This window comes from Methylobacterium sp. (assembly GCF_019745455.1).
Taxonomy (GTDB): domain Bacteria; phylum Pseudomonadota; class Alphaproteobacteria; order Rhizobiales; family Beijerinckiaceae; genus Methylobacterium.
The window spans coordinates 1-55,432 of sequence record NZ_JAIETD010000070.1 but is presented as its reverse complement, the minus strand read 5'-3'; the positions used below and the strand labels follow the sequence as shown (position 1 = coordinate 55,432).

Genomic DNA, 55,432 nt, shown 5'->3' with positions numbered 1-55,432 from the left:
GTCCGAGCCGAACAGCGCGAGGTGACGCTGTCACGCTTCCGCGACGTCGTCGACAGCGTTCATGTCAAATAGGGGCGGACGATCAGGCCGCGTCGGCCGGGGTCGCAGCCGGCTTCGGTCCCCCCTTGGCGACGCCGACGAGGGCAGGGCGCAGGACGCGATCGCCGAGCACGTAACCGGCCTGCATCACCTGAACCACGGTCCCGCTCGGAACCTCCGCATCGGGAACCTCGAACATCGCCTGATGGCGGTTCGGGTCGAAGCGCTGGCCCTTCGGCTCTAGGAGTTTCACGCCGTGGCGGTCGAAGGTCTTGGCAAGGTCGCGTTCCGTCAGCTCGATGCCGTCGAGAAGCGCCTTGAAGGCACCGTCCGCGCTCTCTCTCGCCTCGGCCGGCACGCTCTCGATGGCGCGGCGGATGTTGTCTGCGGCGGTGAGCAGGTCGCGGGCGAAGTTGGTCACCGCATAGGTGCGCGCATCGGCGACCTCACGCTCGGTCCGCCGGCGCAGATTCTCCATCTCGGCCAGCGTACGCAGGACGCGGTCCTTCAGCTCGTCGCGCTCCGCGGCCAGGGCTGCGGCGGGATCGGGCTGCGACGCATCGGCCTTCGACGGCTCGGCTTTGGCAGCCCCATCCTCGGCGACCGCCTCGACGGTCTCGCGCTGATCCTCGTGCTCCATGTGGTTCGCCATCATCGTGTGTCGTCGATCGGTGAGGTTTTCGGGGTCGGCGCTGATATCAGGCGCGCAGGCCGCGAAATCAAGCGCTTGCCCATGATCACGCCTCTCGCGGCGGCGGTGAATCGACCAGAGCCTCCAAGCCCTCGGCGCGCATGGCGGCGACGTCGCCCGCGAACACCTCCATCACGGCGCTTCGGATCGCCGCCTGCCGATCCGGCTGGGTCACGCGGGTACCGGTGAGGTCGGTGACGTAGAAGACGTCGACGGCGCGCTCGCCGAAGGTGGCGACATGGGCCGAGGTGATGTTGAGGCTGAGCCGGCTCAGCGCGGTCGTCAGTTCGTAGAGCAGACCGGGCCGGTCGAGGCCGGTGATCTCGATGACAGTCTCGCGGCTCGACAATGCGTTGTCGATCGACATGTCCGGCGGCACCAGGAAGGTCATCGCCCGCGCGGTCGGCGGATGCTTGTCGGCAACGAGATCGGCGATGCGGATCTCGCCCTTCAGCGCCTTCTCAATCGCCGTCGTAATGCGGCCGGCCCGTCGCATTTCGTCCTCGTCGCGGTCGAAGGCGCGCGAGATGAAGATGGAGTCGAGGGCAAAGCCGTCGTTGGTCGTGAAGATCTGGGCGTCGACGATGTTGCCGCCCGAGGCCGCGCAGGCACCCGTCACGATGGCGAGCAGCCGCGGATGGTCGGGGGAGTAGATCGTCAATTCGGTGATGCCACGGGCCGGGTCGGTCTCGCAGGCGGTGGCGACGGTGCGCCCCTGCGCAGCCAGCCGTGCGACGAAGCCCGCATGCTTGAACTGGCGCGCGACATCCACCTTGAGCCAGTAGGCCTGGTTGTGGCGGGCGGAGTAGGCGTCGAAGGCGTCCGATTTCCAGTCGGCGAGCTGCTCGCGCAGGGCCATCTGGATCAGCCGGACCCTGTCGGTGCGGGCGATCTCGGAATGGCCGCCGGAGAGCAGAACCTCGGTCTCGTCGTAGAGGGTGCGCAGCAGCGTTCCCTTCCAGGCGGTCCAGACGCCCGGACCCACCGCCGTGATGTCGGCCACGGTGAGGATGGTCAGGAGCTTCAGGCGTTCCAGCGTCTGGACCACGCCGGCGAACTTCTCGATGGTCTTCGGGTCCGAGAGGTCGCGGCTCTGCGCCGTCATCGACATCAGGAGGTGATGCTCGACGAGCCACGCCACCATCTCGGTTTCCGCCGGGCTGAGGCCGAAACGCGGCCCGATCTTCAACGCGATGACGGCGCCCGCGATGGAATGGTCCTCGGGTCGTCCCTTGGCGATGTCGTGCAGCAGCACAGCGACGTAGAGGGCGCGGCGGTTGCTGATCGTCTCGATGAGCCGCGAGACGAGGGGATGCTCTTCGACGATCCGGCCGGAATCGATCGCCGCCAGCACGCCGAGGGAGCGCAGCAGGTGCTCGTCCACCGTGAAGTGATGGTACATGTTGAACTGCATCATCGCGACGATGCGGCCGAAATCCGGGATGAAGCGCCCGAGCACGCCGGCCTCGTTCATCAGCCGCAGGATGGTCTCCGGCGAATTCTTCGAGGTCAGGATGTCGAGGAAGAGCTGGTTGGCCTCCGCATCCGCCCGCAAGGAATGGCCGATCAGCCGCCGCGAGCGGTTGGCGAGGCGGGTGGCGTCCGGATGGATCGGCAGGTTGTGGCGGTCGGCCAGCCAGAACAGCCGGATCAGGTTGACGGGATCGCGCACGAAGGCATCGGCATCCCTGACATTGATGCGGCCGTGGTCGTCGACGAAATCCTCGGCCTCGATCGCGGTGGCACGGAAACGATCGCGGAATTTCCCGATCCAACGGTCGAGGACGGGCGTGCGCTTGGCATGGCGGGCTTCGAGCGCGGCGCAGACGATAGCGGTAAGGTCGCCGACATCCTTTGCGATCAGGAAATACGCCTTCATGAAGCGCTCCACCGCCGAAAGGCCGCCGCGCGGCCCATAGCCGAGACGCTCGGCGATCTTCGGCTGCAGCCCGAAGGACAGGCGCTCCTCCGAACGTCCGGTGACGAAGTGCATGTGGCATCGCACCCGCCAGAGCAGTTCCTCGCAGCGCTCGAAGAGGTTATACTCCTCCTGCGTGAAAAGGCCGGCGCTCACGAGTTCCGCCTGATCGCGGACCCGGTAGGTGTATTTGGCGATCCAGAACAGGGTGTTGAGGTCGCGAAGCCCTCCCTTGCCGTCCTTGACGTTGGGCTCGACGAGGTAGCGCGAGGCCCCGGCCTTGCTCACGCGGGTGTCGCGCTCGCGCAGTTTCGCCTCGACGAATTCGGGTGCTGTCCACATCACGAGTTCCTGGTCGAACCGTGTGACCAGTTCCTCGAACAGCGCTCGGGAGCCGAACAGGAAGCGCGCTTCGAGGAGCGCCGTGCGGATCGTCATGTCCGCCTTGCTTTCGCGCAGGCATTCCTCGACGGAGCGCGTGGCGTGGCCGACCTTCACCTTGAGGTCCCACAGCACGTAGAGCATCGCTTCGACGACGCTCTCCGACCATGCGGTCTGCTTGTAGGGAAGCAGGAACAGGAGATCGATATCAGATCCCGGCGCCATGGTGCCTCGGCCGTAACCGCCGGTGGCCACCACCGCGAGCTGCTCGCCGGAGGATGGATTGTCGTTCGGATAGAGCCGCCAGACCACGGCGTCGTGGATCGCCCGGATCACCGCATCGGTCAGCGCGCTGATGCGGTTGGCGCAGGCGACGCCGTCCCTTTCCGCGAGGAGCCGCTCCTCGGCATCCGCGTGGCCGGCTGCGATCACGCGACGCAATTCCGGAACCAGGACGGAGCGCAATTGCGTCGCTTCGCGTGCGTCCCGCGGGAGATTGTCGAGGACGGTCTTGAGGGCGGCGCAGGCGTCGAACATGGGCAACCCCGTTAGCATGTTACGGGGGCGGCGCCATCGCTCGGCTCGTCGCGGGAGCCTCGGTGCGCGATTCACAGACAGCGTTCTCTATGGCGGAAAAGATGTTTGACATAAAGAACGCGCTTGCCTAGACGGCGTATCATAACCTTTGCAGGAATGGCAGCGACGCGGGCCCTTAGCGTTCGCTGCATGGGGAGGAGCCGAGATGCCGCTGGTCCGCCGTCTAGTCCTGGGTGCTTTTTGCGCAGCCCTCGGGCTCTCCGCCCTACCGGTTCGTGCCGCTGAGGTCACCGAGATCCGCCTCGATTGGGCGACCTATAACCCGGTCAGCCTCGTCCTCAAGGATAAGGGCTTCCTCGAAGAGTCCCTGAAGGCGAAGGGCATCAAGGTCCGCTGGACGCAGTCCCTCGGCTCGAACAAGGCTCTCGAATTCCTCAACGCGGGCGCCATCGATTTCGGCTCGACAGCCGGTGCGGCGGCGCTTCTGGCCAGGATCAACGGCAACCCGATCAAGGCGATCTACGCCTATTCGCGGCCCGAATGGACGGCCCTCGTGACCCGCAAGGACACGGGCATTGCCAAGCCGGCGGACCTCAAGGGTAAGCGCATCGCGGTCACGCGCGGCACCGACCCGCACATCTTCCTCATTCGCGCCCTGCAGGGCGCCGGGCTTACCGAGAAGGACGCCAAGCTCGTCCTTCTCCAGCACGCCGACGGACGCAGCGCCCTGGAGCGCGGCGATGTCGACGCCTGGGCGGGGCTCGACCCGATGATGGCGGCCTCCGAGGTCGAGGCCGGCAATGTCCTGTTCTTCCGCGATGCCGCGGCCAACACCTGGGGCGTGCTCGACGTGCGCGAGGATTTCGCCAAGGCGCATCCCGACCTCGTCACCGCCGTGATCGCCGCCTACGAGCGTGCCCGGGCCTACGCCATCGCCAACCCGGATGCCCTCAAACAGGCGCTCGTCGCGGCGACGAAGCTGCCCGAGCCGGTGATCGCCCGCCAGATCGAGCGCACCGACCTGACCCAGCCGGCGATCGGCACGGCCCAGTCGCAGAGCATCAAGGCGGCCGGCGTCGCCCTCCAGCAGGCGGGCGTGGTTCCGGCCGATGTCGATGTCGCCGCGGCGGTCGAGGGCCTGATCGATTCCCGCTTCGCGCCTGCCGCCGCCCGCTGAGCGGAATGGCCGAGACCGCGACGCCCGTGGCGAACGGCACGGCCGCCTCTGCGCGACGAGCGGAGTGGGGTGGGGCGGGCCGTCTCGCCCTCGGTCTCGTGCTGCCGCTGGCGGTCGCCTTGGGTTGGGAAATCGCGGTCCGCAACGGGCTGGCGCAGGGCCGTCTCCTGCCGCCGCCGAGCCGGATCGCCGCCACCCTCTACGGTCTCGCTGTCTCCGGCGACCTGTGGCTGCACGTGCAGGCGACGCTGACCCGGGTCGCCCTCGGCTTCGTGTTCGGATCCGTCACAGGCATCGCCGCGGGGGCGCTGACCGGCACCATGCCATTCGCCCGCCACCTGCTCGACCCGACCCTCCAGGCCCTGCGCGCGGTGCCGTCGCTTGCCTGGGTGCCGTTGTTCATCCTGTGGCTCGGCATCCTGGAGACCCCCAAGGTCGCGCTGATCGCCGTCGGGGTGTTCTTCCCGGTCTATATCGGGGTGGCCGGCGCCATCGCCTCGGTCGATCGTAAGCTCGTCGAGGTCGGCCGCATCTTCCGGCTCTCCAAGACGGCCTTGGCCCGTCGTATCCTTCTGCCGGCCGTGCTGCCGGCGACCCTCGTGGCCCTGCGCACGGGTCTCGGCCTCGGGTTCCTGTTCGTGGTCGCGGCCGAGCTGATGGGGGCCTCGGAAGGGCTCGGCTATCTGCTCGTCGACGGCCAGCAGTTCAGCCGCGCCGATCAGATCCTCGCCGCGATCATCGCCTTCGCGGTGCTCGGCAAGCTCGCCGATGCGGTTCTGGTGGCGCTGACCCGTCCACTGACGCGGTGGCAGGACACGGCGCGGGAGACGCTGTAGCCGCCATGCTGATCCTCGATCGCCTCTCCAAGACCTATGCCGACGGGACACGCGCCCTCGACGGCATCGCCCTGTCGGTCGAGAAGAGCGAGATCGTCGCGCTGATCGGCGGCTCCGGCTGCGGCAAGACAACGTTGCTGCGCCTCGTCGCCGGGCTCGACCGGGCGAGCGAGGGTGCGATCAGCCTCGATGGTGAGACCATTGCCGGACCGCATCCGGGTGTCGGCCTCGTCTTTCAGGAACCGCGGCTGCTGCCCTGGCTCACGGCCTCCGAGAATGTCGGCTTCGGCCTCGCGGATCTGCCGAAGGCCGAGCGCCGGGAGCGCGTCGCCCACGCCCTCGATCGCGTCGGACTGGCCGAGCATGCGGGCCGCTGGCCGCGCGACCTCTCGGGCGGCCAGCAGCAGCGCGTCGCCATCGCCCGCGCCTTCGTGGCGAACCCGCGGGTGCTCCTCCTCGACGAGCCTTTCTCGGCGCTCGATGCCTTCACCCGCAAGGACCTCCACGGGCATCTCCTCGCCCTGTGGGAGGAGGTCCGGCCGACCGTACTCATCGTCACCCACGACGTGAGCGAGGCGGTGGCGCTCGCCGACCGGGCGGTCGTGATGCGCCCCAAACCCGGCCGCCTCGACGACACCATCCCGTTGCCGCTGCCGCGTCCGCGCAACCCGACATCCACCCGCAGCGAGACGGCGACCCGCCAGATCCTCACGGCCCTCGATCGATCGTTGAAGCCGCGGCGGGCGCGAGACGATACGCCCGGCGAGGCCGCCCTGTGGTGGTAGCCTCGGCTCTGGCGCCGCCGGGATCGGCACGGTAGACGCCGCGCACAGCATCAAGAACAAGGACGGAGAACACGCCCATGGACGCCACCACGCTCCGCTCGCTCCAGGCTCCCCTCAAGGACCAGTACCGCAGCGCCCCGGACTCCGCCGTCATCACCCTCAAGGCCAAGGGGACCCTCGACGACACGTCGATCGCCTGCAAGGTCGAGACCGGCCGGGCGCTGGCCATTGCCGGCCTGCATCCGGCGACCGGCGGCTCGGGCGCCGAGCTCTGCTCGGGCGACATGCTGCTCGAAGCCCTGGTCGCCTGCGCCGGAGTCACCCTGAAGGCGGTGGCGACCGCCCTCGAGATCGACCTGCGGGCCGGTACGGTCAGTGCCGAGGGCGATCTCGACTTTCGCGGCACCCTCGGCGTCGACAAGGAAGCGCCGGTCGGCTTTCGGGCAATCCGCCTCGACTTCGCCCTCGACACGGACGCACCTCAGGAGAAGCTCGACCAGCTCCTCAAGCTCACGGAACGCTACTGCGTGGTGTTTCAGACCCTGAACCACAAGCCCGAGCTCAAAGTCGCCGCCGCGCGGGGATGAAGCCCAGCGGGGAAGCGAGGAGCCCGGCACAGGCCGTACGGTTCTTCATCGAGCTCATCGGGATGGGCATGTTCTCGTTGCTGGCGAGGCCCACGGCAGCGCCGGATTCGGCATCGCGCTGCAGCATGTCGAACCGGCCCTTGAAGGCCGGGCTGAAAGTCTTCTCATCGGATAATCCGCTAGCGTAGGCCACCGCCGAGACGCGAGGGCGGCCTGCGCCGCCGCCCTCGGTGAGGAGGCGAATGGCGAGAAGCAGGCGGCGCTCGCGGATATAGGCGGCGACGCCGCCATCGGCTTCGAACAGGCGAAAAAGCGTCGCCCTCGACATACCGAATCCGCGGTCATCAAGGAGAGCGAGTCCGACATTCCGGCCAAGACGCTCTGCCTGACCCTGCAGGTGCTCCACTCTTGTCGACGACCCGCCTGAAGCCGAGGACCTGTTCGCCCGCGAGGCCACCGCGATCCTCGAGTCGACGTCCTCCACGGCGCAACGGCTCCTCGCGATCCACGACGAGATCGCCGAGAAGCGTTATCGCAAGGCGCTCAAGCGAGGCCGCGATCTCGTCGCGTCCGAAGCGGTATCGAGCAATGCCGAGGAGGCGCGGTCCGGCGCCTGATCCGTCAGGACCTTTTGAGGCGCGCCTCGATCGCATCCCAGGTCGCGGCGGCGAGATCCGGTCCGCCGAGCCTGCGGATGGCGCGGATGCCGGTGGGCGAGGTCACGTTGATCTCGGTGAGGTGGCCGTCGATCACGTCGATGCCGACGAGGATGAGGCCGCGCCGCTTCAGCTCCGGGCCGATCGTCGCGCAGATCTCGCGCTCGCGCTCGGTGAGCTCGGAGGCGCCCGCCGCGCCACCGCGCACGAGGTTCGAGCGGATGTCGTTCGCCGCCGGCACCCGGTTGACCGCGCCCATGGCGATCCCGTCTACGAGGATGATGCGCTTGTCGCCCTCGGTGATGCGTGTCAGGAACTTCTGGGTCACCCAGGCTTCGCGAAAAGTCGCGGCGAAGAAGTCGAACATCGAGCCGAAATTCGGGTCCTCCTGCGTGACCCTGAACACCGCGGCGCCGCCATGGCCGTGCAGCGGCTTCATCACCACGGTGCCGTTCTCGGCCCGGAAGGCCTCGATCTCGGCCTTGTCGCGGCTGATCAGCGTCGGCGGCATCAACTCGGGATATTGCAGGACGTAGAGTTTCTCCGGCGCGTTACGCACCTCGATCGGATCGTTGACCACGAGAGTGCGGGGGCCGATCCGCTCCAGCATATGGGTCGCGGTGATATAGGCCATGTCGAAGGGTGGGTCCTGGCGCATCAGGACGACGTCGGCTTCGGCAAGGTCAATCCGACCCTCCTCGCCGAGCTCCGCATGGGCGCCCTCGACGTCCTGGACCTTGAGCGCCTCGATGCGCGCGGTGACGCGGCCGTTCTGAAGCGAGAGCCGATCAGGCGTGTAGTAGAGGAGGCGATGGCCCCGGGCCTGCGCTTCCAGAAGCAGAGCGAAGGTGGTGTCCCCGGCGATACGGATCGCCTGGATCGGGTCCATCTGAACCGCGACGGTCAGGGCCATGATTGTCGTCTCTCCCGAGGCCCCCACGATGCGGAGCGCCTCCCCTCTCGCACGGGAAGCCGGCTCCCGTCACCGGGCGCCGACCGGCAGGGTCAGTCCTCCGCGCCCGAATTGCGCTTCGAGGCGCGGCCGCCGGTGCGGCGGTCATAGTCGCCGATGGCCGCCCGGCATTCCGGCGAGAGCCGGCCGCGGTTGCGGTCCATGCACTTCTCGGCATCTGAGCTGTTGGGATCGACGCCGGCACAAAGGCGGAAATAGTCGTTCGCGCATCCAAGCTGCAGTCCCTGGTCCTCGCGCTGCGCCATGGCCGGGGTTGCGGCAAGAAGCGCGAGGGCGACTGGAGCCAGCAGCGCCGTGCGGTGCAGTCCTGAGATCGAGGGTCGTGACGTAACCACGCGCATCCTGCGGTGTCCTTCGCTCTTCATGGGTCAAAATCTGGCGGTCGCGGCGTTCGGCCATATCGGGCCACCGGGATGCATAGCAAGCGCATCCCAGCCACAGGGGTTCCGCCCGAAAGGAGGCGGCGATGTGGCGCCGCGTTGCCCCGGCTCCTCCCGATCGGCCGACGCGCGCACGAAAAGGCCCCGCTCGCGCAGCGAACGGGGCCAAGTGCAAGGGAGGAAACGCCCGCCATGGGCGATGGCTTATCATGCAACATACAAGCCAATGACGGGAAGGCTCGGAGAAGCCTCGGCGGACGAGGTCCGCCATCGGCCGGTAGCGACCAGGTACCGTTAGCGTGCATTGCCCTGGCAGTGCCGAACGCCGCGTGCGCCGGCAACACTCCGTTAACCACCCCGTGATGATCTGGCGCTCGCGACGCCTCGGGTCGGAAGGCCTGGACGGCCTTGGGGACCGGCGCCGCAAAGAGGTGACACGATTGACGGGATCGACGGCGATGAATGCTAATCCGAGGCTGTGCGAGGATGAGACCGCGAGGGTTCAGGCACTGCGTGGCGCAGCGATCCTGCCATTCGCCGCGGCCGCCGCGCGGCGTGCCCGGCGAAAGGCCGATCCGGCCGATGCCGTGGGTGAGATCCTCCTCTTCACCGGCGTCCGTTACGAGCGTCTGACCGTCGAGGGTGCCGGTCCCGAGGGCTGCGCCATGGTCGCGCGGGCACGGATGCCGTCCTGATCGCGGGCCGGATCCGACACATTCCTTTCCTTCCAGAACGCTCTGGCGCCGCTCGGCGCCAACGAGGATCCCATGCCGCCCGCCCGTTCCTTAGGCCGTCTCCGGCGGATCGCGGCCATCACGCCATCTCTGATCCTTGTCGGCTGCGTTCAGGAAGGCGATTTCGGCCGCGCCGCTCCGAGCGCGTGGAACAGGCTCGTCGACACCACCGGCTCGCTCGCGGCCAGCGCGCGCGAAGAGCCCTCTTCCGACTTCGCCCTTACCGACGACGAGCGGGTTCTTCGTGACCGCGCCTTCCGGTTCCTGATGCCGGCGGCCGGATACGACGTCTTCACCGGCGTCCTGGCGAACCTCACCCGCAGCCGCGTCCTTCCGCCGGACTGGCGATCCGACGATCCCGAGGCCTACCATCGCGGACTCGTCGGCGGCCCCTTTCGCTCCCCGGTGTCCCGCTATCGACAGCTCGGCGAGGATGCGAGTGCCGATGCCCGCTTGATCCCGTCCTTCGCGGCGACGGCATTGCGCGTGCGCGACGCGGACGCCTTGCGCCTTCGCGGCCTGCCCTCGGCCAAGACCCTGAACGACGATGACGTTCGCCAGGCGGCGATGCGCGTCGCCGAGAACCGCTGTCTCGTCGCCTGGGTCAGGTTGGAGGCGGGCCTGCGCGTCTCACGCTACCGCTACGCCCTCGAGCATCTCGTGGCGGAAGTGCCGGAAGCGGCCGAAGCGGTGTCGGCGGAACGCAGCCTCGGCTTCCTCGATGGCCGCCGCGCCCTGCTCGATCCGCTGCTGCCCCGCGACGCCGAGGCACGTTGCGGCCTTTTTCCGACGGAGCGGCCCGAGGCAGCCCTCGGCGGAGCGTCGGCCATACGTCCTGTCGCGCCGTTGATGCGCAAGTACTGAAGCACAAGACGAGTGAACAGGACTGCTGAAGCACCGGACGGCGCTCAGCCGCCGGGCTTCGTCTCTTCGCTGCCGGTATCCACGGTGCACGACACCGCCTGTACCGCCTCGTTGGCGGCAGCGCGCTGGCTCGGCAGTTCCGCGATCACCCGTACGACGACGAAACCCTGTCGATCCGTCGCGACGATGCGGACGTCGCGGCTGACCTCGTTCTCGTCCTCGTTCGCGAGGGCCTCGTCGAACTGCCGCCGGGTCAACACAACGAGATCGAGGGACCCGCGCAGGGCGGCCTGATCGGTGACCGCGTAGAACGCGCCCCGGCGGCCGTGGACGGCCATCGACATCATCAGAGGACCGGTGCGCGCCGCGACCCGCAACGGGCCCTCCGAGAGGTCGTAGGCACACAGGCCGACGGCCACGGCCGGATCTGGAACAGGCAGCCAGGCTTCGGCCGCCGGCGGCGTATCGCCGGTGGCCAGGGTGTGGATCCGCATTGCATGGTCGAGGCTCTCGGCGGTCCGGGCACGCGCCAGAGCATCGGTTTCGGACACCCTCGGGATCAGCAGGACGGCCGCGATATGCACGAGGCCGGCGATGACGAGGCCACAGACGGTGGCGAGGAGAACGCGTCCGCGCGGCGTCATGTGCGGCACCCGTTGCGGCGGATCGCCGGCAGCGCGCTGCGGTCGAGGGTCCCGGCGCTTGCCGCGACGGGGGTGTCGTAGAGGCGCAAGGCGAGGCGGACCGGGCCGCTCGGGCGAGGCATCGGCATCCAGTTTCCCGGCTGCGCCTGCGGCGCCAGCGTGATGACGAAGGTGCCGTCGGCCTCGCGCAGGATCTCGGTCGAGGTGAAGGCCTCGCGCAGAGACGAGGCGCCGTTCGGCCGGGCGCCCCGTCCGGCGACCGTCAAGGTCCAGGCCCGAGCAGGCGGCGTGACGCCGGCCACCGAGTACGTGCAGCCGGCATCGAGGACGCGGCCCTCGTCGTCCTGCGCCGCCGTGATGAGCAGGCCCTCGCCGACGCCGAGGGGAATCTCGCCGCGCCTCGCGTTGACCGCCCGGGTATAGGGATCGGCGCCCACCGCACCGGCCCTCGGCCAGGCCGTCCAGGGGCCGACGGTGACCCCGCCGAAGGGGTAGCCGCCGCTCGTGGCGTAATCGGCGCTGGCGAGGCCGAGGCCGCCGCCGAGAACGAGGGCGTAGACGACGAGGCTGATGTCCGAGGCGCTGCGCAGGGTGGCCCTGGCGCGGTCACGCGCGACACCGCCGAGGCGGCGGATGCCTGCGCCATCGCGGGGCAGGGCCGGCATCCGCGTCGTGTCAGCCGGTGTCGTCACGAAACGCACTTTCCTCAAGACGGTCGGGCTGCAGCCTGATGCGACGCCGCAGGTCGGGGTTTGGCGACGAATTCGGGCAGGAGTTTGGGCTCGGAGGAGAGGACCTGCACCCTCACGGCATGCCGATGCGCCCGCCGGCACTGCGCGTTCCCTCCGCCACAGCCCCGGCCGGTGTCGGGACGGTTTCGAATCCTGCGCGCGGTGCGGGCTTGGCCTCGACGTCCTTGAACAGGCCGCCGAGACCACCGATGACCTCGAAGGAGCGGCGCGAAAGCTTGCCGGCTGCGCTGGCCGCGGCATTGACGGGCGCGGGGGCGTCGCGGCTCGCCTGCGGCGCAGGGCGGCCGGGCTCCTTGAGGCCCGGCAGGGGCCTAAGCTCGATGCCCTGGTGGGCGCTCTCCATCACGTCGTGCCAGGTCATGGCGGGAAGCGAGCCGCCCGTCATCTTGTTCGTGGAGGTGGAATCGTCGTTTCCGAACCAGACGGCGCCGACGAGGTTGCCGGTATAGGCCACGAACCAGGCATCCTTGTAGGCGTTGGTCGTGCCCGATTTCCCCGCGACCTTGATGCCGTCGAGTTGTGCACGCTTGCCGGTACCCTCCTCGACCACCTTGTTGAGCATGAAATTCATATCGGCGACGACCTGTGTCGACAGGATCTGCTCGGGCTTCTCGTCGGCGTGGCGGTAGATGACGTCCCCGCTCGAGTTCCTCACCTCCATGGCGGCATAGGGCTTTGCCTTGCGGCCGCCATTGGCGAAGACCGCATAGGCGGCCGCCTGGTCGATCACGTTGACCTCCGCCGAGCCGATCGGCAGCGAGACCGTGTCCGTCAACGGCGTCGTGATGCCGAGGCGGTGGGAAAGGTCGATGATCTTGGCGCGGCCGGCCTTGGCGGCGTTGGCCTGATGGCTGATCCCCATGGCCCTGCCGAGGGCGATCGAGATCTGGATCGGAATCGTGTTGATCGACTTGGCGACGGCGACGGTGAGGTTCGTCGCGCCGGAGAAGGAGCGGCCGTAATTCTGCGGGCACCAGTTGCCGATGCAGATCGGCGTATCGACCACCTTGGTATCGGGCCGGTAGAGGCCGGCGGCGAGACCGGCCGCGTAAACGTAAGGCTTGAACGACGAACCCGGTTGGCGAAGGGCGTCGGTGGCCCGGTTGAACTGGCTCTGGCCGTAATCCGAGCCTCCGACCATGGCCCGCAGGGCGCCGTCTGGATCGAGGATGACCATCGCGGCCTCCTCGACCTCGTACTGGTCGCCGTACTTGCGCAGCGTGTTCGCCACCGCCTCGTCGGCCCGCTTCTGGATCGAGAGGTCGAGGGGGGTCTTCACCATGAGCACGCGGTCGTTGCGCAGCTTGCCCGCATCGGCGAGGCCCTTGATCTCGCCGAAGGCCCAGTCGAGGTAGTAGTCGGCCGTGATGTCGCGGGTACGGGTCACCGGCGTCGCCGGGTTGCGCAGGGCGCTCTGGATCTGTCCCTCGGTGAGGAATCCGGCCTCGACCATGTTGTGGAGCACGTCGACCGCGCGCGAGCGGGCGGCGGGCAGGTTCACGTGCGGGGCATATTTCGTCGGCGCCTTGAACAGGCCCGCCAGCATCGCTCCCTCCGCGAGGCTGATGTCCTTGAGAGGCTTGCCGAAATAGTAATCCGCCGCCGCCACGGCGCCGAAGGTGCCGCCGCCCATGTAGGCGCGGTCGAGATAGAGCTTGAGGATCTCGTTCTTGGTGAGGTGCATCTCCAGCCACAGGGCCAGGAACGCCTCGTTGATCTTGCGCTCCAGCGAACGTTCGTTCGAGAGGAACAGGTTCTTGGCGAGCTGCTGCGTGATCGAGGAGCCGCCCTGCGTCGAGCCGTTGCCGCGTGAATTGGAGACGAGGGCACGCGCGGTGCCGATCGGGTCGATGCCCCAATGCTCGTAGAATCGCCGGTCCTCGGTCGCGACCAACGCCTTGATCATGATGTCGGGGAATTCATCGAGCTTGAGCGAGTCGTCGTGCTTGATGCCGCGGCGGCCGACTTCGGTGCCGTAGCGGTCGAGGAAGGTCACCGCGAGATCCTGGGTCTTGAGCCAGTTCTCGCTGGTCAGATTGAAGGCGGGTTGCGCCAGCGCCAGCATCACGATCGCCCCGCCGGTGCCGAGGGTCATGGCTTCGCTCGTCAGATCGAGCGCTCCGCGCTTCCAGCCTTTAGCGGCGAACATGCCCATGCGTTTCGAGAAGGTCTCGTAGCCTTCGCCCGCCGAGCGGCCTCCCTCGTAGAGACTGGCATTCACCCATGCGTCGAAGGCGAGGGCGCCTCGCTTGATCCGGGTCAGCAGAGCGTTCACTCGTGGCAGGCGCACGGCACCGTCCTTCGGCCCCGCGGGGCCCCTGTCGAATCATAGCCGGATCGAAGGACGATCCGTACCGGTCTCGTTTACTGCCGCAATAACGCCTCCGGCGCAGCCCCGGCCTCAGGCTCCGCGGCAGTAACTTCTCATTAACATTGATACGCGATTGCGGCGCGCCGAAGATGAAGGCAGCTGTCGGGCCGCTGATCCGTCCGTGGCGCTTGCCCGCGGCCTCGCCTTGCGGCAGGAGGTCGGAACATCGTTCCCAGCTTCCTCTGACCGACGCAAGGCGCCCCGATGCGCATCCGCTCGGCGTTCCGCGCCGCCCCGCCTGCTCCAGACCGCGATGCGCCCTCGCCGCGCGACGAGGCTGTGCCGTTCTGGAAGCGTAAGAGCCTCGAGGAGATGTCCCCGCAGGAATGGGAGAGCCTGTGCGACGGCTGCGGCCGCTGCTGCCTCCTGAAGCTCGAGGACGACGAGACGGGCGAGGTCTATCCGACCGACGTCGGCTGTACCCTGCTGGACGGCCACGGCTGCCGCTGCCGCGATTACAAGAACCGGCAGAAGCGGGTGCCCGACTGCGTGCGGCTCACCCCCGAGGCGGTTCGGACCATCCCCTGGTTGCCCCGGACGTGCGCCTATCAACTGCTCCGCGACGGCCGCGACCTGTATGATTGGCATCCTCTGGTGTCGGGCCGCCGCGACAGCGTGCACGAAGCCGGCATCTCGGTGCGCGGGCGCATGTCGGGCAATGAAGAGGAGTTCAGCACTGACGAGCTCCTCGATCGCATCGTGACTTGGCCGAGCCGAACTCCGGACACTGAGGATTTCGGCGATTAGAATAACACAAGTTATTAATCGACGTTGATAAGGAACCCGCCAAACCCCGCCTCGTTGCTCTGGACAAGATCCGGCCCGGCTCTGAATGCCGGTCGATCAAGCTCAAGCATACGAGGATACTATCCATGGGTCTCTTCTCGAAGCCGATCAAGACGCTCGACGATCTGTTCATGCATATGCTGCAGGACATCTATTACGCCGAGCAGCAGATCACCAAGGCCTTGCCGAAGATGATCGACAAGGCGACGAGCCCGCAACTCAAGCAGGGCTTCACCCGGCATCTCGGCGAGACCGAGAATCAGATCAAGCGGCTCGATCAGGTCTTCTCCCTGCTCGGCAAGCCGGCGAAGGGCGTCGATTGCGCCGCCATCGACGGCATCATCAGCGAGACCAAGGAGATCATGGGCGATGTTGAGGATCCGGAGGTGCTGGACGCCGCCCTGATCGCCGGAGCCCAGGCCGTCGAGCATTATGAGATCACCCGCTACGGGACGATCATCGCTTTCGCCAAGCAGCTCGGCCACCATAACGTGGTCAGCCACCTGCAGCAGACGCTCGACGAGGAGCGGACCACCGACACCATCCTGACGAAGCTCGCCGAGAGCAGCGTCAACGGTCGCGCCGCCGCCTGAGGCGTCTTCATCGGCCGGCGAGCAGACGCCCGCCGGCCACCGAGTTGGCCCAGATGATGAGGCCGATGACGACAAGATGGGCTAGGAGATCCGTCACCGTCGCGTCGTGAGGATGGAAGGGTACGAGAAGCACGGCGGCGGCTGCGGCCGCCGCTAATCCGCCTAAGGCCGCCGTCAGGTTCGGTCGAAGCGGACACGCTCGCCTCAGCATCAGTACGAGCGCGACCGAGAACGGCGTCGAGACCGTCAGCAGGAAGACGAGACAGCCGCCCATTTCTCCCCCGTCAGCCAGATCCGTGCCAGGAACGGTCCATTGCCGCAGGCAGCCGAGGCCGCTGGCGCCAAGCCAGAGAGCAGCCGGGGCAGCCGGGAGAAAAGCCCAAGCAGCCGAACGCCCTGGCACGCTGGTCTGGAAGGCAGCGACGGCGGCGGTCAGCGCCGTCAGCAACGCGCCGAATGTCGCGACACGCAGGTCCATGACAGCCATGCGGACCTGCAAGCTCGCCATGTCCGCGAAGGGCAGTGCCGCCAGACCGGCCAGCACGGCGAGGCTGAACCACCCGAGGCCCCTCAGCCATGGATCGGGGAGGCGCCGGACCGGTGACAGTCGCTCGCTCAGGGAATTCACCAGCGCGTCGTGATTCGGCGGGTCAGGCCGTGTCCCGGCCTCAGACATCACTCTCTCCTTTGTCCCGCGCTAGCGTCGTGCGCAGCACCTTGAGGGCGCGGTGCAGGTTCACCTTGAGGGCCCCCTTGCTGCGACCTGTGATCGCGGCGGCCTCATCGAGCGAACGTTCCTTGAAAGCCAAATGCTCCACCGCCTCGCGCTGACCCGGCGACAACGCCGCCACGGCGCGAGCAAGCGCTCCGTCTCGCTCGCGTGTTTCGATGCTGGTCCCCGGTAAGGGGCCAAGATCCGCATGGGCTTCGTAGGCCAAAGGGTCGTGGACCTCCTGCGGCCGCCGTCCCGTTCGGCGCATGGCGTCGATCGCCCGGCGCTGCGTGATCGCGCGAAGCCAAGGAAGGAAAGGTCGCGAGGGATCGTAGGTGGCCCGCGCCTTGTGAATCGTCACCAGCGTATCCTGCACGACGTCGTCGACGGATTCCGGCCGAACGCCCTGCGCTCGCGCCATGCCGGCGATCACCGGCAGGCAATCCCGCAAGAGCTTGCGATAGGCCAGTGCGTCGCCGGCCTGGGCCGCGGCCATCGCGGCCGACAAGGTCTCGTCAAGCGCCATTCCGGCCCTGTTGTCGCTCCGACCCGCGCCCGTGTTCGACCCTGGGGTCTGACGCGAGGTGGTGGGCAATCCGAATGCCATGGACGCGCTCATCCTGCCACCTTCCTTCACGCCCGAGCCCGCGACACCGCTTCCGTCACGACCCGGCCTTGGCAAGGCGCGCCGCTCCGAGGATGCGCCCGTCGGAGGCCTGGAGGAGGAGTGCGGCGTCGGCACCGAGCGGCACGGGCTCTGACCATGACTTTGCCGTTCCCGTCCATTCGCCGACGCTGCGGATCGAACGGACGACGTTGGCCTGGGTGATCTCGCGCCCTGCATTCTCGCCGCGCGCGACCTTGGTCCGGTGTTCGTGGTCGAAGCCGACGAGCAGCAGGCGTCCGGCGCCGCTTCCCGCCCCGACCCTGACGACCAGGGCATCACCGTTACGGGTCAGGTCGAGGGTGGCTGCTTCGCGGGCCTCGCCGCGAGCCTCCACGATGGCGTTGCCGACGGCATCGCGGCGCGAACCGACGACGCTCCTGCGCCCATCCACCACCACCTGGGGGGTGAAGACGCTGTCGCCACCGAACTGCGCCGCATAGGCCTTCTGCCGCTCCGTCGCGGCCGGCAGCGAGACGGTGTCGCGCCAGTCGAGATGATTCCAATACGTGACGTGGAAGGCGAGGGGGAGGAGGTCGGCGCGCTCGGCGGCGAGCTCCTTCAACAGGGCTTCGGCCGGAGGGCAGGACGAGCAGCTCTGCGAGGTGAACAGCTCGACCACCACCGGCCGGGAGGCTGCGGCCGTCGGGCCTGCCAGCAACGCGAGGGCGAGGAACGGCAGGCCAAGGCAAGCGAGGAGGGGAGGGCGCACGGGACGGCTCCAGGGCAGAGGAGTATGTCCCTGTCTTCGTCGAGCACCGTTCCGCGGTTACGCCGTGAGTTCGAAGCGATCGACATCCCGAAGGAGGTCGACGAAAGCACGCGCCCCATGATCGAGTGCGATCTCGCCGGCTTCCGCCGAGCCCAGTCTCGCATCGCCGATTGCCCCATTGGGGTTGAGATCGCCGGCCTTCCAGGCGAAGGCCGCCGGTCGGCCGGCGCGCAGATGCACGTAATCGCGCTCCATCGCCAGGGAGCGCGAGGGGAAATCCGAGATTTCATCGCGGCGTACGCTGTCGGGCGCGAGCGCGAGCATCAGGGCCGTCTCGATGCCGCCCGCATGAATGCCGTGACGGATTTCGGCTTCCGGAAAGAGGCCGTCCGGGTAGCCGAAGCGGCTCCAGGCCGTGGTGACGGAAACCATTCCGTGGCGACCGCGTAAATCCAGGGCGACGAGATCGATGAGGGCGCTGTTGCCGCCATGCGAGGTGACGATGACGAGCTTGCGGCACCCGGCCCGGTAAACGCAGGAGCCGATCTCGATCCAGGCACGGAGCGCGGTCTCGGTGCTCAGCGTCAGCGTGCCGACGAAACCGTCATGCTCGTCCGATTTCCCCACTGCCTGGATCGGCAGGGTGAGGACGTCGAGCTCTTCGGGTACCAGAGCGGCGACGCGCGCCAGATATCCCTCGGCGATGGTCACGTCGGTGGAGACGGGCAGATGCGGCCCGTGCTGCTCGATGGCCGCCACGGGCAAGAGCGCGATCGCGCGGCTCATGTCTCGCCGGGCGAAGTCCTTCGTCGTCAAGGACGACCAGCGCTGCATGGGCATTCGACTTCACTCCGGGCTGTGGCCGCCCGACTGCCCATAATCCGGTTCCGTCCTGCAAAAAAGCGGCCTCAGCTCACTGAGAGCGCCCTCGACTCTGACCGGTAAGTTTATCGCGGCCGGCTCGGGAGCCAGCGGGCGCCGAAGGCCGCTGCGGCGACGAGCATCACGGTGATCGCCGTGCTGTCTCCCGCTGTCCGGAACACCGCGCGGCCGCGACCTTGAGATTGCTGCCACGCTCCTTGACCTCGTCGATCAGCTTACGGCCGCGCTCCAGGACTTCTTCTGCAAGGATACCGTCACGCTCCAGGCTGCGCGCGGTACCACGTGCTCCGCCGTAAGCGTACTGGACGGCACCGGCGATCTGCTCGAACGCAACCTCGGCCTGCTGGCGCGGACGGCCCGCGATGGCGACACGTGCGGTCCTGCCGCGGCCCTTGAGATGCTTGATTCCGCCTTCGAGGTGGTCTCTGCCATGACGGATCCCCGCCCCTGGAAGAGAAGCAGGGCGGTGGACCGCCCTGCCAAAAGGTTCTGCGAAGGATCAGATCTTCTTCACGGCGTCCGCGGCGCTCTGGGCCGCATTCTTCACGCCGTCCTTGGCATCGCCGACGGTCTTCTGGGCTTCACCCTTCAGCTCCTGCGCCTTGCCCTCGGCCTGCAGCTTGTCGTTGCCGGTCGCGGAGCCGATGCCCTGCTTGATGTTGCCCACGGCCTCGTTGGCGAGGCCCTTGATCTTGTCGGTCGTGCTGCTCACGGAATGCTCCATTCGTCGGCGAGGGCCATTGCACCACGCAACGTGGCCGTTCGCTTTCGGCAACCAGAACGGGAGAGCTCGACCCAGGTTCCTCCTAAAAATAACCTGCGTCGGTTTTGCCGCACGGTCGGCTACTGCCGATCGAAAATCGTATTCAACGCTGCGAATTCAAAAATTTTTACTTGGACGGTCCAAATTTTTTCGTGGTCTAAAGGTATACCAAATCGCTCGACCTTCTTGAATTCAACGGCTTCACCTTTAGAACCGCTCGATGACCGAAGCTCTCGACCGGATAGAACGACACATGATCACGCGAAGCGTGCACCTGCGCGTCGCACGTGGCCGCGTTTCGACGCTGCGGAGCGCCTGATCCCATGGTGCGGTGGCTTCGGTATCAACACGATGGCGAGAGCGGCTTCGGTCAGCTCGACGGTCAGAGCATCACGGTGTTCGAGGGCAACATGTTCGGCGAGCCCGTATCCTCCGGACAAACGATCCCCCTCGACGCGGTGACGCTGGACCTCCCCTGCCGTCCATCGAAGCTCATCGCCCTCTGGAACAACTTCCATGCCATGGCGGAGAAGCAGGGGCTCGATCGACCACAGTCGCCGCTGTTCTTCATCAAGCCGCCCAACACCTACCGGGCGAGCGGCCAGGACGTTGTCATTCCGGACGGCGTCGGGCGGCTCCTGTTCGAAGGCGAACTCGGCATCGTCGTCGGCAAAGCCGGACGAGACCTGACGGCGGAGACCGCGGCCAGCCACATCTTCGGCTACACCTGCCTGAACGACGTCACCGCTCTCGACATCCTCAAGGCGGACCAGAGCTTCGCGCAGTGGACCCGGTCGAAGGGGCTCGACGGTTTCGGGCCATTCGGCCCGGTCATCGCCACGGAGCTCGACTCCGACGCTCTCACCGTCCGGGTTCGGGTGAACGGGCGCGAGCGCCAGAGCTATCCACTCGCCGACATGATCTTCAAGCCAGCCGAGGTCGTTGCGATGGTTTCGCAGGGCATGACCCTCGAACCCGGCGACCTCGTCGCCTGCGGCACATCGAATGGCGCCGGCCCGATCCCGAAAGGAGCGACCGTGGAGGTCGAGATCGAGGGCATCGGCGTTTTGGCGAACCGGTTCGCATGACGAACGTTTCGGACCGCCGGACATCAGGACAGTCAAGGACAGCAGCATGAGTATCGCCATCGTCGGCGCCGGCGCCATCGGCGGATTCCTCGGGGTACGTCTCGCCAATGTCGGCGAGGCAGTCACCGTCATTGCTCGCGGTGCCAACCTCGCGGCCATCAAGGCGGACGGCATGCGGCTGATCGAGGAGAACGGCTCCGAGATTCACGCGACCAATCTGAAGGCCACGCAATCGATGGAGGAGGCGGGGCCGCACGAGGTCGTTCTGCTCACCGTCAAGGCGCACCAGGTCGGCCCCATCGCGGCCGACCTGCATCACCTCATCGGCCCCGACACCGTCGTGGTGACGATGCAGAACGGAATTCCGTGGTGGTACTTCTCCGGTGGCCATGGCGGCGATCTTGCCGGCACCCACCTCGAGACCGCCGATCCCGGCGGCCTCATCGCCAGGCACCTCGACGCCAAACACGTGATCGGCTCCGTGGTCTATCCGGCGGCCGTGCTGACCGAGCCCGGTGTGGTGCAGGTCATCGAGGGGCACCGCTTCGGCCTTGGCGAACTCGACGGGTCGATGAGCCCTCGGGTCCAGGCTCTGGCGCAACGCCTGATCAAGGCCGGTTTCCGCGCGCCGGTGACGAGCGACATCCGGGCGGAGATCTGGCTCAAGCTCTGGGGCAACCTCAGCTTCAATCCGATCTCGGCGCTCGCCCACGCCACCCTCGTCGACATCTGCCAGTTCCCTGAGACGCGAGCCCTGGCAGCCGACATGATGCGGGAGGCCGAAACCATCGCCAACAAGCTCGGCGTGACGTTCAAGCTCGGCATCGAGAAGCGCATTGCCGGCGCCGAGAAGGTCGGCGCCCACAAGACGTCGATGCTGCAGGACGTCGAGGCCGGCCGGCCGATCGAGCTCGAAGCCCTCGTCGGCTCGATCATCGAGCTGGGACGTCTCACCGACACCCCGACTCCGCATATCGGCACCGTCTACGCGCTGATGCGGCTCCTCTCGCAGAGCCTCGAACGGGCTGGCGGGCGCCTCGCCATCACCGCCGCCTGACAGACAGATTTCGCAAGGACACCCGAACCCATGGCCGAGACCGCCACTACCCTCCATGCGCTGATCCAGGCGGGCGCCGACGAGGCGACCGCCCTGTCGAGCCCCGGCGGTGTGCCGCTGACCTTCGCCGGCCTGCGGGCCCTGGCCGAACGTACGGTTCGGGATTTCAACGCCCATGGAATCGGCCGCGGCGACCGGGTCGCGATCGTCCTCGACAACGGCCCCGAGATGGCTGCCGCCTTCATGGCGGTGGCCGCCGGCACCACCTCGGCACCTCTGAATCCGGCCTACAAGTCGGACGAATTCACGTTCTACCTCAACGATCTCGGCGCCAAGGTGCTGGTGGTGGCCGAGGGATCGCAATCGCCGGCGATCCGCGTCGCCGAATCCCTCGGCGTCGCCGTGGTCCGGCTGACCCCGACCCCGACGGAAGGCGCGGGCAGCTTCACCCTGTCCTTCCCGATCGAGGGCGGCACGCCTGAGAACGGCGGCTATGCCGAGCCCGGCGACATCGCTCTCGTACTCCACACCTCGGGTACGACCTCGCGTCCCAAGATCGTGCCTCTCTCGCAGCGGAACGTCTGCGCCTCCGCGCGCAACATCCGCACCGCGCTCGCCTTCACGGCACAGGATCGCGGCGTCAACATCATGCCGCTGTTCCATATCCATGGACTCATCGCCGGCATCCTGGCGCCGCTCTCGGCAGGCGGACAGGTCTGCTGCACGCCCGGCTTCAATGCCCTGAAGTTCTTCGGATGGATGAGCGAGGCGCGCCCGACCTGGTACACCGCTGTGCCGACCATGCATCAGGCGATCCTCGGCCGCGCCTCTCGCAACCGGGAGACAATCGAGGCCAACCCGCTGCGGTTCATCCGCTCGTCCTCGTCCTCGATGCCGCCGCAGGTGATGAAGGAGATCGAGGAGACCTTCGGCGCACCCTTGATCGAGGCCTACGGCATGACCGAGGCGGCGCACCAGATGGCCTCGAACCCGCTGCCGCCGAAGCCCCATTACCCGGGTATCGTCGGCATCGCCGCGGGCCCGGAGATCGCCATCGTCGATCACGACGGCGAGCCGCTGCCGGTGGGCGAGACCGGCGAGATCGTGATCCGCGGCAACAACGTCATGGCCGGCTACGAGAACAACGAGAAGGCCAATGCCGACGCCTTCACCCCGCAGGGCTGGTTCCGCACCGGCGACCAGGGCACGCTCTCGCCGGAGGGCTACCTCACCATCACGGGACGTCTGAAGGAGATCATCAACCGCGGCGGCGAGAAGATCTCGCCGCGCGAGGTCGACGAGATCCTCATGGACCATCCGTCAGTGTCGCAATGCGTGACCTTCGCCATGCCGCACGACAAACTCGGCGAGGACGTCGCCGCCGCGATCGTGCTGCGCGAGGGTGAGCATCTCTCCGAGAAGGACCTGCGCAGCTTCGCCTCCGAGCGCCTCGCGCCGTTCAAGGTTCCGTCCACGATCATGTTCCTCGACGAGATCCCGAAGGGCGCGACGGGAAAGCTCCAGAGGATCGGGCTGGCGGAGAAGCTCGGACTGGTCTGAGCGCTCCCAGGCGCCCCGAACCTTGCTACCGCGCCACGAGCACGGGCAATGAGAAATGCGCGCCCTGAACTTCGGGCGCGACGCTGAGCGGACCGCCGAGCTGGTTCGCCAGGCTATGGACGATCCGCATGCCGAGGCTGGCGCTTCGTGGGGCCGAGATGTCGAGCCCCGCCGGAAGGCCGACCCCGTCATCTGCAACCCCGAGCATGAGGCCGCCCTCATCCGCTACGGCCGTCACGCGGATCTCGCCCTGGCCGTCGGCGTAGGCGTACTTGATGGAATTCGTCACGAGCTCGCTGACGAAGAGACCGAGTGGGATCGCGAGGTCGGCCGGCACCGTCACGGGGGCGGCCCGGCATCGGATAGGATGGCGCGGGGCATTCTCCTGGAGCTTGGCGCAGAGGGAGACGAGGAAGTCCGCCACGTCGATCGCCTCGAGGCTCGGCTGACGCCAGAGCTGGTCGTGGACCGCCGCAACCGCCTCGACGCGGGTGCGTGCGTCGGCGAGCGCCCGCTTCACCTCCGCGTTGTCGGAGGCCCGCGCTTGCAGGCCGAGGAAGCCGGCCACCACGGCGAGGCTGTTCTTCACCCGGTGGCTCATCTCGCGAGACAACAGGTCTTGGCGGTCCAGAGCCGCCTTTAAGCGCGCTTCGCTGCGCTGACGCTCGATGGCACCGCCGACGAGGTTGGCGAGACCCTGCATGAACGCGATGTCCGCCTCCTCGAAGGCGCCCTCGCTTGTGTCGTCGATCTCCAGCACGCCGTAATGGCCGTCGCGATTGGCGATCACAACATTGATCGCCCGCTTGATGCCACGCTTGGCCATCAGCTGCGGAGTCCGGAACCGGCTCTCGTTCTGGAGATGGTTCGAAATGACGGCCTTGCCCGTCTTCAGGGCATATCCGGCCGGGGATGCGAGGTCGGCCCCGATGATGGCCTTGCCGACGACATCCTCGCCCCAGCCGACCCCCGCGCAGACCACGAACATGTCCTGGTCCGGCTTGTACTCAAGCGCTTTGCAGAACTGGACCTCCATGCCCTCGGCGCACAGCTCGGTCGCTCTCTGGAGCAGGGGCAGAAGCTCGCTCGCGCGCAGGGCCTCGACGCCGAAATCGGAGAGAAGCGCCTGCTGGCGAAGCCGAAACGCCAGGGCCGGCGGCATGTCGGTCATTCCAGTCGGTCCCACCATCCGCCAAGGAAGGGGCGTTCCGCCATTTTGAAGCGTGGCCGCTGAGGCTGCAAGGGGCTGGCGAGGACCGTGACATGCTGCATATTGACCATGACGCCCGGGAGCACCGCACCCCCGATAGGCAAAACTTCGATCCGCCTTGGCGCTTGCTTGGTCGCTCGATCCGGCTTCATGATCCAGGTCGGGCATCGGCAGAGCCGCTCAAAGCGCTCGCGACGATTGAGTCGTATCCGGCCGAAGGGACAGCCAAGGAGACGCGTTCCTCAGTGAAAATCTTCCTGGCGGGTCTCGCCACAGAGACCAACACGTTCGCGCCCTTGCCCACGGGCCGGAAGGCCTTCCTCGCCGACTATGCTCGTCGCGATGGGAGCCTGGGACCGCCGAGCATGAGCAATATCGGGCTCGCCGCCTGGCGCGAGATGGCTCAGTCCGACGGACACGAGGTGGTGGAAAGCCTCTCGACTTTCGCCCAGCCCGGCGGGATCACCCTGCGGGCGGTCTACGAGGAGCTGCGCGACCTGCTGCTGGCGGACCTCGCGGCGGCGGTGCCGGTGGATGCCGTGCTGCTGTTCATGCACGGCGCCATGGTGGCGGAAGGCTACGACGATTGCGAGGGCGACACGCTCGCCCGCGTCCGCGCCCTGGTCGGACCCGAGACGGCGATCGGCGTGGAGCTCGATCTCCATTGCCATCTCACCGAGGCGATGCGCGCGGCCGCGGACGTGATGGTGATCTACAAGGAATATCCCCATACCGACATCGTGGACCGCGCCCGCGATCTCTACCCGTTGATCATCGCCGCGGCGGAGGGCGCGATCCGGCCGGTCATGGCGATCCACGATTGCCGGATGGTCAGCATGTGGCGCACCACCGCGGAGCCGGTCTCAGGGTTCGTGCGCCGGATGCAGACGCTGGAGGGACAGGGCGGCATCCTCTCGGTGTCGTTCGGACACGGCTTCCCTTGGGCCGACGTCGCCGATGTCGGCGCTCGGATGCTGGTGGTGGCCGATGGAGACGCCGCCAAGGCCGCGGTGCTGGCCGAGACCCTCGCCGGGGAGGTCTGGGCCATGCGCGAGGCGGCCGCCACCCGACACGAGACGATCGACGACGCCATCGATGCGGCGCTCGCCTCCGCCGATCCGCGCCCGATGGTGCTGGCCGACATCGCCGACAACGCCGGCGCCGGCGCACCCTCGGACAACACCGCGATCCTGGCGCGCCTCGTCGCTCGCGGCATCAAAGACGTCGCCACCGGCCTGTACTGGGATCCCGGCGCCGTCGGCATCTGCCACGAGGCCGGGATCGGCGCCACATTCGACCTGCGCATCGGCGGCAAGTGCGGCACGAGTTCGGGCGATCCCGTCGATCTGCGCATCACCGTTCGCGGGCTTGCCGAAAGCCATAGCCAGGGCGGCCTCAGCGGCGGCCGGGCACAACTCGGGGCCAGCGCCTGGGTCGAGGCGGACGGCATCCACATCGTCCTCACCTCCCGGCGCCAGCAGCCCTTCGCGCCCGACGCCTTCACCGGCCTCGGGCTAAACCTGGACGACAAGCGCCTCGTCGTGGTGAAGTCGATGCAGCATTTCCACGCCGCCTTCGCGCCCATCGCCAGCGCCGTGTGCTACGTGGCGGCGCCCGGCGGCGCAGTCCCCCCCGATTACGGCGCGATCCCCTACACGAAACGGCACCTCGCCTACTGGCCGCGCGTCGAGAACCCGTTCGAGGAGGAGCGTTCATGAATCCATCGGGCCTGCCCTTCGACCTCTCGGCCATGCTCGCGGGGCTGCGGCCCTGGATCGAGTGCGAGAGCCCCACCCACGATGCCCCCGCAGTGAACCGGATGATGGCGCTTGCCGCCCGCGACCTCGTCATTGCGGGCGCTGCCATCGAGATGATCCCGGGCCGCATGGGCTTCGGCGACTGCGTGCGGGCTCGCTTCCCCCATCCCAGGCAGGTCGAGCCCGGCATCCTGGTGCTCGGCCACCTCGACACCGTTCATCCCGTCGGCACGCTCGCGGCGCTGCCCTGGCGCGTCGAGGGCGAGCGCTGCTACGGTCCCGGCATCCTCGACATGAAAGGCGGCAACTACCTGGCGCTGGCCGCCATTAGGGCGTTGCGCGAGGCCGGGGTGGCGACGCCGCTTCCCGTCACCTTCCTCTTCACCAGCGACGAGGAGGTCGGCAGCCCCTCCACTCGCGACCTGATCGAGGCGGAGGCTGCACGCCATCGCTATGTCCTCGTCCCTGAGCCCGGCCAGCCCGAGGACGGCGTCCTCACCGGCCGCTACGCGATTGCCCGCTTCGACTTGGAGGCGACCGGCCGGCCGAGCCATGCCGGCGCGCGCCTGGGCGAGGGCCGCTCCGCCATCCGCGCCATGGCGCAGAAGATCATCGCCATCGAGGCGATGTCCGATTCCGACTGCACCTTCAGCGTCGGCATCGTGTCGGGCGGGCGCTGGGTCAATTGCGTTCCCACCACCTGCCGGGGCGAGGCCTTGAGCATGGCCAAGCGCCAGGCCGACCTCGACCTCGGGGTCGAGCGGATGCTGGCATTGTCCGGCGAGGCGGACGGGGTGTCGTTCAGGGTCACGCAGGGTGTCACCCGCCCGGTCTGGGAGCCTGATGCCGGGACCATGGCGCTCTACGAGATGGCGCGGGAGATTGCCGGGAGCCTCGGTTCGGCGCTACCGCACGAGAGCTTCGGCGGCGGCTCGGACGGCAACTTCACCGGCGGCGCCCTGGGGATTCCGACGCTCGACGGCCTCGGCGCCTGCGGCTCCGGCTACCATACCCTGGAAGAGCACGTCCTCACCGCCTCGCTGCCGCATCGCGCGCGCCTGTTGGCAGGTTTGCTGGCGCGTCTTGAAGGAGCTTGACGGCGCGCCTCATGCATACATCTTGTGACCGCGGCTGCGGCGCGGCATTGGGGAAGTGGTTCATGCACGAAGCGATCAAGTCCGGCTTGCGGTTGGCGCTGGGTCTCGCCGCGTTGGTTGCGGTGAGCGAACCACGGCCCGCTCTGGCTCAGTCCAAGCCCGTCACGATCCGCGCCGTGATGCATTCGGGCCTGCGCATCACCGACCCGATCATCACCACCGCCTACATCGCGCGCAATCACGGCTACATGATCTACGACACGCTGTTTGCGACGGACGCGAACTTCAAGGTCCAGCCGCAGATGGTGAAGGACTACACCGTCAGCCAGGACGCGCTCACCTACACCTTCACCCTGCGCGACGGACTCAAGTTCCACGACGGCGCCCCTGTCACCTCGGCCGATTGCATCTCCTCGATCCAGCGCTGGGGCAAGCGCGACGGCATGGGCCAGAAGCTCATGGACTACACCGCCTCCCTCGACGCGGTGGACGACAAGACCTTCACCCTCAAGCTGAAGCAGCCCTACGGCCTCGTCCTCGCCTCCCTCGGCAAGCCGTCGTCGAACGTGCCCTTCATCATGCCGAAGCGCATCGCCGACACGCCGGCCGACAAGAACGTGCCCGAGGAGATCGGCTCGGGTCCGTTCCGGTTCGTGAAGGGCGAGTTCCAGCCGGGGCTCAAGGTCGTCTACGAGAAGAACCCCGACTACGTGCCGCGCAGCGAAGCCCCGAGCTGGACCGCTGGGGCCAAGACCGTGAAGGTCGACCGCGTCGAGTGGATCAACATTCCCGACTACCAGACCGCCGTGAATGCGCTGATCAACGGCGAGATCGACTATCTCGAGCAGCCGCCGCACGATTTCCTGCCGATCCTCAAGGGTGCTTCGGGAGTCCAGATCTTCAACTACAACACCCTCGGCGTCTCCGGCATGCTCCGGATGAACTGGGTGAACCCGCCCTTCGATAACGAGAAGATCCGGCAGGCCGTCCTGCTGGCGGTGAACCAGCAGGATTATCTCGACGCCCAGATCGGCGACCCCGATTACATGATGCCGTGTCCGGCGATGTTCGTGTGCAACACGCCGAACGCCACCGACGCCGGCGCTCCCAAGACCGATCTGGCACGGGCCAAGCAACTTCTGAAGGAGGGCGGCTATGATGGCCGGCCCGTCGTCATCATGCAGCCGACGGATCTCGCCATCGTCGTGCCGCTCGGGCCTGTGACGGCACAGGCTTTGCGCAAGATCGGCATGAACGTCGACCTGCAGTCGATGGACTGGCAGACGCTGGTCGGCCGGCGCGCCAAGCAGGACCCCGTCGACCAGGGCGGATGGAACTTGTTCCACACCTTCTGGGTGAACGCCGACATGCTCAACCCTGTCGGAAATGTCGGGATCAACGCCCGTGGCAGGAAGGGCGGTTTCTTCGGCTGGGCCGAGGATGCTGCCATCGAGGAGATGCGAGACGCCTACGCCCGCGAGACTGACCCGGCCAAGCAGGCCGCCATCGCCAAGGCGGTGCAGCAGCGCGCCTACGCGGTCGGCATGTACTATCCCACCGGACAGTTCGTCATGCCCCTCGCAGCCCGTTCAAGCCTGACCGGCATCCTCGAGGCACCGGCGCCCGTCTTCTGGAACATCGCCAAGAAGTGAGGGGCGCGGTCCCGATCGCCCACTCCCGCTCGGAGATCTGAATGGGCCGTTTCATCCTCGGGCGGCTCGCCGCCACCCTGCCGGTGATGGGCGTGGTGGCGGTGATCGTCTTCCTGCTGTTGCGCCTGGCACCCGGCGATCCCGCCGCGATCCTGGCCGGCGACGCGGCCAGCCCGGAGCAGATTGCGGAGATCCGTGCGAGGCTCGGCCTCGACCAGCCGATCCTCGCCCAGTTCCTGTCGTGGATCGGACGCCTCGCCCAAGGCGATCTCGGCTCCTCGATCATTTCGAACCAGCCGGTGGCGAAACTCATCCTCGACCGGATCGAGCCGACGCTGGCCCTGGCGACGACCACGATCCTCTTCGCGGTGCTGGTCGCGGTGCCCCTCGGCGTGCTCGCCGCCTGGTGGCACGGCACCTGGGTCGACCGCATGGTGATGGCGATCTCGGTGCTCGGCTTCTCGGTGCCGGTCTTCGTGCTCGGCTACCTCCTGATCTTCGGCTTCGCCATGCAGCTTCGGGTCCTGCCGGTGCAGGGCTATGTCAGCATCACGGAAGGGCTCTGGCCGTTCCTGTCGCGGCTCATCCTGCCGACCCTGACCCTGTCGGTGATCTACATCGCGCTCATCGCCAGGACCACGCGCTCCAGCGTGCTCGAAGTGCTCGGCGAGGACTACATCCGCACGGCTCGGGCAAAGGGTATCGGCGAGACGCAGGTGCTCTGGCGCCATGCCCTGCGCAACGCCGCCGTGCCGGTGATCTCGGTGATCGGCCTCGGCATCGCACTCCTCATCAGCGGGGTCGTCGTCACCGAGAGCGTCTTCAACCTGCCCGGGCTCGGCCGCCTCACCGTGGATTCCGTGCTTGCCCGCGACTACCCGGTGATCCAGGGCGTGATCCTGCTCTTCTCGGCGCTCTACGTGCTGGTGAACCTTGCCATCGACCTGACCTATCTCCTGTTCGATCCGAGGATCCGCTATTGACCGGATCGACAGCACCATCCCGGCTCCCCGCGCGGCGTCCCATCCTGCCGCCGGCCCTCCTCAACCCTGGCGTACTCGCCGGGCTCGCGGTGCTCCTGGTCGTGGGCTTGGCGGCCGTGGCGGCCCCCTATCTCTGGACCGGCGACCCGATCCTCCTGCGGCCGCGCCTTCGCCTGAAGCCGCCTTTCGAGCTGGCCTGGCTCGGCACCGATGCGTTCGGGCGCGACGTCTGGAGCCGGGTCGTCTACGGGGCGCGGGTATCTCTCGCCATCGGCTTCGCGGTGGCGACGGCCTCGGTCCTCATCGGCCTCGTGATCGGGCTGGTAGCAGGCTACCTGCGCCGCCTCGATGCGGTGGTGATGCGGATCATGGACGGAATCATGGCCATCCCGTCGATCCTCCTCGCCATCGCCATGGTGACGCTGTCGGGGGCCGGCATCGGAACCGTGATCGTCGCCATCGCGATTCCCGAGATCCCGCGAGTGGCGCGGCTGGTGCGCAGCGTCGTCCTGTCGGTGCGCTCGGAACCCTATGTCGAGGCTGCGATCGGCGCCGGCACGCGCCTGCCGATGCTGCTCGTCCGCCACGTCCTGCCCAACACCATTGCGCCGCTCATCGTCCAGGGCACTTACGTTTGCGCCTCCGCGATCCTGACGGAGGCGATCCTGAGCTTCCTCGGCGCCGGCATACCCACCGAGATCCCGAGCTGGGGCAACATCATGGCCGAGGGCCGACAGGCATTCCAGATCGCCCCATGGGTAATCCTGTTCCCGGGCCTGTGCGTCGCCGCCACGGTGCTCGCGGTCAACATCATCGGAGACGGCCTGCGCGATGCCCTCGATCCGCGCACGGCGCGGCGGCTCGGGGCGCTCAGATGACCGAGCCGGTTCTCTCCATCCGCGGACTCACCGTGCCGCTGCCGCGCGGCGCGGACCGCGCCAACGCCATCGAGGGCTTGAGCCTCGATGTGGCGCCCGGCGAGATCGTCTGCGTCGTCGGCGAGTCGGGCTCCGGCAAATCGGTGACCGCGAGCGCCGTGATGGGGCTCCTGCCGCCCATCTTGACGCCTTCGGCCGGCGAAATCCTGCTCCAGGGCGAGAACGTGCTCAAAGTCGGCGCGGCCCGGCTGCGGCGCCTGCGCGGCAGCCGCATGGCGATGGTGTTCCAGGAGCCGATGACGGCCTTGAATCCGGTGCTCAAGGTCGGCGCCCAGATCGACGAGATGCTGAAGGCGCACTCCGAACGCCTGAACGCGGAAGCGCGGCGTGCCCGCGTCCTCGACCTCCTCGCCGACGTCCACCTGCCCGATCCGCCAAGTCTCGCCCGCGCCTATCCGCACCAGCTCTCCGGCGGCCAGCGTCAGCGCGTGATGATCGCCATGGCGCTCGCCAACGATCCCGCACTGATCATCGCCGACGAGCCGACGACGGCCCTCGACGTCACCACCCAGGCGCAGATCCTCAAGCTCCTCAAGGAACTGCAGGCCCGGCGCGATGCCGGCATCCTGTTCATCACCCACGATTTCGGCGTCGTCTCCGAGATCGCCGACCGCGTCGTGGTCATGCAGAAGGGGAGGCTGGTCGAGGAGGGCTCGGTCGATGCGGTGCTGACGAGGCCGCAGCACCCCTACACACAGATGCTGATCGCGGCCGTGCCCAAGGCCGAGCCGCCGCCTCCGCGGCCGCGGCAACCTCCTGCCGCTCCCATCCTCGCCGTACGCGACCTCACGAAGACCTATGGCGGCCGAGGGCTGTTCGGCGGCGGCCGTGCGGTGACCGCTCTCGACGGCGTCAGCTTCGCGCTGCAGCCGGGGGAGACCCTGGGGATCGTCGGCGAGTCGGGTTCCGGAAAGTCGACGCTGGCGCGCTGCATCGCCCGCTTCGTCGACCCGTCGGCCGGCCATATCCGCGTCGGCGGCGACGACATTGCCCACTGCACGCCGCGCGCCCTGCGCCCCTATCGCCGGCGCATCCAGATGATCTTCCAAGACCCCTACCGCTCGCTCAACCCGCGCCGGACGGTCGGACAAGCGATCATCGAGGGGCCGATGAATTATGGCCTCTCACGCGAGGCCGCTTTGGCGCGGGCCGCCCGTCTGATCGACCTCGTCGGTCTTGATGCGGGGGCTCTCGGGCGCTACCCGCACGAGTTCTCGGGAGGCCAGCGCCAGCGCATCGCCATCGCCCGCGCCCTCGCCATGGAGCCGGACGTGCTGATCGCCGACGAGGCGGTCTCAGCGCTCGACGTCTCGGTCCAGCGGCAGGTCCTCGAGCTGCTCGAGGACCTACGCGAGCGACTGAACCTGTCGATCCTCTTCATCACCCACGATCTGCGGGTCGCCGCCCGCCTGTGCGACCGCCTCATCGTGATGCTGAACGGACAGATCGTCGAGGAAGGACCGACCGGCTCGCTCTTCGCCAATCCGCGCCACGCCTACACTCAGGCGCTGTTCGCCGCCGCGCCGAAGATGCGGGCGGCCGAGACTGCGGAGGCAACCGGATGATGCTCGGGCGGCGTCAGGCCTGCGCGTTCAGCAGCATCGGCCTTGCGCTCCGCTGACCACCGACATCGATCGTCTGGCGCTCGCGGGCGATGAAGGCCGTCGGCATCACCGCCTGCATCTCGGACTCGATCTGCCGCAGCATCGGGTCGGTATGGGCGGGATGGAGGTGGATGATCGCCAGCGCTTTCACCCCTGCGGCCTGGGCCAGCTCCACGCCTTTCTGCCAGGTCGAATGGCCCCAGCCGCGGCAGCAGGGGTACTCGCCCTCGGTGAACATCCCGTCATAAACCATCAGGTCGGCGTCCCGGACGAACTCGGCCAGCTCTTGATCGGGCCATGGGTCAGAATGCTCGATGTCGCTGATCACACAGAGCCGGCGGCCGCCATGGTCGAATCTGTAGCCGGTCGACCCCTGGGGATGGTTGAGGAGGATCGTGTCGACGCGCATCCCGTCGCCGAAGACGAGCGGCTCGCCGGCAATGAAGCCATGATGCGCGAACCGGACCGGGATGACGTCGAGGTTCACCGGGAAAAGCGGAGGCGAGAATAGGCGGTCGAGGGTTGCCTTCGCGCATTCCCCGTCGAGGTTGCCGCAATAGGTGTTGATGGTGCGGCTCGCATCGAACACGACGGGCTTGAAGAACGGCAGCCCGGCGGTGTGGTCGAGATGCAGGTGGCTGAACAGGAGGTCGATCTCCTGCGGCAGGTCGGCCCTATTGTGAACCCCGCAGGCGTGGAGGCCGGAACCGGCATCGAGGATGAATAGCCGTTCGCCGCAGCGGACCTCCATGCAGGGCGTGCTTCCGCCGAACTCGGCGAACTCCGGCCCGCTCACGGGAGTCGAGCCGCGCACACCCCAGAACCGGAGAGACAGCCGCTCGCTGCCCGGTCCGGACAGGTCCGGCACGGTGGCGGCGTATTCGTAGGATTTCAGGCCACACAGGTTGGGCCCGTCTGACTTTGCCATGGATCGTCAACCACTTACCACGATCCGTGCGATCGCGGTCCCATCACTGCGTTGCAGGGGCTACGACGGTCGTCGCAGCATTCCCTCGCTGTAAGTCACGCGCGCCCACAATCGGGTGCTGCAGGTTTCCGCATCTTGCCTAACATGGGAGGTAGTGAGCGCCGTGTCTCGCCGATGTGCGTGGCCGCACACGCCTCCGGCCCGACGACGTGAGGTGGCGTCAGCGCTGCGCGAGAATATCGGGTGCCTTCGGCGGCAAGGAAAGCAAGGGTGGCACCCGTTCGGCGATCGTCTCGGAGACGATGCGAGGCAGGGTCTCGGCATAGGCGACGACCAGAGGCGGGAAGGCCGCCAGCGGCCGCTCGTAGGACGGCACGAAGGTGGCGATGTTCCACCTGGCCAGGGCAACGCTGCCGGCGATCCAGCGCGACCACACGGCCTCGGCGACCTGCACGGGTGCCCGGCGTGCGGGGATCACCACGACCTCCTGCCCGGCATAGGCCAGGGCCTCGGGCCGGCTGACGATACCGACCGAACCGCCCCTCGCGGCGAAGGCCGCCCAGAAGGGGTGCTGGCCGCCGTCGGAATAGGTCGTGCGGATTGCGGCGCTACCTTCTGCGATGAGTGCGGCAATGCGTTTGTCCTCCTCGGCTCGCCGGCTCACGACTTCGAGCTCGCGTCGCGGGTCCTTCGATGGCGCGAAGACGTAGCGCCTGTCGGCGACGCCCACGACCGGCTCCTCGCCCGTCGCCTCGAACCGGTCCGAGCCCTCCTTGAGCTGGCGCCAGAACGCGTATTCCGGGTCGGTCCGATGGCGCGCCATGTTGGCGGCGTTCATCCGGAACGGGAAGGATTGGAACTGGAAGGCAGCCTGACCGCCGTCGAAGGCCTCCCGGGCGATGGCATAGAGCTCACCTGCCACCGCATCCGTCATGGCGAAACAGCCCATCGACGAGCAGACGCCGTGGACCATCACCGCCGAGCCGGTATAGCCGTGCGCGCGATCGTAGGCGTTGGGATAGCCGACGTCGAAGGACAGGTAGTAGCTCGAATTCGGGTTCAGCTGCGAACGGGCCACCGTGTAGAACCCCTCCGGGGTCTGACGGTCGCCGGTCTTGCGCTTGGGTCCGAGTTGACCGGACCAGCGGCAAATGGGGTAGGTCTTCACGTGGACGAAGCGGCCGCTCGCGGCCTTTTTCCAGACCTCGATCTCCGATTCTTTCTTGTAGGCACGGAATAGGACCGAGGCGGCCGCGGACGTACTCTTGGCGGTCATCAGCGCGAGGGTCGCGGCCGGAATCGGCGCCAGGGCCTTGGCCGGCTGCGCCGCTGCCGGTGCTGCAAGCGCGAGCAACATCAGGACGAGCAGGAGGGCGTCGCGCAGGAGCGAGGCCAGGGACGGGACTGCCATGCGGGGCCTGGTGAGGACGGCTGAGCGTCGGCGGAGGATACGACTCGGCGCTGAAGGCGACCGAGTCTCACGCGTATCGCATCCCATTGGGGCTGCAAATGGACCTTAAGATCAGGCCGCTGCCGACATCCCGCTCCGGTCGAGCGTGAACACCGTGTCGAAGGGAACGGCGGGGTCCAGGGCAGATGCATCGGGCAGGCAGACGATGAGTCCGGTGCCTGCCCGCGCCTGCCTCAGGGCCGCGACGCGGCTCCTGATGAGTTCGGGTTTGCGCTCCTCGAATGCAGTCGCGACGATGACGATGTCCGGTCGGCGTACCAGGCAGCGGGCCAAATCGATGGCGATGCGGGTGCGTGCGTCGATGGCGTTCTCGCCGAGGCTCGCGCCTCCGCCGCCGAGACCAGGCTCGACACGGCTCGCGAGGCCGAGGCGGTACACGCTCGGCTCCAGTCCCTGATCCGAGAGGACGCGGCGCACGAAGGCTCGGACGCGCGGCTCTGCCGCGGCCTCCTCACCGTTGATGCGCCCGAACAGGATGTTCTCCTCCAGGCTCGCGGCGATGTTGAGCTTGGCCGGATCGTAGAACGCAATGCCCGCGCGCAGGTGATCCGGCATCAGCGCCCTGAACGAACGGCGTGCCGCCACGATCCGTTTTTCGAAAGCTGGATCGATCAGGCCAAAGCGGTGCCGCGTCTCGTTGTAGAGGAGTGCAAGACCGATCAGGCGCTCGCGGTCGCGTTGACCCGCAGGTCCGCGGCGCCATCGCTTGGCCTCCGGCTGCCGGGCGACGAGATCCTCGAAGAAGCCGCGTTCGGACGCCGGGAATAGCGAGAACGCATCGTAGAGAGGGTGATCGTCCGGCAGGTCGGCGAAGATCTCGACGGTACTGCGCGCGACCTGCAGGCCGATCTCCACGAGGGGGTGCGTCAGTCCCTCGGCCTCGAGCACGGCCCGAAGGTAGGGATGACGGGCGAGGCGCGCGCCGGCGAGGGCCGGATCGACGGCTTCCCCGAACAGGATGTTCTCGCCGACCGTCGCCTGCTGGCCGTAGCGGTCCGGATCGAACGGTTCGACGAGGTGGGCGATGCCGTCGGCTTCCAGAGCGTCCCGCGTCGCGCGGCGGGCCGCCACCACAGCCTCGGCCAAGGTCGGATCGGCCTTCGGGTCGACGGTGCCCTCGAGACCTCGCGCATAGACGAAGGCATCGAGCCCGGTCTGATGAAGGATCGCGATCAGATCCTCTTCGGCGGGTTGCGCCGGCTCCGCTCCGTAGAGGATGTTCTGGCGCAAGGTTCCCTCGATCAGGATTGCCTCGGCGCCGGCCAAGGCGATACGGCGGGCCCGCTCGCCAGGGTCGAAAGCGCGCAGATCGGTTCCCGCATAGGTGAGGGCGCCGGCTGTCGGGTCGAGCTGCCCTGCAAGAAGCGCGGCAAGCACGCGGCTGCCGCTGCCGGCCCCGCCGATGATCGCCGCATGGCCGGGCATCGGAACCGCCACAGTAATTCCGGTGAGACGCTCGCCGCTCACAGGATCGTAGGCGCCAACCTCCCTCGCCGCGAGGTCGCCGGATGGGGGCAGAGCCGGTGCTGCCGAGAGCTGCGGCGCGCGGCGCGCGTCGAGGCCCTTCAGCGTCTGAGCGATCTCCGCGAAGAGCGGCTGCACGGCGGCATGGACGATCCAAAGCCGGAGAACCTGCGACACCGCCACCACGGCGAGCAGGAAGGCTCCGCCCGCCGCCGCGAGGTCGCCGATGCCGACCGGTGCGTCCGTCGCGGCTGGCCCCCGCCATGAGGCCGCGGCGAGGACGATGGCGGGCAGGAGGATGCCGAGGGCGACCGACGGGGCGCGGGCATAGGCGAGGGCGGATTCGGATGCCGTCAGGGCGACGCGGGTGACATGACCCTTGGCAGCGAGGCGGGCGCGCTCGAAATCCGCCGCACCATGGGCACGCACCGCCGGCATCCTCCGCACCAGATCGGCCAGGGAGCGTTCGGCCGCCGCGCTCTCGCGCCGCCGCAGAGCGGCACGCGCGAGGCTCCGGCGCAGGATCAGCGCCCGTGTGAGGCCTGCCGCGAGAAGGCCCAGGGCGACGGCGGGAAGCAGGCGCGGGGCGGCGAGGCAGGAGAGCAGCAGGGAGAGGAGGACGGCGCCGCCCGCCATGGCGGGCGCCACGATGGCGAGCCCGAACACCATGTCCATTCCCGCCAGGAACTGCCCGAGGAGCTGCGTCAGGCTGCGGACTTCGTCGCGTGCGCCGCTCGGTGCGTTCAGGATCGCGTCGGTGATACTGCGGTTGAGACGGTACAGCGTCCGGGTTTGGGCACGGAAGCACAGCCGCGCCACCGCCCAGCCGAGTCCGGCGGCTGTCACAGCCGCGATGGCCAGTCCGACGAGGGCGGCAACGGTGAGATCGGAGGTCGAAAGCGGCCAACCCGCAGCCAGCACCACCGGCTCGGGCCTACCAGGCCAAGCCATGGCAATCCGCAGGAACCAAACAAGACCCGTCCTCTGCTCGACCAGGACGGAGATGAGGTCGCGAAGGCAGAGCAGCGTCACGAGCGCGAGGGGTCCGCCGGCGCCCAGGGCGAGGAGGAGGGCCGCCGCATGCTGTGGCCTTGCGGACCGCCATGCGAAAAGGATCGACTTGCGTTCCATGTCCCCCCTTCGCCTCGACCCCTCGGGTGTCTCGGGCCTTAGTGGATTGCGCGAGGGTGGGGAAGCGTGGCGGCGCACGTGCCTGATGTGCGTGATCGAACTTGTCACATTGATCCTGCCTGCGGCCTCCGACGGCATCGCCCGGCGCGGCGTTCCGCTCTACATGCGCGAGGATGATCGATGCCTTCGCCCTCGACCCGCGCCTTTCCACCGAGACCGTACCGGTCGGCGACCTCGCTTTGTCGAGCGTGCTGCTGATGGACGACGCCCGGTTCCCCTGGCTGATCCTGGTGCCGCGCCGCGCAGGCCTCAGCGAGCTCACCGACCTCACATCCGAAGACGCTGCCGCCTTGATGGAAGAGACCCGCGTCGCTGTCGGGGTGATGCAGGCGCTCGCCCAGCCCGACAAGGTCAATGTCGGAGCCCTCGGCAACGTCGTACCTCAGCTTCACGTCCACGTGATCGGGCGGTTCCTGTCGGATCCCGCGTGGCCCCACCCGGTCTGGGGCGTCGGGAGCCGCAATCCCTATCCGCCCCATGCCCGCATCCAGATGGTGGAGCGCCTCGGCGCGCTGTTCGGTGCGGCCTGAGAAGGTGATGAACCCCCCTCGCGTGCCCGATCCCGACCTCGGTTATGCGCAGAGCCGTCTCGTCCGCCACTCGGCCGAGCGGGAGGGGCCGCTGCCCACACCAGGCGCCGCCGATGCGATCACGATCGCGATCGCGCCCGAGGGGATCGTGCTAGCCGGAGGAACCGCGCTCCTCGACCAGGGGCTCTCACCGCCAGGCGACGAGAGGGCCCTGACGATCTATCTCGGCAGTATCGACGACCGGCCGGTCTTCGCCGCCGCGCTGGTCGCCGAGGCGTCGACCCGCTATGCCGCCGATCCGGCCTTCGACCTTGTCGACCTGCGCAGCCTCGCCTCTTCCGGCCGTGTCGCAGCCGACGAACTCGGCACCATCGCGACGGCGAGATCCTTCCTGTCCTGGCACGAGCGGCACGGCTTCTGCGCCCGCTGCGGCAGCCCGACCCTGCTGTCAGCCGGCGGATTCCGGCGCGATTGCGAATCCTGCGGAACGCATCACTTCCCGCGCACCGATCCCGTCGTGATCATGCTGGTGGCCCGTCGCGAGGCCTGCCTGCTCGGCCGCGGCCATCATTTCCCGCCGGGGATGTATTCCTGCCTCGCCGGCTTCCTCGAACCCGGCGAGACGATCGAGGACGCGGTGCGGCGCGAGACCTTCGAGGAGGCGGGCCTGCGCATCGGCGCTGTCCGCTACCTCGCCTCGCAGCCCTGGCCGTTCCCGTCATCGCTGATGATCGGCTGTGTCGCCGAGAGCCTCGACGACGCTATTTCCATCGATGCCGCCGAACTCGACGATGCCCGCTGGTTCACCCGCGCCGAGGTGGCAGGCATGATCGCCCGCACGCATCCCGATGGGTTGGTGACGCCGCCGCCGATGGCGATCGCCCACCTTTTGATGCGCAGCTTCGTCGATGCTCAGGAAGCGTATTTGATCGAGCAGCCATAGGGCTTGGAGGTCTTCACGCTCACCGCCTTGCTGGCGGCGACCTCGGTCAGCGCTGCATCGACGTAGTTCTTCGCGGTCTTGAGGTCGTCGAGGTTGGCGGTCGGCTTATCGTCGATGGCGCCCTGGTAGACGAGGGTGCCCTCGCCGGTGATCACGAACATCTGCGGCGTTGTGCGGGCGTCGTAGGCCTTGCCGATCGTGCCCGCCGTGTCGAGGAGAACGCTGCTCGGAGAGGCGCCGCGCTCCTGCGTCAGGCGATTGGCGTCCTGCGGGCTCACCGCGCCCTGCTCGCCCGGCGCCGAGGAGATGACCGTCAGCCAGACCACGCCCGCCTCGGTCCACTTCTTCTGCAGGCCCTGCATCGCCTGGCCGCCATACATCTTCTTCACGAAGGGGCAGTCGTGATTGGTCCATTCGAGGACGACGGTCTTGCCCCTGTAATCGCCGAGGCTGACAGTCTTGCCATCGGCATCGGTGGCGCTGAACGTCGGGGCGGACTTGTCGATTTGAGGGCCCGCGGCATGCGCCGCGATCGGCAGGGTCAGGAGAGCTGTGGCGAACGCGAAGGTCAGGCTGGTGCGCAGGAGCATGGATCTCACCTCTTCGGGGTCGCCTTGAGCGCGGCGCTGCGCTCGGAGGCCGGGAGCGTGTCGAGGGCGGCGAGAACCGCGCCCTGGGTCAGGATCTGCGGCAGCACGACGGGAGCCTTGCCGCCAGCATAGAGTAGATAGAGCGGCACGCCGTTGCGGCCATGCTGCTCCAGGAGGCGGGTGATCTCGGGGTTCTGGTTGGTCCAGTCGCCCTTGAGATAGGTCACGCCGCGCGTCTTCAGGGCCGTCTGAACCGCATCGGTGCGCAGGGCCGTGCGCTCGTTGATCTGGCAGGTGATGCACCAGGCCGCGGTCATGTTGACGAAGACCGGCTTGCCCTGCGCCAGCAGGGTATCGAGGCGGTTCTGCGTGAAAGCCTCGCTCCCGGCCGCCATCGTGACATTGGCCTCGGCGCGGTCGCGGTCGAGTCCGACGGTGAGGACCGCCAGGGCGACGAGGGCGGCGACGGCGACACCTCGGCCGACGATGCTGCCTACGGGAGCCGCGTGCTGCGCCTTGTCCCAGGTCCAGGCCGCGAAACCGACGAGCACCAGACCGACGAGGGCGGCGAGGAGGCCGGTCGATCCGACCTGCTGGGCGAGCACCCAGATCAGCCACGCCACCGTCGCGTAGAGTGGGAAGGCGAAGGCGCCCTTCAGGGTATCCATCCAAGCGCCGGGCCTCGGCAGCCGCCGCACGGCCGCCGGCCAGGTTGTCAGGACGAGGAAGGGCAGGGCGAGGCCAAGCCCGAGGCTCGCGAACACGATCAGGGCGACGCCAGCCGGCTGGGTCAGGGCGAAGCCGACGGTCGAGCCCATGAACGGAGCCGTGCAGGGGGTGGCGACCACGGTGGCGAGCACGCCGGTGAAGAACGAGCCCTGCAGGCCGGGCTTGCGGGTCAGTCCGTCCCCGATCCCGGCGACGCCGCCTCCGAGATGGAACACGCCCGACAGGCTGAGACCCATGGCGAAGAGGAGGTAGGCGAGGCTGGCGACCACCAGGGGAGATTGCAGCTGGTAGCCCCAGCCGATCGCGGCGCCGGCGCCCTTGAGCGCGATGAGCACGCTCGCCAACCCGAGGAACATGGCAAGCACGCCGAGGGTATAGGCGAGGCCGTGCAGACGCACCCGCGCCGGCGGCTCGCCCGAATGCCGGACGAGGCTCAAGACCTTGATCGACAGCACCGGGAAGACGCAGGGCATCAGGTTGAGGATGATGCCGCCGAGGAAGGCGAGGCCGGCGGCGCTCCAGAGCGTGAGGTCGGGCTCGGCGGCCTGCGGCGCCGGAACCGGAGTCGCCTCTGCCGTAACGGACGCCGCCGGCTGGATCGGTGGCGCTTGCCCGAGGGCGTAGGAGCGGCTCTGCGCTCCCTCCGGCGTCACCTCGTCGAAGGTCAGCACGCCCGGCAGTTCGGTCGGCACCTTGTCGTCATAGGTGCTGCGGCTGAGCGAGAGGCGCAGGCCCGTCTCGTCGACGCTGAGGCGCTGCTCGGCCGCATGCTCGATGGCGGTCTCGGCATAGGGAAAGAAGGCCGCGTTGTTGATCGCATCGGGCTTCAGGCCTGGCGCGTCGAGGTTTACCACCAAGCGTTCGCCATCCCGCGTCAGGCGCGACGGCCAGGGCGAGGGTGTTGGCAGCCGGTCCCGGGCCGAGGCGAACAGGGCGCGGTTCTGAGGGTTCGGGGCCGCGCTCGACCCCTCCGGTGCCACCGGGACGCTCAGCTTGAGGTCGGCGCTGCCGGGAACGCATTCGCGTTCGCAGACGAGGTAGCTGAGCTTGCCCGAGAGAGTCACCGGCCGGCCGGGCGCGAGATCGGCCGAGGGAGTCACCTGCGTCAGTAGCACGACCTCGTTCTCGAAGCCGAAATTGAGGAGATGCGAGACCGGGATCCGGCTCGGCGTCGGCCACTCGATCGGCCCGGCGGAGAAGCCCTGCGGCAGGCTCCAGGCCATCTCCGGAGGCAGGCCGGAATCGCCCGGGTTGCGCCAATAGACGTGCCAATGCGGGCGAATCACCATGCGGATGCCGATGGTGAAGGGCTCGCCGGCCCGGATCGCGCCGGGCTCGGCGACGAGGCTCGCCTTCACGAGATCCGCGGGGAGCTTGAGGCCCTGCGCCGAGGCGCTGCCGATTCCGGCACTGGCGAGAAGCAAGAGGGCGAAAAGCCGGATCATCGCGTCCTTCGGGTTTATTCGCCACTCCTCCCCCTTGCGGGGAGGAGCAGGGAGGTAGGGGTGGCTGAGTGACCCTCAACTTTCGGAGGCTAGCGGAACCACCCCCACCCCGAACCCCTCCCCACAAGGGAGAAGGGACGTGCCACTCTTCGATACCGTTGCGACCTAAATAAGCCGCGCGCTCTCGCCGGCCAACGCGCGAAGGCGTGACTGCGGCAACCGCTACCCCACCTTCGCCGGCTCGAGGGGGCGGGTTACATCCTCAAGCCAAGCTCGCGTCTCATCGTCGAGCGATGGCGCGAGCGCCTCGCGCACCCTGGCATGATAGGCGTCGATACAGGCGAGTTCGCCGGCATCGAGGAGCGAGGTCTCGATCAGGCGCCGGTCGTAGGGCGCCAGCGTCAGCGTCTCGAAGCCGAGCATCGGCCGCTCGCCGCCCGCGACCTCCCGTGGTTCGACGAGGATCAGGTTCTCGATGCGGATGCCGTAGGCGCCGGCCCGGTAATAGCCCGGCTCGTTCGACAGGATCATGCCGGGAGCCAGCGCGACCTGGCCGGTCTTGGCGATGCGCTGCGGCCCCTCATGGACCGACAGGAAGGCACCGACGCCGTGGCCGGTGCCGTGGTCGAAATCGAGACCTGCCTGCCACAGCGGCGCCCGCGCGAAGCTGTCGACCTGCGCACCCGTCGTGCCCTTCGGAAAAATCGCGCGGGCGATCGCGATATGTCCTTTGAGCACCCGCGTGTAGCGGTCCCGCATTTCGGTACTTGGTGTGCCGATGGCGACCGTGCGGGTGATGTCGGTGGTGCCGTCGACATATTGCGCGCCAGAATCGATCAGGAACAACTCGCTGTCTCTCACCGTCCGGTCGGTGCCGTGCGTGACGCGGTAATGCACGATCGCGCCGTTGGGGCCGCTCCCGGAAATCGTCGGGAACGAGACGTCGTGGAGCTCGCCGTCCTCGCTTCGGAAATCCTCGAGCGCCTCGACCGCGGCGATCTCGGTGAGCGAGCCGGCGGGCTGGCGATCGACCCAGGCGAGGAAGCGGGTGACGGCGAGGCCGTCGCGGTAGTGGGCGGCACGTGTCCCCGCGATCTCGGCAGCGTTCTTGACTGCCTTCATGGCGGTGATCGGGTCTGCGCCGACATCCGCGACGGCGCCGGCGACCTCGATCCGTTCTTTCAATGCGACCGCAGCCGTCGCGGAATCGAGCCGGACGCGGCCCGTCAGCTGACAGAGGGCGGCGTCCAGGGCGGAACGCGGGTGAATGTCGGCGAGGGGTTCGAGCGCCTTGAGCAGGTCCGGAGCGATGGTTTCGGAGGTCAGGAACAGCGCGGCGCGACCTTCGCGCGGGAGGATCGCATAGCCGAGCGCCAGGGGCGTGTGGGCAACGTCGCCGCCCCGCAGGTTGAACGCCCAGGCGAGGTTGTGCGGATCGGAGACGACGAGAGCGTCGCAGCCCGCCTCGCTGAGCGCCTCGCGCAGCCGCGTCAGCTTCTGTGCGGAGGTCTCGCCGGCGAGGGCCTCGGAATGGGGGACGACGTGGCCGGAGGGTGCAGCCGGCCGGTCGCGCCAGACCGCGTCGACGGGATTTGTGGCCACGGCGCGCAGCGAGGCTCCCGCCTTGGCCGCGGCCTTCTCCAGGCGTCCGACGCCCTCGGCGGTATGGAGCCACGGATCGTAGCCGAGCACCGCGCCGGGTTTCGAATGCGCCGAGATCCAGGCCTCGACGCTGGTCTCGGCGAGCTGAACCGGCGTGATCACGGCAATGTCGACCTGATCGGGTGCCTGAAGCGTGTAGCGCCCGTCCACCACCAGGGCTGCCTCGTCGAGGAGGACGACCGCCGTCCCGGCCGAGCCGGTGAAGCCCGTCAGCCAGGACAGGCGCTCGGCATTGGCGGGTACGTATTCGGATTGATGCTCGTCGGCGCGCGGCACCACGAAGCCGTCGAAGCCGGCTTCGCGCAGGGCAGCGCGCAGGGCCGTGATGCGGGAAGCACCTTCGCGGTGGCTCGGGTCGTCGAAGGTCTGGAAGCGGGGCGTCATGAGCCGAGGGTTAAGCCCGGCTCGCGTCAGCGGCAAGCTCGCGGGACCTTGCTCAGCGCGGCCGCGGTGCTGCCCCGCCCCGGCGCAGAACGAGCGTCGCCCAGCCCTCGATCACGCCCTGTTCGGCGAGATGAAATCCGCGATGGCGGTAGGTCGAGAGTACGCCCGGCACGTCACGCTCGATCAGGCCCGAGAGGATCAGCACGCCGCGATCGGCCACGGTGGCGGTGAGCGAGGGCGCGAGGCGCTTCAGCGGCCGGGCCAGGATATTGGCGAAGACCACGTCGAAGCGCCGCTTCCGGTCGGCGAGGGGGTGGCGCACGCCCGGCCCCTGATAGAGTCGCAGGTAAGGCCCCAGTCCGTTGAGACGCGCATTGCCGATGGCCGTCACCACTGCCTCGGGGTCGAGATCGCCGGCGATCACGGTCCGGCGCAGGGCCTTGGCGGCGGCAAAGGCGAGGATGCCTGTGCCAGTGCCGACATCGAGGACATGGGCCGGCCGGCCGCGCTTGAGCACGCGGGCGAGCGCCTTGAGGCAGCCCAGCGTCGTACCGTGATGGCCGGTGCCGAAGGCCAGCGCCGCCTCGATCTCGATGGCGAGGTCGTTCACCCGCACGGTGTCGCGGTCGTGCGAGCCGTGGACGAGGAAGCGGCCGGCCCGCACCGGCTTCAGGCCTTCGAGGGAGGCGCGGACCCAATCCTGCTGATCGATGGTCTCGAAGCTCGCGGCATCGGCCTGGTTCCCGACCACCGGCCGGATCATGTCCCGGATCATCGCCTCGTCCGGCGCATCGGCGAAATAGGCCTCGAGCCGCCAGGTCTTGCCGTCCTCGGCCTCGAAGGCGGCGACCGCCGTCTGGGTCGGGTCGAACATCTCGCCCAGAAGATCGGTCATCGCCCTGGCGGAGCCCTCGTCGGTCAGGAGGCGCAGGACGTGAGTCGGGCGGTGGGGAGGCAGGCCTTCGAGCATGGCGCCGGCTCTATCACCCGGCCCGCATCGCCGCCACCTTTGCGCTGATGATGCATCGTGTCGCGAACGGTTCAGTTGTTCGGGTTCGGCAGGAACACCATCGTCGGTGCCGCGTTTTCGGTGGCTTCTTACGAGGTCGGCCCGACAGTCGAGGGTGCGTGTGAGTATGGTTACCAAGAAAGCCGGCCGCAAAGCGCCGGTGGTTCTCGCGTCTGGGGTGCCGTCGAGGCGTCGCCGCAAGCGCGAGCGAGGGGAGACGTTCGACGCCCAGGCGCTGTCCGCGCCCGTGCCGGGCCAATTGCTTGTGCTGTTGAGCCGCCTGCACCGGACCGAGAGTTCTCCGATGGACACTCTCGGCTCGGATGGTTCTGGACGCTTGCCCTCGCGCGACGCGGACCTATGATCCTGCGGCTCCGGCATCGGGGTGCCGGAGCGCGAATTTCATGAAGCCAACGAGACGGTGGTGGATCGCCCTCGCGATAGGTGCGGTCTCGGGTATCTTGCCCGCGTCGATCTCGACGTCGACTGAGCCTCCCGTCATCGTCTTCGCTGCCGCCAGCCTCAAGAACGCCCTCGACGATGCCGTGACGGCCTGGTCGAAGGAGACCGGCAAGGTCGCCAAGATGTCCTACGCGGCGTCAAGCGCGCTCGCCAAGCAGATCGAGGCGGGTGCGCCAGCCGACCTGTACTTCTCGGCCGACCTCGATTGGATGGACTACGCCGAAAAGAAGGCTGCCCTTCGGCCCGGCACCCGAAGCAACATCCTGCGCAATGCCCTCGTGCTCATCGCGCCTAAGGACAAGCCCGAGGCGATCGCGCTCACTCCCGGCCTCGATCTCGTCGGCCGCCTGGGCGGTGGCCGCCTCGCGGTCGCCAATGTCGACGCGGTGCCCGCCGGCAAGTACGGCAAGGCGGCGTTGGAAACGGTCGGCGCCTGGAGCGGCGTGAAGGACAAGCTCGCCCAGGCCGAGAACGTGCGCGCCGCCCTGCTCCTCGTTGCCCGTGGCGAGGCCCCTCTCGGCATTGTCTATGCGACCGATGCGGTCTCCGATCCGAGCGTGCGCGTGGTCGGCACCTTCCCGGCGAACAGCCATCCGCCCGTGATCTATCCGTTGGCCGTCACGAAGGAGTCGACCAATCCCGACGCGGTCTCGCTCCTTGCCTATCTGCGTAGCGCCCCCGCGCGGGTCTTCTTCGAGCGTCAGGGCTTCACCGTGATCGGCGCCGAGAACCGGACGTGAGCGACGCAGCGACTCTCCCCTGCGGAAAGGGGAGATGGCTACGGCCGTGACCGCTTGGCTCGGCCTCATGCCCGACGAAGTCACGGCCATCTGGCTCAGCATCAAGGTCGCCAGCGTCGCGACCCTGGCGAGCCTCGGGCCTGGCCTCGGGATTGCCTATCTCCTGGCGCGAAAGCGTTTTCCCGGCCGGGCGCTCCTCGACGGGCTCGTCTACCTGCCGCTGATCCTGCCGCCGGTGGTGACAGGTTACCTCCTGCTCCTCGCTTTCGGACGGCGAGGACCGATCGGATCGGTGCTGGCCGAGTTCGGAATCGTGCTCTCGTTCCGCTGGACCGGGGCAGCGCTCGCCTGCGCCATCATGGGCTTTCCGCTGATGGTGCGGGCCATGCGCCTGTCGATCGAGGCGGTGGACCGGCGACTCGAACAGGCGGCGGCCACGCTCGGCGCGCGCCCTCTCGCCGTCTTCCTCACGGTGACGCTGCCCTTGAGCCTTCCCGGCATCCTCGCCGGCGCGGTGCTGGCCTTTGCGAAAGCGATGGGCGAGTTCGGCGCCACCATCACCTTCGTGTCCAACATCCCCGGCGAGACCCAGACCCTGCCTTCGGCGATCTACACCCTCACGCAGGTGCCGGGCGGCGAGGCCGGTGCCCTGCGCCTTACCCTGATCTCGGTCGTCATTGCGCTCGCGGCTGTCCTCGCTTCTGAGATCCTGGCCCGGCGCCTCGCTCACCGTATCGCAGGCGATCGATGACCCTCGTCGTCGACCTCCAGCTGATCCGCGGTGCTTTCGCCCTCGAAGCCGCCTTCACGGCCGGGCGTGGCCTGACCGCTCTGTTCGGCCGTTCGGGCTCGGGCAAGACGACGGTGATCGACCTCGTCGCCGGCCTCGTCCGCCCCGATCATGGGATCATCACACTCGGTGACGAGACCTTGCTCGATACCGGGCGCCTGATCGCCATTCCGGCCCATCGCCGCCGCATCGCCACCGTGTTTCAGCAGCCACGCCTGCTTCCCCATCTGACCGTGCGGCAGAATCTCGGCTATGGGCGCTGGTTCGCGAAGGCGCGGCCCGAGACCACCGGCCTCACCGAGGATGGCATCGTCGACCTCCTCGGTATCGGCCACCTCCTCAGCCGGAGCCCCGCCGGTCTATCGGGCGGTGAGGGTCAGCGCGTCGCCATCGGCCGGGCGCTCCTGAGCCGGCCGCGGCTCCTCCTCATGGACGAACCGCTCGCCGCCCTCGACGAGGCGCGCAAGGCCGAGATCCTGTCCTGCATCGAGCGCCTGCGCGACGCCGCCGGCATCCCGATTCTCTATGTCAGCCACGCGGTCGCCGAGGTGGCGCGCCTCGCCGCCACGGTGGTCGTGCTGGAGGCGGGCCGTGTCGCCGCAATGGGGCCGACCGATGCGATCTTGCGGCGCGCGGACCTCGTTCCCGTCCACGATGCGGAAGCCGGCGCCCTCCTCGACATGGTCGTGGAGGCGCATGACGAGGAACTGGGCCTGACGCGCCTCACCGGTCGGATCGGGAGGCTCGCGGTCCCCCGCCTGTCCCAGGATGTCGGCGCGGAGGTGCGCATCCGCGTGCCGGCCCGCGACGTCCTCGTCGCCCTCAGGGCCCCTGTGGGCCTCAGCGCCCGCAACCTGATCTGCGGCCGCCTCCTCGGCGTCTCGCCGGCCGGTGAGGCCTCCATGCTGGCCGAGATCGACTGCAACGGCGTGCTGCTCGCTGCCCGCCTGACCCGCGCCTCCGTGCGCGATCTCGGCCTCGAGCCGGGCCAACCGGTCTTCGCGATCATCAAGAGCGTCGCCTTCGACCCGCAGGGCGTCGGGACGGGCCGACTCGCGGCGGTGGAGATCTAGGTAGCAAGGCCGAGACGTCCTTACCGGATCCCGTCGGATGATCCTGTCGCCGGTTTCTCCTCCGGTGCGGCCGGCAAGCCTGGGCGCTGTTGCCCTGCGCCGCGACGACATCGCGTCTCGACTCCTCTCATCCGCCATTCGCGCCCAGCGCCCCGATCCTCCGTCGGGATCGCGCGATGCTCCGTGGACCCGCCGACCAGAGCGAGGGCTCGGCCGAACCGGTACATGAGCGCTCGACCGGCCCATTCAGGTCCAAGCCCCTGCACGGATCGCATGTCGATCCGGCGCGACAGTTGATCGACCCGCAGAGGCGGCATCAGCGCCGCAGTCGCGAACATCGGCAGGGGTCTGGCCGTTGCCTCGATTAGACGTGCAGGAGTGCTCACCACCATGTTCAGATCCGAGGATCCACCCGCTCCCGCCGACATCGCCGCCGCAACGCCTCCCGTTTCGGACAAGCCCACCACGGCGATGCTGAAGGCCGACATCGACAGTGGGCGCACTGGCGACAAGATCGATCATTACGACGTCGGCCTGTCCCCGCTCGGCACCGACGACGAGGTCGCCGGCAACGCGCCCTCGCCCGAGCGGATCGCGCTGGCGCGCGAAACCGAAGCAGCGTCCGAGAGGGTTAGGCGGTCCGTCGACCCGCACGGCAGGGGCGCCCGAGGCGTGCCGTACCTCTTCGTCGGCTTCGTCGCCCTTGTCCCAGTCATCGTCGGCTTGGCGCTCTGGCTGGTGAAATGATGTCGAATCGCGATGGTGAAGCACTCCGCTGCTGACCGTCGGGCTCCTCGCTGATCGATTCCCTGTTCCGCTCGGATGGAGATTTTCATGACGGGTCCCAAGACGAACGACACACCGGCCGCTCCGGAGACGACGCACCGTGAAGAATCGCGAACGAGCGGCCAGTTCGTAGCCGATCGGGCTGCGGATTCTGCGCCGGGAAATCGCGTTTCCGATGAGGACCTGAGGGAGCGTCAGGAGCGACTCCTCGACGAGGCCATCGAGGAAACCTTCCCGGCGAGCGATCCAATCTCACCCAAGCGGATCACGAAGTAGGGTGTGGGAAGGCAGGGCGCCGAACGCTCGGCCTCGAGCGGCACCTCGGGTGCCGGGCCACCGATGCATTCCAAAGCGCGGACGCAACGCGCTAGCGATGCGATCGGAGCATTGACGTTCGTCGGCGTCGCCCTTGGGCTCAGCGAACGGGCCCACATCGCGATCAGCGATCGGCATCCCTTGCAGGAGGATCGCTAAGACGGTGCTGACCCTGTCCACCCGAAACGGTGCGGCATCTTGAGTCAGATCACGCCTTCGATCAGGCCCAGCATCTTGGCTTCCTCGGCGCCGATATACCAGTTCGACGGGGCGCGCCTCAGAACCTCCTCCATGGTCACGGACGATCCCCTGACAAGGGCCGCAAAGCCTTCGTTCTGCATCTCGATCGAGCACTCGATCTCGTTCAGGGCTGCTTTAACGGTCGCGATGCAGGTTGTGAGCGGGCCGTTGAGCGACAGGTCCTTCGACAGCTTGCGCTCGTGGATCATGACCCGGGTATTGCGCGTGAGGTAACGGTCGCGGCGCGCGAAGAAGCTCATGACGGTGGTGCCGGCGGAATAGATCACCGCCTTTCCGAGGAAGACGAAGCGCCGCTCCGGCGTCAGCCCGGCATGAAAGCGGATATCCTCCCCCATCATCCGGGCGACATCAGGATCGCCGCCGAGCGTCGACAGTTCGACGACGACCAGTTCCCGCTCCGAGGCTTGATCGAGCTGGCGCCGGAAATCCCGGTACATGGCGTCGTCCACGGGGCCCGAGAGCAGGATAGCCGGTGCCTTGAACGCGGACGAGGGAAGAGGCGCCGTCGCGATCGGTTTGCCTCGATGAGCATCGGCAGCACTGATGTGGTTCAGGGAGAAAGCTCCATGATCGGCGGTGGTCTGCTCGGCGAAGTGGCGAGGGGCGGAACGGCGTCGAGAGAAGGTGAGCGTGGGGAGGGTCGGCCCCACCGAGCTGTGGGAGGAGAACACGTCGGAGGGGCTCTGCCGGGTCTTCGGGGACCGAGCGTCCTCAGGCTGACATCCCGCATCGGCGCAGTCATTCGCTTGAGTGAAAGGATCGCTCGACCGCGAGCATCGAGAGCTTTCGTGCCCTTTCCGACCAAGAAGGCGGAGTAAACCTATCTTGCTGTACTGGCCCGGAGAGGCGCTTAACCAAGGTGGACTGCCGTTGCGGTGCCGGACCAACGCTTGGGTGCTTCCATGCTGAACAGCGATCAACCCGCTTGCGAGCTCGACACGGAAACAGCTTCGCTCGTTGCCTCTTTGGCGAACGAACCGTCGGAGTATCCCAGCACAGTCGCGCTACGGACGATCGAACGGCTTCGGCGCCTGGAGGAGGAGGCGCGGTTGTCCGGGACGTCTCGCCAGACGTTCCAGAAGATCGTTTCGGCCCGCCGTGTCCTCGGCGATCACGTGGAGTTCGGGCGCTATACCGGGCCGTTCCTGCCGGAGTGAGGCGCCCTGTCGGCGAGCGATCGGCGCCGCCGCGGGCTCCGGAGCGGTTCGAGGGAGGCCGACCCGGCTCACGCCGGGTCCATCACCGCGTCCTGCGACAGGCCCTCGGCCTGCAGCCGCCACATCCGATCGAACATCCCGCCGGCCCGGCGCAGGTCCTCGACGGTTCCGTCCTCGCAAATGCGGCCGTCGCAGATCACGATGATCCGATCAAAGTTCGTCAACGTCGAAAGCCGATGCGCGACGGATGGATAAACTCGAGACCCATCCTCCAGGTCCAGACGGGAAGCCGGCCGATGAGATGGCGTGAGAGGCTTTTGCCTGGATCCGAACTGAACTGAGCCCGTACCATTCCTAGTAGCAGTCAAGACAGTTCCCAGTTCTGTCGTGCGCGAACGAGCCTGTCATGATGCGAGGCAGCGATTGCGCACGGGCATTAACGCCGCCATAGCGAGTCTGCCGCCCCGAAACCGAGCCGGTTCCTCCTTTGCCAGGGCGTGATCATGATCAGGAGCGTCCCCGTGAAAGCCACGCAGATCACCCATAACGATCTCGACGGCTATGGCGCCTCCACTGTGGTCGGCGCGTTCCGCGAGGTCGAGCGGATCGTTCACGTCGCGCGCTATTCGGATATCGGGCCCGTGGTGGAGGTGGAGCTCAAACGGCTCGGGGCGAGCAAGGCGCCAGAACTCCTGATCGTCACCGATCTCGGGCTCGAGGCTCCGGCGGTGAACTTCCTGAAGAGCTTCGCTGCGATGAACGGACGGCGATCCGGGGAGGAGAAGCATCGCCTCGTCGTCCTCGACCACCACGCCTCGTCCCTCGACCAATTGCGCGAGCAGGGCATCGTCCCCCTTCCGGAGGAGGGCACCCTGAAGCGCTTCGACCTCGCGGATCCTGATCTGACGCTTCTCATCGACGAGAGTCGCTGCGCGACCCGAATGGCCTTCGATCACCGTGAACTCTACGCCCTGGACGAGCCGACCGAGGCCGAACGCCTCGACCTCCAGACCCTGGTCGAGGCGGTGGATGCCCTCGATCTGTGGAAGAAGGACCGGGCGACATTTCTGGGCGGTCATACCCTCGACGAGGTCTTCTGGGACAACGTCGCCACACTCGTTCCCCTTGGCCATCCCTGGCACGACCGCTTCATCGGCGACCTTTTCCGCGGGGTCGCGGAGCTGCTGCGCCAGGGCCGATCCCCAGCCGAGATCGAGTCCGGGATCGGTGCCCTGCGTACGCGCATCCTCGACGCTCTCCTGAAAGGCGAGCCGGACGACGACCGATTGCTGACGACCCGGATGCGGGTCGCCCGCGTGCTGGCGCGTTCGGACACGCTGTTCCGGCCCTTGTCCGATGGAACGCTGCTCTCCTTCGGGCTCGATTCCGGCATGTTCCAGCGCGTCTCCGACCGGATCATGGAGAGCGGGCGGGCCCGCCGCGTCGTCAACGTCCAGCGCACCGGCTCGCTCTCGTTCCGCTCCAACAACGAGACGGCCCTAGACGGCGCCCGCAAGTTCCGCGGCGGAGGCCACAAGGATGCGGCCGGCGGCCGGCTTCCGAACAACGCATCCGCCTTCTCGATCGCGGATGCCCTGGGACAGGTCGAGCCGGTCCTGAATCCGCCTCCGCCGGACCTCTCCGGCAGCCCCTTCGCAGCCCTGAAAAACTGGAAGGGATAAGGCCATCGGGCGGCCCGGACGCCATTTGCGAGGGATCGTCGGCGGACTTGGCGCGTCTTCTTCGACAAGACATGCGGATGCAGGGGCCGATGCCTCAAAGCGCAGGAAGACAGCCTATGGATAGCTCAGGCCGGATCAGCTTCGAGGAGATACGCGAGCGGGCCTACGAACTTTGGGAACGGCACCACCGGCCGGAAGGCTTCGAAATCGAGTTCTGGTTGCTGGCTGAACGCGAACTCCGAGCGGAGCGCCGGCAGCGCTCGGATGAGGACGGCACCAAGCAGGTCAATGCGCAACGATAGCGAGCCAAGGTCATCATGTGTGCGGTGCAGCAGGAAATTTAAGGCTCATCAATATTTATCACTAATGTGCCGTTTCCACCGAACACCAAAACGTGATTCCAGAAAGTCGAATTCGACCCCCTAGACGCCGGAGTGTGGAGGGGACTAGGCTCTCAATCGAATCGAGCGAAAAGCTTGGAGCGACGGGGGAGCATATATGGCGTCGCTGGACATTTCCGCCCGTTTCTCGTTGCCGCCGCTCCATGGTCCGGTGGATGCCCATTTCTTCGCGCCAGAGATCCTGAGGCGCTCCGACGTCTTCGCTCGTCGCGCCAAGCTCCTGCGGATCGTGTCGGCCGACGTCATACCCCGCCTGACATCGTTGCATCGGCCCGACGCACCGACGGTGTCGAGAGACCAGGATGTCCACGGTCTCGCCCATCTCGTCCTCGGTACCGATCTCGATGCGGCGATCGACTTCGTCACGGGCCTGCGTGCCGGGGGTGTTTCGATGGAAACACTTTTCGTCGAGGTCCTCGAGCCGACCGCCCGCCATCTCGGCTCCCTCTGGGAAGAGGACGTCTGCGATTTCATCGACGTGACGTTGGCAGTCGGGCGCCTCCAACATCTGCTGGCAGTCTTTAACGAGACGCACGCGCTACCGGCCCTGGAAGAGCGGCGCAGCGTTCTCATGACGACCCTGCCCGATGAGAAGCACTTCTTCGGTGTCGCGATGGTGGAGAAATTCCTCATCGCGGGTGGCTGGGCGGTTCAATCGGAGCCGGGCGCGGCGATGGAGCAGGTCGTCAGCCTCGTCGAGAGCAAGTGGTTCGCCGTCGTCGGCTTGACCTTGAGCTGCGACAGCGGGCTGGAAAAGTTGCAGGGCCTCGTCCGCTCGATCCGGGAGCGTTCGTGTAATCCGGTCGTCGGCATCATGGTCGGCGGTCCTGTTTTCACGGCGCAGCCGGACCTCGCGCTCAGGCTCGGGGCCGATGCCAGCGCGCTCGACGCACCCTCGGCCGTGGTGCTTGCGCAGAAGCTGTTCGACAAGGGCGCGAAGGCCGGCTGGCAGACGCCCTGAGCGCTTTAGTCTAGAGACCCAGTCGTCCGAGACCGGGCAGCTTAATGCCTGGACGGCGGAGGTCGATGCCCGCGACCGCCCCCAGGATGTTGATCTCGATACCCTCGACCCAGGCGACCGTTACGCCGGCATATCCGCCCAGGGTGATGCGTGCGCCTGTTCCTGACGGTGTCAGCCCGACCCACCGTCCATCGGCGGGAAAGTCCTTGCCGATCGCCGTGACCGGAAGGGGTGCCTGAATGCCCGGAACGGCACTCATCACCGCCGCGACGAAGGTGTTGGAGTTCGGTCCCGGCCAGAGCGTGTAGTCGCCGGCCTGCGCAAAGCGGTAGCGGGAAACGGCACTAGTGATGAGCGGAATCATCCGCTCTGCCTCCTCGCCGTCGGCGGCGAAGACGATCTCGGGCACGCTGCCAAACCACCGTCCATCGGGCACGAAGCGATCGATCCAGATCGGGAGACCCCAGGCCGTATAGTCGAAGCGCCGGTAGGCAGGAGCCCGTGCAGGCTTCACGACGATCCAGCTATGGCTCGCCACAATACCGCGCCAACTCACGGTCCGTGCGGAAAAGACCCGGACGACCGCTTCGGGGTAGTCGGCAGCTGCGGTGAGGAAGCCCGCGCTTGACTTGTCGGCAATGCGCCAATCGATTCGATCGACCCGAAGCAGATACAGCGCGGCAGAGAGAGCAATCGGCACAAGATAGATGCCGATGAAAGCCAGTACGATGAACCGGAGCAAGGAGAAAACTCGATGGAAAAAAGACCGGTCCCGATGCGGGCCGGTCTTGAATGGATCGAGTTGATATGGCGAGCGGCAGGAGAATTCGAAAGACCTTGCCGCTCAGCTTATCGTGAACTACTCGGCTGCGGCCTTCCGAGGACGCCCGACCCGGCGGGGCTTCTCCTGCTTGGCTTCTGGCTCGTCGGCGGGCTTCGCCTCGGTGGCGACGCGACGCTGCTGGCCAAGTCCCAGGCTTTTGGCAAGCGCCGAGCGCTGCTCGGAGTAAGACGGTGCCGTCATCGGATAATCGCTCGGCAGACCGTAGCGCTGGCGATACGACGTCGGATCGAGGCCCGCACCGGTGAGGTGCCGCTTCAGAGTCTTGTATGTCTTCCCGTCGACGAAGCTGACCAGTCCATCATGAGTGATCGACTTGCGAACCTGAGCCGGCGTCGGCTTCTCGATCGGCTCTTCCTTGGCCGGCGCCGCTTCCGCGCCCGCGATACCACTCAAAGCAGCATGAACGCTGCTTAGAAGATTTCCAAGTTCCGCAACGGGTACGGAATTGTTCGATACGTAAGCTGACACGATATCGGCGGCGAGTTCGACATAGTCGGCCTGCGGGGCCTGAGCTGTGTCTTCCATGTTAATGACCTTTCTCTCTCACGAGGGCTGTAAATCATCTTGAACTAGGAATTGGCAATAGAGCCGACGTAAAAAAATGCTCCTATTCGCATTTTTCGTCAGCCTTGCCGTTCGCTCAGAGCAAAAAACCTGTCGTTTTGTGAGGCACGGCGTCCCAACGAAGTGTCGGAGACGCCAAATCCTACGCGCGTGACGACATTCATGCCTGAGACCGGACCCAGATGCGTAAGCTCAGCTGGACCTAAACGCGATACGACAACGTCGCGCGAGTTTAGCTTCGTCGCCGGATTTCGCTTCATGAAAGGCGAAATGCGCTGAGGGCGAGAAGCTATATCCCGCGTCCGATTTTGCTCGTACACCCTCATCGCAGCAATTAACAAGATTATCGGTCACAATTTGATGATCAAGAGCATTTTCGTGCGTTGAACCCAGCATTTTGCGGGGCTGACGAGCAACTTCACGCGGCATTCTGCCGATGTGCTTCTCCAAGGCTGATACAAGTCGATGCCGTAGGGTAGTATATTGGATACCGCCTTGGCGATGCACACCTCGCGCGAGTGACATTGCCGTCACCGTATCGGCCGGCAAGTTTCGCTGCAGCCTGAGCAGGGATTGTGTACCGCCCCATTAGGTAGCGTCCGCGGACGAGGTGTAAATTCGAGGACCGCTTTGGCGGGGATTGGGGTGGCCATCGGGCCATGCGGCT

At 67.4% G+C, this 55,432-nt stretch carries 54 protein-coding genes (1 of these 54 cut by a window edge); 29 read left to right on the top strand and 25 right to left on the bottom strand.

Going from position 1 to position 55,432, the window contains the following annotated elements; all coding sequences use genetic code 11:
* Positions 1-72 carry the final stretch of a hypothetical protein gene (locus tag K2Y56_RS15930; protein WP_292509477.1) on the top strand. Its footprint begins 900 nt before the window's first position, so only the last 72 of its 972 coding nucleotides appear in the window; its start codon lies off the left edge, out of view; it ends in the stop codon at positions 70-72.
* A gap of 10 nt (positions 73-82) precedes the next feature.
* Here K2Y56_RS15930 and grpE read toward each other — a convergent pair whose 3' ends face one another.
* Together grpE and K2Y56_RS15920 are read right to left on the bottom strand one after the other, a co-directional pair.
* Entirely contained in the window at positions 83-694 is a 612-nt protein-coding gene (grpE, locus tag K2Y56_RS15925) for a nucleotide exchange factor GrpE (RefSeq protein WP_292509474.1), read from the bottom strand.
* Between the two features lie 82 nt (positions 695-776).
* Positions 777-3,566 (bottom strand): [protein-PII] uridylyltransferase, encoded by a 2,790-nt coding sequence (locus K2Y56_RS15920; protein ID WP_292509471.1) that lies wholly within the window; start codon positions 3,564-3,566, stop codon positions 777-779.
* Positions 3,567-3,771: 205 nt separating this feature from the next.
* On the opposite strand from K2Y56_RS15920, the gene K2Y56_RS15915 reads away from it, so the two are divergent.
* The 4 genes from K2Y56_RS15915 to K2Y56_RS15900 all read left to right on the top strand — a co-directional run bounded on the left by K2Y56_RS15915 (position 3,772) and on the right by K2Y56_RS15900 (position 6,951).
* Complete coding sequence (locus K2Y56_RS15915; protein ID WP_292509468.1) at positions 3,772-4,743, top strand: aliphatic sulfonate ABC transporter substrate-binding protein; 972 nt, start codon at positions 3,772-3,774, stop codon at positions 4,741-4,743.
* Positions 4,744-4,748: 5 nt separating this feature from the next.
* On the top strand, positions 4,749-5,579 hold the full coding sequence (locus K2Y56_RS15910) for an ABC transporter permease (RefSeq protein ID WP_292509465.1): 831 nt from the start codon (positions 4,749-4,751) through the stop codon (positions 5,577-5,579).
* A 5-nt stretch (positions 5,580-5,584) separates the two neighbouring features.
* The gene (locus K2Y56_RS15905) at positions 5,585-6,364 is read left to right on the top strand and encodes an ABC transporter ATP-binding protein (RefSeq protein ID WP_292509463.1); all 780 of its coding nucleotides are present in this window, start codon (positions 5,585-5,587) and stop codon (positions 6,362-6,364) included.
* Positions 6,365-6,441: 77 nt separating this feature from the next.
* Entirely contained in the window at positions 6,442-6,951 is a 510-nt protein-coding gene (locus K2Y56_RS15900) for an OsmC family protein (protein ID WP_292509460.1), read from the top strand.
* On the opposite strand, the gene K2Y56_RS15895 is transcribed toward K2Y56_RS15900, so the two are convergent.
* The 3 genes from K2Y56_RS15895 to K2Y56_RS15885 all read right to left on the bottom strand — a co-directional run bounded on the left by K2Y56_RS15895 (position 6,926) and on the right by K2Y56_RS15885 (position 8,921).
* The gene (locus K2Y56_RS15895; protein WP_292509457.1) at positions 6,926-7,279 is read right to left on the bottom strand and encodes a helix-turn-helix domain-containing protein; all 354 of its coding nucleotides are present in this window, start codon (positions 7,277-7,279) and stop codon (positions 6,926-6,928) included. The two genes, K2Y56_RS15900 and K2Y56_RS15895, sit on opposite strands and share 26 nt — an antisense overlap.
* A gap of 293 nt (positions 7,280-7,572) precedes the next feature.
* Positions 7,573-8,520: a glutathione synthase gene (gene gshB / locus K2Y56_RS15890; RefSeq protein ID WP_292509454.1), complete on the bottom strand. Its 948-nt coding sequence runs from the start codon at positions 8,518-8,520 to the stop codon at positions 7,573-7,575.
* 92 nt (positions 8,521-8,612) lie between these two features.
* Positions 8,613-8,921 (bottom strand): hypothetical protein, encoded by a 309-nt coding sequence (locus tag K2Y56_RS15885; protein WP_292509451.1) that lies wholly within the window; start codon positions 8,919-8,921, stop codon positions 8,613-8,615.
* 497 nt (positions 8,922-9,418) lie between these two features.
* Here K2Y56_RS15885 and K2Y56_RS15880 point away from each other — a divergent pair, with 497 nt between their 5' ends.
* Entirely contained in the window at positions 9,419-9,655 is a 237-nt protein-coding gene (locus K2Y56_RS15880; RefSeq protein WP_292509448.1) for a hypothetical protein, read from the top strand.
* A 72-nt stretch (positions 9,656-9,727) separates the two neighbouring features.
* Positions 9,728-10,558 carry a hypothetical protein gene (locus K2Y56_RS15875; RefSeq protein WP_292509445.1) on the top strand — a complete coding sequence of 277 codons (831 nt, stop codon included), beginning with the start codon at positions 9,728-9,730 and terminating at the stop codon, positions 10,556-10,558.
* A gap of 44 nt (positions 10,559-10,602) precedes the next feature.
* Here K2Y56_RS15875 and K2Y56_RS15870 read toward each other — a convergent pair whose 3' ends face one another.
* From K2Y56_RS15870 to K2Y56_RS15860, 3 genes are all read right to left on the bottom strand, one after another.
* A complete protein-coding gene (locus K2Y56_RS15870) occupies positions 10,603-11,202 on the bottom strand; it encodes a hypothetical protein (protein WP_292509441.1) in 600 nt (199 codons plus the stop codon).
* A complete protein-coding gene (locus K2Y56_RS15865) occupies positions 11,199-11,894 on the bottom strand; it encodes a DUF1214 domain-containing protein (RefSeq protein ID WP_292509439.1) in 696 nt (231 codons plus the stop codon). The genes K2Y56_RS15870 and K2Y56_RS15865 overlap by 4 nt, the downstream gene beginning before the upstream one ends.
* 112 nt (positions 11,895-12,006) lie before the next feature.
* The gene (locus K2Y56_RS15860; RefSeq protein WP_292509436.1) at positions 12,007-14,244 is read right to left on the bottom strand and encodes a transglycosylase domain-containing protein; all 2,238 of its coding nucleotides are present in this window, start codon (positions 14,242-14,244) and stop codon (positions 12,007-12,009) included.
* A gap of 285 nt (positions 14,245-14,529) precedes the next feature.
* Between K2Y56_RS15860 and K2Y56_RS15855 the strand changes: the two genes are divergently transcribed.
* The gene (locus tag K2Y56_RS15855; RefSeq protein WP_292509434.1) at positions 14,530-15,072 is read left to right on the top strand and encodes a YcgN family cysteine cluster protein; all 543 of its coding nucleotides are present in this window, start codon (positions 14,530-14,532) and stop codon (positions 15,070-15,072) included.
* A 125-nt stretch (positions 15,073-15,197) separates the two neighbouring features.
* Positions 15,198-15,704, top strand: a complete 507-nt coding sequence (locus tag K2Y56_RS15850; protein WP_292509432.1) for a ferritin-like domain-containing protein — start codon at positions 15,198-15,200, stop codon at positions 15,702-15,704.
* 7 nt (positions 15,705-15,711) lie between these two features.
* Here the strand turns inward: K2Y56_RS15850 and K2Y56_RS15845 are convergent, their stop codons facing one another.
* The 5 genes from K2Y56_RS15845 to K2Y56_RS15825 all read right to left on the bottom strand — a co-directional run bounded on the left by K2Y56_RS15845 (position 15,712) and on the right by K2Y56_RS15825 (position 19,386).
* A complete protein-coding gene (locus tag K2Y56_RS15845; RefSeq protein WP_292509430.1) occupies positions 15,712-16,380 on the bottom strand; it encodes an NrsF family protein in 669 nt (222 codons plus the stop codon).
* On the bottom strand, positions 16,373-17,035 hold the full coding sequence (locus K2Y56_RS15840; RefSeq protein ID WP_366848933.1) for a sigma-70 family RNA polymerase sigma factor: 663 nt from the start codon (positions 17,033-17,035) through the stop codon (positions 16,373-16,375). The genes K2Y56_RS15845 and K2Y56_RS15840 overlap by 8 nt, the downstream gene beginning before the upstream one ends.
* 43 nt (positions 17,036-17,078) lie before the next feature.
* Positions 17,079-17,792 (bottom strand): thioredoxin family protein, encoded by a 714-nt coding sequence (locus K2Y56_RS15835; RefSeq protein ID WP_292509428.1) that lies wholly within the window; start codon positions 17,790-17,792, stop codon positions 17,079-17,081.
* Between the two features lie 57 nt (positions 17,793-17,849).
* Positions 17,850-18,632, bottom strand: coding sequence for a creatininase family protein (locus K2Y56_RS15830; protein WP_292509425.1), 783 nt, complete (start codon positions 18,630-18,632; stop codon positions 17,850-17,852).
* A gap of 541 nt (positions 18,633-19,173) precedes the next feature.
* Positions 19,174-19,386: a CsbD family protein gene (locus K2Y56_RS15825; RefSeq protein WP_292509423.1), complete on the bottom strand. Its 213-nt coding sequence runs from the start codon at positions 19,384-19,386 to the stop codon at positions 19,174-19,176.
* Between the two features lie 374 nt (positions 19,387-19,760).
* Here K2Y56_RS15825 and K2Y56_RS15820 point away from each other — a divergent pair, with 374 nt between their 5' ends.
* Genes K2Y56_RS15820 through K2Y56_RS15810 form a run of 3 tightly spaced genes read left to right on the top strand, consistent with a single transcriptional unit; the run spans position 19,761 to position 23,142 of the window.
* Positions 19,761-20,525, top strand: a complete 765-nt coding sequence (locus K2Y56_RS15820; protein WP_292509421.1) for a fumarylacetoacetate hydrolase family protein — start codon at positions 19,761-19,763, stop codon at positions 20,523-20,525.
* 46 nt (positions 20,526-20,571) lie between these two features.
* On the top strand, positions 20,572-21,582 hold the full coding sequence (locus K2Y56_RS15815; protein ID WP_292509418.1) for a 2-dehydropantoate 2-reductase: 1,011 nt from the start codon (positions 20,572-20,574) through the stop codon (positions 21,580-21,582).
* A gap of 30 nt (positions 21,583-21,612) precedes the next feature.
* Positions 21,613-23,142 (top strand): acyl--CoA ligase, encoded by a 1,530-nt coding sequence (locus tag K2Y56_RS15810; RefSeq protein WP_292509416.1) that lies wholly within the window; start codon positions 21,613-21,615, stop codon positions 23,140-23,142.
* A gap of 25 nt (positions 23,143-23,167) precedes the next feature.
* Here K2Y56_RS15810 and K2Y56_RS15805 read toward each other — a convergent pair whose 3' ends face one another.
* The gene (locus K2Y56_RS15805) at positions 23,168-24,313 is read right to left on the bottom strand and encodes a histidine kinase dimerization/phosphoacceptor domain -containing protein (protein WP_292509413.1); all 1,146 of its coding nucleotides are present in this window, start codon (positions 24,311-24,313) and stop codon (positions 23,168-23,170) included.
* Between the two features lie 284 nt (positions 24,314-24,597).
* Here K2Y56_RS15805 and K2Y56_RS15800 point away from each other — a divergent pair, with 284 nt between their 5' ends.
* The 6 genes from K2Y56_RS15800 (at position 24,598) to K2Y56_RS15775 (ending at position 32,344) form a co-directional block, all read left to right on the top strand.
* Positions 24,598-26,070, top strand: a complete 1,473-nt coding sequence (locus K2Y56_RS15800) for a M81 family metallopeptidase (RefSeq protein ID WP_292509410.1) — start codon at positions 24,598-24,600, stop codon at positions 26,068-26,070.
* Entirely contained in the window at positions 26,067-27,206 is a 1,140-nt protein-coding gene (locus K2Y56_RS15795; protein ID WP_292509407.1) for a M20/M25/M40 family metallo-hydrolase, read from the top strand. Before K2Y56_RS15800 ends, K2Y56_RS15795 begins: the two co-directional genes overlap by 4 nt.
* Positions 27,207-27,268: 62 nt before the next feature.
* A complete protein-coding gene (locus K2Y56_RS15790; RefSeq protein ID WP_292509404.1) occupies positions 27,269-28,858 on the top strand; it encodes an ABC transporter substrate-binding protein in 1,590 nt (529 codons plus the stop codon).
* Positions 28,859-28,899: 41 nt separating this feature from the next.
* Positions 28,900-29,841 carry an ABC transporter permease gene (locus tag K2Y56_RS15785; protein WP_292509401.1) on the top strand — a complete coding sequence of 314 codons (942 nt, stop codon included), beginning with the start codon at positions 28,900-28,902 and terminating at the stop codon, positions 29,839-29,841.
* A 41-nt stretch (positions 29,842-29,882) separates the two neighbouring features.
* Positions 29,883-30,719, top strand: a complete 837-nt coding sequence (locus K2Y56_RS15780; protein WP_292509525.1) for an ABC transporter permease — start codon at positions 29,883-29,885, stop codon at positions 30,717-30,719.
* Positions 30,716-32,344, top strand: coding sequence for an ABC transporter ATP-binding protein (locus K2Y56_RS15775; protein ID WP_292509398.1), 1,629 nt, complete (start codon positions 30,716-30,718; stop codon positions 32,342-32,344). The genes K2Y56_RS15780 and K2Y56_RS15775 overlap by 4 nt, the downstream gene beginning before the upstream one ends.
* A 13-nt stretch (positions 32,345-32,357) precedes the next feature.
* Here the strand turns inward: K2Y56_RS15775 and K2Y56_RS15770 are convergent, their stop codons facing one another.
* The 3 genes from K2Y56_RS15770 to K2Y56_RS15760 form a co-directional block, all read right to left on the bottom strand.
* Entirely contained in the window at positions 32,358-33,311 is a 954-nt protein-coding gene (locus tag K2Y56_RS15770; RefSeq protein ID WP_292509395.1) for an MBL fold metallo-hydrolase, read from the bottom strand.
* A 220-nt stretch (positions 33,312-33,531) separates the two neighbouring features.
* Positions 33,532-34,668 (bottom strand): murein L,D-transpeptidase family protein, encoded by a 1,137-nt coding sequence (locus tag K2Y56_RS15765; protein ID WP_292509522.1) that lies wholly within the window; start codon positions 34,666-34,668, stop codon positions 33,532-33,534.
* Positions 34,669-34,833: 165 nt separating this feature from the next.
* Positions 34,834-37,377, bottom strand: a complete 2,544-nt coding sequence (locus tag K2Y56_RS15760; protein WP_292509392.1) for an ABC transporter ATP-binding protein — start codon at positions 37,375-37,377, stop codon at positions 34,834-34,836.
* A 173-nt stretch (positions 37,378-37,550) separates the two neighbouring features.
* Between K2Y56_RS15760 and K2Y56_RS15755 the strand changes: the two genes are divergently transcribed.
* Complete coding sequence (locus K2Y56_RS15755; RefSeq protein WP_292509388.1) at positions 37,551-37,967, top strand: HIT domain-containing protein; 417 nt, start codon at positions 37,551-37,553, stop codon at positions 37,965-37,967.
* Between the two features lie 7 nt (positions 37,968-37,974).
* A complete protein-coding gene (gene nudC / locus K2Y56_RS15750; RefSeq protein ID WP_292509385.1) occupies positions 37,975-38,910 on the top strand; it encodes an NAD(+) diphosphatase in 936 nt (311 codons plus the stop codon).
* Here nudC and K2Y56_RS15745 read toward each other — a convergent pair.
* The 4 genes from K2Y56_RS15745 to K2Y56_RS15730 form a co-directional block, all read right to left on the bottom strand.
* Entirely contained in the window at positions 38,880-39,500 is a 621-nt protein-coding gene (locus K2Y56_RS15745) for a thioredoxin family protein (protein WP_292509383.1), read from the bottom strand. The genes nudC and K2Y56_RS15745 overlap by 31 nt on opposite strands.
* 5 nt (positions 39,501-39,505) lie before the next feature.
* Positions 39,506-41,674 (bottom strand): protein-disulfide reductase DsbD domain-containing protein, encoded by a 2,169-nt coding sequence (locus tag K2Y56_RS15740; RefSeq protein WP_292509380.1) that lies wholly within the window; start codon positions 41,672-41,674, stop codon positions 39,506-39,508.
* A 222-nt stretch (positions 41,675-41,896) separates the two neighbouring features.
* A complete protein-coding gene (locus tag K2Y56_RS15735) occupies positions 41,897-43,720 on the bottom strand; it encodes an aminopeptidase P family protein (RefSeq protein ID WP_292509377.1) in 1,824 nt (607 codons plus the stop codon).
* 52 nt (positions 43,721-43,772) lie between these two features.
* A complete protein-coding gene (locus tag K2Y56_RS15730) occupies positions 43,773-44,690 on the bottom strand; it encodes a 50S ribosomal protein L11 methyltransferase (protein WP_292509373.1) in 918 nt (305 codons plus the stop codon).
* Between the two features lie 443 nt (positions 44,691-45,133).
* On the opposite strand from K2Y56_RS15730, the gene modA reads away from it, so the two are divergent.
* The 5 genes from modA (at position 45,134) to K2Y56_RS15705 (ending at position 48,856) form a co-directional block, all read left to right on the top strand.
* Positions 45,134-45,931, top strand: a complete 798-nt coding sequence (gene modA / locus K2Y56_RS15725) for a molybdate ABC transporter substrate-binding protein (protein WP_292509370.1) — start codon at positions 45,134-45,136, stop codon at positions 45,929-45,931.
* Positions 45,932-45,965: 34 nt separating this feature from the next.
* Complete coding sequence (gene modB / locus K2Y56_RS15720; protein WP_292509367.1) at positions 45,966-46,682, top strand: molybdate ABC transporter permease subunit; 717 nt, start codon at positions 45,966-45,968, stop codon at positions 46,680-46,682.
* Entirely contained in the window at positions 46,679-47,794 is a 1,116-nt protein-coding gene (modC, locus tag K2Y56_RS15715) for a molybdenum ABC transporter ATP-binding protein (protein WP_292509365.1), read from the top strand. The genes modB and modC overlap by 4 nt, the downstream gene beginning before the upstream one ends.
* Before the next feature lie 390 nt (positions 47,795-48,184).
* Positions 48,185-48,541 (top strand): hypothetical protein, encoded by a 357-nt coding sequence (locus K2Y56_RS15710; protein WP_292509362.1) that lies wholly within the window; start codon positions 48,185-48,187, stop codon positions 48,539-48,541.
* Positions 48,542-48,628: 87 nt separating this feature from the next.
* On the top strand, positions 48,629-48,856 hold the full coding sequence (locus K2Y56_RS15705) for a hypothetical protein (protein WP_292509360.1): 228 nt from the start codon (positions 48,629-48,631) through the stop codon (positions 48,854-48,856).
* Between the two features lie 242 nt (positions 48,857-49,098).
* Here K2Y56_RS15705 and K2Y56_RS15700 read toward each other — a convergent pair whose 3' ends face one another.
* Positions 49,099-49,827 (bottom strand): ATP-dependent Clp protease proteolytic subunit, encoded by a 729-nt coding sequence (locus K2Y56_RS15700; RefSeq protein ID WP_292509357.1) that lies wholly within the window; start codon positions 49,825-49,827, stop codon positions 49,099-49,101.
* A 231-nt stretch (positions 49,828-50,058) separates the two neighbouring features.
* Here K2Y56_RS15700 and K2Y56_RS15695 point away from each other — a divergent pair, with 231 nt between their 5' ends.
* A complete protein-coding gene (locus tag K2Y56_RS15695) occupies positions 50,059-50,313 on the top strand; it encodes a hypothetical protein (RefSeq protein ID WP_292509354.1) in 255 nt (84 codons plus the stop codon).
* Positions 50,314-50,381: 68 nt separating this feature from the next.
* Here the strand turns inward: K2Y56_RS15695 and K2Y56_RS15690 are convergent, their stop codons facing one another.
* Positions 50,382-50,537, bottom strand: coding sequence for a hypothetical protein (locus tag K2Y56_RS15690; RefSeq protein ID WP_292509352.1), 156 nt, complete (start codon positions 50,535-50,537; stop codon positions 50,382-50,384).
* A gap of 297 nt (positions 50,538-50,834) precedes the next feature.
* Between K2Y56_RS15690 and K2Y56_RS15685 the strand changes: the two genes are divergently transcribed.
* The 3 genes from K2Y56_RS15685 to K2Y56_RS15675 all read left to right on the top strand — a co-directional run bounded on the left by K2Y56_RS15685 (position 50,835) and on the right by K2Y56_RS15675 (position 53,357).
* Complete coding sequence (locus K2Y56_RS15685; RefSeq protein ID WP_292509349.1) at positions 50,835-51,995, top strand: dimethylmenaquinone methyltransferase; 1,161 nt, start codon at positions 50,835-50,837, stop codon at positions 51,993-51,995.
* A 116-nt stretch (positions 51,996-52,111) separates the two neighbouring features.
* Positions 52,112-52,297 (top strand): DUF2934 domain-containing protein, encoded by a 186-nt coding sequence (locus K2Y56_RS15680; RefSeq protein WP_292509346.1) that lies wholly within the window; start codon positions 52,112-52,114, stop codon positions 52,295-52,297.
* 196 nt (positions 52,298-52,493) lie between these two features.
* Complete coding sequence (locus K2Y56_RS15675; protein ID WP_292509343.1) at positions 52,494-53,357, top strand: B12-binding domain-containing protein; 864 nt, start codon at positions 52,494-52,496, stop codon at positions 53,355-53,357.
* 10 nt (positions 53,358-53,367) lie between these two features.
* Here K2Y56_RS15675 and K2Y56_RS15670 read toward each other — a convergent pair whose 3' ends face one another.
* Both K2Y56_RS15670 and K2Y56_RS15665 read right to left on the bottom strand, forming a co-directional pair.
* A complete protein-coding gene (locus K2Y56_RS15670) occupies positions 53,368-54,099 on the bottom strand; it encodes a DUF3750 domain-containing protein (RefSeq protein WP_292509340.1) in 732 nt (243 codons plus the stop codon).
* 117 nt (positions 54,100-54,216) lie between these two features.
* On the bottom strand, positions 54,217-54,726 hold the full coding sequence (locus K2Y56_RS15665) for a MucR family transcriptional regulator (RefSeq protein WP_292509337.1): 510 nt from the start codon (positions 54,724-54,726) through the stop codon (positions 54,217-54,219).
* Between the last annotated feature and the right edge of the window lie 706 nt (positions 54,727-55,432).

What these genes read in the sequence shown, in the direction of transcription:
- grpE (WP_292509474.1), bottom strand. Translation starts at nt 694, where the DNA reads ATGATGGCGAACCACATGGAGCACGAGGATCAGCGCGAGACCGTCGAG.
- K2Y56_RS15920 (WP_292509471.1), bottom strand. Translation starts at nt 3,566, where the DNA reads ATGTTCGACGCCTGCGCCGCCCTCAAGACCGTCCTCGACAATCTCCCG.
- K2Y56_RS15915 (WP_292509468.1), top strand. Translation starts at nt 3,772, where the DNA reads ATGCCGCTGGTCCGCCGTCTAGTCCTGGGTGCTTTTTGCGCAGCCCTC.
- K2Y56_RS15910 (WP_292509465.1), top strand. Translation starts at nt 4,749, where the DNA reads ATGGCCGAGACCGCGACGCCCGTGGCGAACGGCACGGCCGCCTCTGCG.
- K2Y56_RS15905 (WP_292509463.1), top strand. Translation starts at nt 5,585, where the DNA reads ATGCTGATCCTCGATCGCCTCTCCAAGACCTATGCCGACGGGACACGC.
- K2Y56_RS15900 (WP_292509460.1), top strand. Translation starts at nt 6,442, where the DNA reads ATGGACGCCACCACGCTCCGCTCGCTCCAGGCTCCCCTCAAGGACCAG.
- K2Y56_RS15895 (WP_292509457.1), bottom strand. Translation starts at nt 7,279, where the DNA reads ATGTCGAGGGCGACGCTTTTTCGCCTGTTCGAAGCCGATGGCGGCGTC.
- gshB (WP_292509454.1), bottom strand. Translation starts at nt 8,520, where the DNA reads ATGGCCCTGACCGTCGCGGTTCAGATGGACCCGATCCAGGCGATCCGT.
- K2Y56_RS15885 (WP_292509451.1), bottom strand. Translation starts at nt 8,921, where the DNA reads ATGCGCGTGGTTACGTCACGACCCTCGATCTCAGGACTGCACCGCACG.
- K2Y56_RS15880 (WP_292509448.1), top strand. Translation starts at nt 9,419, where the DNA reads ATGAATGCTAATCCGAGGCTGTGCGAGGATGAGACCGCGAGGGTTCAG.
- K2Y56_RS15875 (WP_292509445.1), top strand. Translation starts at nt 9,728, where the DNA reads ATGCCGCCCGCCCGTTCCTTAGGCCGTCTCCGGCGGATCGCGGCCATC.
- K2Y56_RS15870 (WP_292509441.1), bottom strand. Translation starts at nt 11,202, where the DNA reads ATGACGCCGCGCGGACGCGTTCTCCTCGCCACCGTCTGTGGCCTCGTC.
- K2Y56_RS15855 (WP_292509434.1), top strand. Translation starts at nt 14,530, where the DNA reads ATGCGCATCCGCTCGGCGTTCCGCGCCGCCCCGCCTGCTCCAGACCGC.
- K2Y56_RS15850 (WP_292509432.1), top strand. Translation starts at nt 15,198, where the DNA reads ATGGGTCTCTTCTCGAAGCCGATCAAGACGCTCGACGATCTGTTCATG.
- K2Y56_RS15845 (WP_292509430.1), bottom strand. Translation starts at nt 16,380, where the DNA reads ATGTCTGAGGCCGGGACACGGCCTGACCCGCCGAATCACGACGCGCTG.
- K2Y56_RS15840 (WP_366848933.1), bottom strand. Translation starts at nt 17,035, where the DNA reads ATGAGCGCGTCCATGGCATTCGGATTGCCCACCACCTCGCGTCAGACC.
- K2Y56_RS15830 (WP_292509425.1), bottom strand. Translation starts at nt 18,632, where the DNA reads ATGCCCATGCAGCGCTGGTCGTCCTTGACGACGAAGGACTTCGCCCGG.
- K2Y56_RS15820 (WP_292509421.1), top strand. Translation starts at nt 19,761, where the DNA reads ATGGTGCGGTGGCTTCGGTATCAACACGATGGCGAGAGCGGCTTCGGT.
- K2Y56_RS15815 (WP_292509418.1), top strand. Translation starts at nt 20,572, where the DNA reads ATGAGTATCGCCATCGTCGGCGCCGGCGCCATCGGCGGATTCCTCGGG.
- K2Y56_RS15810 (WP_292509416.1), top strand. Translation starts at nt 21,613, where the DNA reads ATGGCCGAGACCGCCACTACCCTCCATGCGCTGATCCAGGCGGGCGCC.
- K2Y56_RS15805 (WP_292509413.1), bottom strand. Translation starts at nt 24,313, where the DNA reads ATGACCGACATGCCGCCGGCCCTGGCGTTTCGGCTTCGCCAGCAGGCG.
- K2Y56_RS15795 (WP_292509407.1), top strand. Translation starts at nt 26,067, where the DNA reads ATGAATCCATCGGGCCTGCCCTTCGACCTCTCGGCCATGCTCGCGGGG.
- K2Y56_RS15790 (WP_292509404.1), top strand. Translation starts at nt 27,269, where the DNA reads ATGCACGAAGCGATCAAGTCCGGCTTGCGGTTGGCGCTGGGTCTCGCC.
- K2Y56_RS15785 (WP_292509401.1), top strand. Translation starts at nt 28,900, where the DNA reads ATGGGCCGTTTCATCCTCGGGCGGCTCGCCGCCACCCTGCCGGTGATG.
- K2Y56_RS15775 (WP_292509398.1), top strand. Translation starts at nt 30,716, where the DNA reads ATGACCGAGCCGGTTCTCTCCATCCGCGGACTCACCGTGCCGCTGCCG.
- K2Y56_RS15770 (WP_292509395.1), bottom strand. Translation starts at nt 33,311, where the DNA reads ATGGCAAAGTCAGACGGGCCCAACCTGTGTGGCCTGAAATCCTACGAA.
- K2Y56_RS15765 (WP_292509522.1), bottom strand. Translation starts at nt 34,668, where the DNA reads ATGTTGCTCGCGCTTGCAGCACCGGCAGCGGCGCAGCCGGCCAAGGCC.
- K2Y56_RS15760 (WP_292509392.1), bottom strand. Translation starts at nt 37,377, where the DNA reads ATGGAACGCAAGTCGATCCTTTTCGCATGGCGGTCCGCAAGGCCACAG.
- K2Y56_RS15755 (WP_292509388.1), top strand. Translation starts at nt 37,551, where the DNA reads ATGATCGATGCCTTCGCCCTCGACCCGCGCCTTTCCACCGAGACCGTA.
- nudC (WP_292509385.1), top strand. Translation starts at nt 37,975, where the DNA reads ATGAACCCCCCTCGCGTGCCCGATCCCGACCTCGGTTATGCGCAGAGC.
- K2Y56_RS15745 (WP_292509383.1), bottom strand. Translation starts at nt 39,500, where the DNA reads ATGCTCCTGCGCACCAGCCTGACCTTCGCGTTCGCCACAGCTCTCCTG.
- K2Y56_RS15740 (WP_292509380.1), bottom strand. Translation starts at nt 41,674, where the DNA reads ATGATCCGGCTTTTCGCCCTCTTGCTTCTCGCCAGTGCCGGAATCGGC.
- K2Y56_RS15735 (WP_292509377.1), bottom strand. Translation starts at nt 43,720, where the DNA reads ATGACGCCCCGCTTCCAGACCTTCGACGACCCGAGCCACCGCGAAGGT.
- K2Y56_RS15730 (WP_292509373.1), bottom strand. Translation starts at nt 44,690, where the DNA reads ATGCTCGAAGGCCTGCCTCCCCACCGCCCGACTCACGTCCTGCGCCTC.
- modA (WP_292509370.1), top strand. Translation starts at nt 45,134, where the DNA reads ATGAAGCCAACGAGACGGTGGTGGATCGCCCTCGCGATAGGTGCGGTC.
- modB (WP_292509367.1), top strand. Translation starts at nt 45,966, where the DNA reads ATGGCTACGGCCGTGACCGCTTGGCTCGGCCTCATGCCCGACGAAGTC.
- modC (WP_292509365.1), top strand. Translation starts at nt 46,679, where the DNA reads ATGACCCTCGTCGTCGACCTCCAGCTGATCCGCGGTGCTTTCGCCCTC.
- K2Y56_RS15710 (WP_292509362.1), top strand. Translation starts at nt 48,185, where the DNA reads ATGTTCAGATCCGAGGATCCACCCGCTCCCGCCGACATCGCCGCCGCA.
- K2Y56_RS15705 (WP_292509360.1), top strand. Translation starts at nt 48,629, where the DNA reads ATGACGGGTCCCAAGACGAACGACACACCGGCCGCTCCGGAGACGACG.
- K2Y56_RS15695 (WP_292509354.1), top strand. Translation starts at nt 50,059, where the DNA reads ATGCTGAACAGCGATCAACCCGCTTGCGAGCTCGACACGGAAACAGCT.
- K2Y56_RS15680 (WP_292509346.1), top strand. Translation starts at nt 52,112, where the DNA reads ATGGATAGCTCAGGCCGGATCAGCTTCGAGGAGATACGCGAGCGGGCC.
- K2Y56_RS15675 (WP_292509343.1), top strand. Translation starts at nt 52,494, where the DNA reads ATGGCGTCGCTGGACATTTCCGCCCGTTTCTCGTTGCCGCCGCTCCAT.
- K2Y56_RS15665 (WP_292509337.1), bottom strand. Translation starts at nt 54,726, where the DNA reads ATGGAAGACACAGCTCAGGCCCCGCAGGCCGACTATGTCGAACTCGCC.